Origin of the sequence: Kitasatospora mediocidica KCTC 9733 (genome assembly GCF_000744225.1) — a bacterium.
In the GTDB taxonomy this organism is placed as follows: domain Bacteria; phylum Actinomycetota; class Actinomycetes; order Streptomycetales; family Streptomycetaceae; genus Kitasatospora; species Kitasatospora mediocidica.
The window spans coordinates 803,986-861,656 of record NZ_JQLN01000005.1 but is presented as its reverse complement, the minus strand read 5'-3'; the positions used below and the strand labels follow the sequence as shown (position 1 = coordinate 861,656).

Annotated in this window: 43 protein-coding genes and 2 tRNA genes (2 of these 45 only partly in view); 24 read left to right on the top strand and 21 right to left on the bottom strand. The window is 71.9% G+C overall.

What is annotated here, in order from left to right; translation table 11 throughout:
• Positions 1-616, bottom strand: the 5' portion of a protein-coding gene (locus tag BS80_RS17840; RefSeq protein WP_063772004.1) for a helix-turn-helix domain-containing protein. It extends 242 nt beyond the left edge of the window; only the first 616 of its 858 coding nucleotides appear in the window; its start codon is at positions 614-616; the stop codon falls past the left edge of the window.
• Between the two features lie 310 nt (positions 617-926).
• Positions 927-1,682 (bottom strand): GOLPH3/VPS74 family protein, encoded by a 756-nt coding sequence (locus BS80_RS17835; RefSeq protein ID WP_035798560.1) that lies wholly within the window; start codon positions 1,680-1,682, stop codon positions 927-929.
• Between the two features lie 311 nt (positions 1,683-1,993).
• Between BS80_RS17835 and BS80_RS17830 the strand changes: the two genes are divergently transcribed.
• On the top strand, positions 1,994-3,943 hold the full coding sequence (locus BS80_RS17830; RefSeq protein WP_051966743.1) for a D-alanyl-D-alanine carboxypeptidase family protein: 1,950 nt from the start codon (positions 1,994-1,996) through the stop codon (positions 3,941-3,943).
• Here BS80_RS17830 and BS80_RS17825 read toward each other — a convergent pair.
• From BS80_RS17825 to BS80_RS40840, 3 genes are all read right to left on the bottom strand, one after another.
• Positions 3,915-4,820 (bottom strand): YhjD/YihY/BrkB family envelope integrity protein, encoded by a 906-nt coding sequence (locus tag BS80_RS17825; RefSeq protein ID WP_083974858.1) that lies wholly within the window; start codon positions 4,818-4,820, stop codon positions 3,915-3,917. The two genes, BS80_RS17830 and BS80_RS17825, sit on opposite strands and share 29 nt — an antisense overlap.
• A 162-nt stretch (positions 4,821-4,982) precedes the next feature.
• Complete coding sequence (locus BS80_RS17820) at positions 4,983-5,747, bottom strand: polyprenol monophosphomannose synthase (RefSeq protein WP_035798557.1); 765 nt, start codon at positions 5,745-5,747, stop codon at positions 4,983-4,985.
• 402 nt (positions 5,748-6,149) lie between these two features.
• Positions 6,150-6,323 carry a hypothetical protein gene (locus tag BS80_RS40840; protein WP_157536345.1) on the bottom strand — a complete coding sequence of 58 codons (174 nt, stop codon included), beginning with the start codon at positions 6,321-6,323 and terminating at the stop codon, positions 6,150-6,152.
• Positions 6,324-6,774: 451 nt separating this feature from the next.
• Between BS80_RS40840 and BS80_RS17815 the strand changes: the two genes are divergently transcribed.
• Positions 6,775-6,847, top strand: a tRNA-Arg gene (locus BS80_RS17815).
• Positions 6,848-6,923: 76 nt separating this feature from the next.
• Here the strand turns inward: BS80_RS17815 and BS80_RS17810 are convergent.
• Positions 6,924-7,772: a helix-turn-helix transcriptional regulator gene (locus tag BS80_RS17810; RefSeq protein ID WP_035798555.1), complete on the bottom strand. Its 849-nt coding sequence runs from the start codon at positions 7,770-7,772 to the stop codon at positions 6,924-6,926.
• Positions 7,773-7,871: 99 nt separating this feature from the next.
• On the opposite strand from BS80_RS17810, the gene BS80_RS17805 reads away from it, so the two are divergent.
• A complete protein-coding gene (locus BS80_RS17805; RefSeq protein WP_035798553.1) occupies positions 7,872-8,927 on the top strand; it encodes an NAD(P)-dependent alcohol dehydrogenase in 1,056 nt (351 codons plus the stop codon).
• Between the two features lie 30 nt (positions 8,928-8,957).
• Here BS80_RS17805 and BS80_RS17800 read toward each other — a convergent pair whose 3' ends face one another.
• The gene (locus BS80_RS17800) at positions 8,958-9,530 is read right to left on the bottom strand and encodes a potassium channel family protein (protein WP_083974854.1); all 573 of its coding nucleotides are present in this window, start codon (positions 9,528-9,530) and stop codon (positions 8,958-8,960) included.
• Positions 9,531-9,808: 278 nt separating this feature from the next.
• Between BS80_RS17800 and BS80_RS17795 the strand changes: the two genes are divergently transcribed.
• The gene (locus BS80_RS17795; protein ID WP_035798551.1) at positions 9,809-11,404 is read left to right on the top strand and encodes a PucR family transcriptional regulator; all 1,596 of its coding nucleotides are present in this window, start codon (positions 9,809-9,811) and stop codon (positions 11,402-11,404) included.
• 19 nt (positions 11,405-11,423) lie between these two features.
• Here the strand turns inward: BS80_RS17795 and BS80_RS17790 are convergent, their stop codons facing one another.
• The 4 genes from BS80_RS17790 to BS80_RS17775 all read right to left on the bottom strand — a co-directional run bounded on the left by BS80_RS17790 (position 11,424) and on the right by BS80_RS17775 (position 18,996).
• Entirely contained in the window at positions 11,424-12,326 is a 903-nt protein-coding gene (locus BS80_RS17790; RefSeq protein ID WP_083974852.1) for a carbon-nitrogen hydrolase family protein, read from the bottom strand.
• Between the two features lie 97 nt (positions 12,327-12,423).
• Positions 12,424-15,507, bottom strand: a complete 3,084-nt coding sequence (locus BS80_RS37810; protein ID WP_051966742.1) for an N-acetylmuramoyl-L-alanine amidase — start codon at positions 15,505-15,507, stop codon at positions 12,424-12,426.
• A gap of 276 nt (positions 15,508-15,783) precedes the next feature.
• A complete protein-coding gene (gene murJ / locus BS80_RS17780) occupies positions 15,784-17,781 on the bottom strand; it encodes a murein biosynthesis integral membrane protein MurJ (RefSeq protein ID WP_232246519.1) in 1,998 nt (665 codons plus the stop codon).
• Positions 17,782-18,189: 408 nt separating this feature from the next.
• Positions 18,190-18,996: a phosphatase PAP2 family protein gene (locus BS80_RS17775; protein ID WP_051966741.1), complete on the bottom strand. Its 807-nt coding sequence runs from the start codon at positions 18,994-18,996 to the stop codon at positions 18,190-18,192.
• A gap of 407 nt (positions 18,997-19,403) precedes the next feature.
• On the opposite strand from BS80_RS17775, the gene BS80_RS17770 reads away from it, so the two are divergent.
• From BS80_RS17770 to BS80_RS17755, 4 genes are all read left to right on the top strand, one after another.
• Entirely contained in the window at positions 19,404-20,429 is a 1,026-nt protein-coding gene (locus tag BS80_RS17770; RefSeq protein WP_035798550.1) for a sigma-70 family RNA polymerase sigma factor, read from the top strand.
• Between the two features lie 407 nt (positions 20,430-20,836).
• Positions 20,837-24,049: a helix-turn-helix transcriptional regulator gene (locus tag BS80_RS43560; protein WP_051966740.1), complete on the top strand. Its 3,213-nt coding sequence runs from the start codon at positions 20,837-20,839 to the stop codon at positions 24,047-24,049.
• A 351-nt stretch (positions 24,050-24,400) separates the two neighbouring features.
• The gene (locus BS80_RS17760; protein ID WP_035798548.1) at positions 24,401-26,044 is read left to right on the top strand and encodes a S53 family peptidase; all 1,644 of its coding nucleotides are present in this window, start codon (positions 24,401-24,403) and stop codon (positions 26,042-26,044) included.
• Between the two features lie 239 nt (positions 26,045-26,283).
• Positions 26,284-26,526 (top strand): hypothetical protein, encoded by a 243-nt coding sequence (locus BS80_RS17755; RefSeq protein ID WP_035798545.1) that lies wholly within the window; start codon positions 26,284-26,286, stop codon positions 26,524-26,526.
• Positions 26,527-26,700: 174 nt separating this feature from the next.
• Here the strand turns inward: BS80_RS17755 and mscL are convergent, their stop codons facing one another.
• From mscL to BS80_RS17735, 4 genes are all read right to left on the bottom strand, one after another.
• On the bottom strand, positions 26,701-27,117 hold the full coding sequence (gene mscL / locus BS80_RS17750) for a large conductance mechanosensitive channel protein MscL (protein WP_035798543.1): 417 nt from the start codon (positions 27,115-27,117) through the stop codon (positions 26,701-26,703).
• A 654-nt stretch (positions 27,118-27,771) separates the two neighbouring features.
• The gene (locus BS80_RS39450) at positions 27,772-28,152 is read right to left on the bottom strand and encodes an FmdB family zinc ribbon protein (protein ID WP_083974846.1); all 381 of its coding nucleotides are present in this window, start codon (positions 28,150-28,152) and stop codon (positions 27,772-27,774) included.
• Between the two features lie 221 nt (positions 28,153-28,373).
• Positions 28,374-29,672, bottom strand: coding sequence for an MFS transporter (locus tag BS80_RS17740; protein WP_051966739.1), 1,299 nt, complete (start codon positions 29,670-29,672; stop codon positions 28,374-28,376).
• A 314-nt stretch (positions 29,673-29,986) separates the two neighbouring features.
• Entirely contained in the window at positions 29,987-31,471 is a 1,485-nt protein-coding gene (locus BS80_RS17735) for a potassium/proton antiporter (RefSeq protein ID WP_035798540.1), read from the bottom strand.
• A gap of 332 nt (positions 31,472-31,803) precedes the next feature.
• Between BS80_RS17735 and BS80_RS17730 the strand changes: the two genes are divergently transcribed.
• Positions 31,804-34,530, top strand: a complete 2,727-nt coding sequence (locus BS80_RS17730) for a penicillin acylase family protein (protein WP_035798538.1) — start codon at positions 31,804-31,806, stop codon at positions 34,528-34,530.
• A gap of 34 nt (positions 34,531-34,564) precedes the next feature.
• Here BS80_RS17730 and BS80_RS17725 read toward each other — a convergent pair whose 3' ends face one another.
• On the bottom strand, positions 34,565-35,242 hold the full coding sequence (locus BS80_RS17725) for a 5-formyltetrahydrofolate cyclo-ligase (RefSeq protein ID WP_232246518.1): 678 nt from the start codon (positions 35,240-35,242) through the stop codon (positions 34,565-34,567).
• A 47-nt stretch (positions 35,243-35,289) separates the two neighbouring features.
• Between BS80_RS17725 and BS80_RS17720 the strand changes: the two genes are divergently transcribed.
• From BS80_RS17720 to BS80_RS42850, 9 genes are all read left to right on the top strand, one after another.
• Entirely contained in the window at positions 35,290-36,249 is a 960-nt protein-coding gene (locus BS80_RS17720) for a GGDEF domain-containing protein (protein WP_051966738.1), read from the top strand.
• 9 nt (positions 36,250-36,258) lie between these two features.
• Positions 36,259-37,179 (top strand): UTP--glucose-1-phosphate uridylyltransferase GalU, encoded by a 921-nt coding sequence (gene galU, locus BS80_RS17715; RefSeq protein ID WP_035798536.1) that lies wholly within the window; start codon positions 36,259-36,261, stop codon positions 37,177-37,179.
• A gap of 22 nt (positions 37,180-37,201) precedes the next feature.
• On the top strand, positions 37,202-38,542 hold the full coding sequence (gene glp, locus BS80_RS17710; RefSeq protein ID WP_035798534.1) for a molybdotransferase-like divisome protein Glp: 1,341 nt from the start codon (positions 37,202-37,204) through the stop codon (positions 38,540-38,542).
• 194 nt (positions 38,543-38,736) lie between these two features.
• Positions 38,737-39,171: a cyclic pyranopterin monophosphate synthase MoaC gene (moaC, locus tag BS80_RS17705; RefSeq protein ID WP_051967128.1), complete on the top strand. Its 435-nt coding sequence runs from the start codon at positions 38,737-38,739 to the stop codon at positions 39,169-39,171.
• Entirely contained in the window at positions 39,168-39,686 is a 519-nt protein-coding gene (locus BS80_RS17700; protein WP_035798531.1) for a MogA/MoaB family molybdenum cofactor biosynthesis protein, read from the top strand. The genes moaC and BS80_RS17700 overlap by 4 nt, the downstream gene beginning before the upstream one ends.
• Positions 39,687-39,700: 14 nt before the next feature.
• Complete coding sequence (locus tag BS80_RS17695) at positions 39,701-40,309, top strand: GNAT family N-acetyltransferase (RefSeq protein ID WP_035798530.1); 609 nt, start codon at positions 39,701-39,703, stop codon at positions 40,307-40,309.
• Between the two features lie 150 nt (positions 40,310-40,459).
• Positions 40,460-41,521: a divisome protein SepX/GlpR gene (gene sepX, locus BS80_RS17690; RefSeq protein WP_035798527.1), complete on the top strand. Its 1,062-nt coding sequence runs from the start codon at positions 40,460-40,462 to the stop codon at positions 41,519-41,521.
• A gap of 92 nt (positions 41,522-41,613) precedes the next feature.
• A tRNA-Ala gene (locus BS80_RS17685) sits at positions 41,614-41,687 on the top strand.
• 337 nt (positions 41,688-42,024) lie between these two features.
• On the top strand, positions 42,025-45,969 hold the full coding sequence (locus BS80_RS42850; protein ID WP_051966737.1) for a hypothetical protein: 3,945 nt from the start codon (positions 42,025-42,027) through the stop codon (positions 45,967-45,969).
• Here the strand turns inward: BS80_RS42850 and BS80_RS17675 are convergent.
• The 5 genes from BS80_RS17675 to BS80_RS17655 all read right to left on the bottom strand — a co-directional run bounded on the left by BS80_RS17675 (position 45,954) and on the right by BS80_RS17655 (position 50,296).
• Positions 45,954-46,595, bottom strand: coding sequence for an HAD domain-containing protein (locus BS80_RS17675; RefSeq protein ID WP_063772002.1), 642 nt, complete (start codon positions 46,593-46,595; stop codon positions 45,954-45,956). The two genes, BS80_RS42850 and BS80_RS17675, sit on opposite strands and share 16 nt — an antisense overlap.
• A 30-nt stretch (positions 46,596-46,625) precedes the next feature.
• Positions 46,626-47,162 carry a DUF6197 family protein gene (locus tag BS80_RS43555; RefSeq protein ID WP_035798525.1) on the bottom strand — a complete coding sequence of 179 codons (537 nt, stop codon included), beginning with the start codon at positions 47,160-47,162 and terminating at the stop codon, positions 46,626-46,628.
• Positions 47,163-47,296: 134 nt separating this feature from the next.
• Positions 47,297-48,523: an aminoglycoside phosphotransferase family protein gene (locus tag BS80_RS17665; RefSeq protein ID WP_063772001.1), complete on the bottom strand. Its 1,227-nt coding sequence runs from the start codon at positions 48,521-48,523 to the stop codon at positions 47,297-47,299.
• 70 nt (positions 48,524-48,593) lie between these two features.
• Complete coding sequence (locus tag BS80_RS17660; protein ID WP_035798515.1) at positions 48,594-49,793, bottom strand: globin domain-containing protein; 1,200 nt, start codon at positions 49,791-49,793, stop codon at positions 48,594-48,596.
• 71 nt (positions 49,794-49,864) lie between these two features.
• Positions 49,865-50,296: an RrF2 family transcriptional regulator gene (locus BS80_RS17655; protein WP_035798513.1), complete on the bottom strand. Its 432-nt coding sequence runs from the start codon at positions 50,294-50,296 to the stop codon at positions 49,865-49,867.
• Positions 50,297-50,462: 166 nt separating this feature from the next.
• Between BS80_RS17655 and BS80_RS17650 the strand changes: the two genes are divergently transcribed.
• The 6 genes from BS80_RS17650 to BS80_RS17625 form a co-directional block, all read left to right on the top strand.
• On the top strand, positions 50,463-52,112 hold the full coding sequence (locus BS80_RS17650; protein WP_232246517.1) for an MFS transporter: 1,650 nt from the start codon (positions 50,463-50,465) through the stop codon (positions 52,110-52,112).
• Between the two features lie 155 nt (positions 52,113-52,267).
• On the top strand, positions 52,268-52,789 hold the full coding sequence (locus tag BS80_RS17645) for a MarR family winged helix-turn-helix transcriptional regulator (RefSeq protein WP_232246516.1): 522 nt from the start codon (positions 52,268-52,270) through the stop codon (positions 52,787-52,789).
• Between the two features lie 120 nt (positions 52,790-52,909).
• Positions 52,910-53,404: a DUF1269 domain-containing protein gene (locus BS80_RS17640; RefSeq protein ID WP_035798511.1), complete on the top strand. Its 495-nt coding sequence runs from the start codon at positions 52,910-52,912 to the stop codon at positions 53,402-53,404.
• Between the two features lie 207 nt (positions 53,405-53,611).
• Positions 53,612-54,967, top strand: a complete 1,356-nt coding sequence (locus BS80_RS17635) for an FtsW/RodA/SpoVE family cell cycle protein (RefSeq protein WP_035798509.1) — start codon at positions 53,612-53,614, stop codon at positions 54,965-54,967.
• Positions 54,967-56,466 carry a penicillin-binding transpeptidase domain-containing protein gene (locus tag BS80_RS17630; protein WP_051966736.1) on the top strand — a complete coding sequence of 500 codons (1,500 nt, stop codon included), beginning with the start codon at positions 54,967-54,969 and terminating at the stop codon, positions 56,464-56,466. The genes BS80_RS17635 and BS80_RS17630 overlap by 1 nt, the downstream gene beginning before the upstream one ends.
• A gap of 100 nt (positions 56,467-56,566) precedes the next feature.
• Positions 56,567-57,671, top strand: the 5' portion of a protein-coding gene (locus BS80_RS17625) for a glycosyltransferase family 87 protein (RefSeq protein ID WP_083974842.1). 359 nt of this gene lie beyond the right edge of the window; 1,105 of the gene's 1,464 nt are visible here — the first part of the coding sequence; the start codon lies at positions 56,567-56,569; the stop codon falls past the right edge of the window.

Genomic DNA, 57,671 nt, shown 5'->3' with positions numbered 1-57,671 from the left:
CCTGCAGCGTGATGTTCGGCTGCTCGCCCAACTCCAGCAGCTGGCGCATCTGATCGGCCATCACCGCGCCGCCGCCGACCTCCCGGGCCAGTGCGGCTTCGTCTATGACGGCCCAGAAGTTCTCGATCCGGTCCTCGCCCGAGATCCGGTCCTGCCGCTTGAGCCTGACCTCCACCCGACGGCGGATCGAGCCCGCGTCGGTGTCCGGCTGAGTGCCCAGGACGACCGCCTCGGCGTACTCCCTGGTCTGCAACAGCCCCGGGATGAACGAGGACTCGTAGGAGCGGATCGAGGAGGCCTCGGCCTCCAGTCCGATGTACACGCTGTACGGGATGTCCCCGAACTCGTGCCACCAGCCGCGCTGCCGGGACTCCTTGGCCATCTCCATCAGGCTGTTGCGCATGCGTGGATCGTCGACGTTGTAGACGTCGCACAGATCGCGCACGTCCCGCGGGCTGATGCTGCGGCGCCCGTTCTCCAGTCGGCTGATCTTCGACTGGGAGACCATCAGGCGGGCCGCCACCTCCTCGGCCGTCATTCCCTTGGTCTCGCGCAGACGGCGCAGCTCTGCGCCCAGCCTTCTGCGACGGACGGTGGGATTGATGCTGGCGGACACATCGACCTCCGGCGGAACCTCTGGTGTGCTGCTTCGGACTTCTTCGGTGTTCGTACCAACCCCCTGGCTCTAGCAGCATGCCACCTTGGATCAGGTCGCCGCCGGGAAATCGCGTCACCGCTGCGCGAGCACCATCCGGCGTGCTAAGGCTTGTCCAGCCGACCTGTTCGGTACGTATGCGGAGCGCTCCGGCGTCTGTCGTCACCGGTTCCGGGGACGACGGCGGGGCGGCCGCGCCCGGCAGATGCCGGGTACGACCGCCCCGAGTGTCGGACGGCCCGTCAGTCTCGACGGGCCGTCCGGTCGGACGTCAGCGGACGCCGACCCGACCGAGCGGGCTCTGAGCTCCCGCCGGACGACCGCGGTCGACGGGTTCGGAACCGGTCCGCTGGGCCGGTGCCCGTCCGCCTGCCGCCACCGTTCCGCCACGGCCCTGCTGGGCCGGAAGGCCGTTCTGCACGTCCATGACGGCATGCGCGACCATCCCGCCGAGCGGGTCGTACCGGATCAGGTCGCGCAGCCTGGACCGCGACGACCTGCCCTCGTTGCCGGGGTACAGGTGCTTTCCGAGCCCCACCGCATGGGCCAGTGCGGCCAGTGCGGCCGTTCTGGGGTCCGGTGGGACGCCGGTGCGGATGGCTGTGTCGAGACGCTGCTTGATGGCAGCGTTCGTACAGTCGTCCGACGCCTGGTAACGCGTTGTCGGCAGGACCCCGCACACCTGTCCCGGCACGGCCGCCACCATGCCGCACCGTTCCAGGTGCGCCAGGTAGGTCTGCCGGAGCCCCAGTCGGGGCCCGCCGATCCAGTGCGCGGCACGCACCGGGCTGCCGCGACGGCGCAGCAGCTCCAGGGCGTGGTCCAGGGTGGGGTCGCCGGTCGGCCGTGGCATCACCACGGCGATCCGGTCCCCGTCCGGGACTATCCGTCCGGCCAGGGACAGCTCGACGAGCTGTGCCCCGGCTAGTCCGAGGTCGAGGGTCTGCGGCTGCGCCGTGGTACCCGTGGTCGGGTCCAGTGCGAGCAACAAAAGTTCCTCGGGAATTGTTCTGCGGCTCTTGCCCATCCAAGCCTCCCCGCGTGGATGAATGACAGAGTGACGCCTCTCACACGGCCTTGTCGAGTACGCCTCCGAATCGTGACCTTGGGGCGGGAACCGATTTGAGCGCCGCGACAGCGGCGGAACCGGCGGCCGACGGGTCGGCGTCGTTGCCGGGGACGGGCCGAGCGCCCGGAATAACCGCCGGTCGGACGGGGTGTGGACCGCCAGGATCGTCCGCCGGTGACGGAGACTGTAGAGCCAGAGGAGCGCTGCGCGGACCTCCCGGAAGCCCGGGTGGCCCGTGCGGCGCCGAGCACGCGAGGAGGTCGGGATACGTGGGCGAGGCCCCGGACAAGGTGCGGCACGGCGGGGAGCGGGAGCTGCCCGCGGACGTCGAGCGGAACGGCGACGTGGACGGCGACGCGAGCAGCGGAGCGGGTGTCGGCGAGGGCGCCGGCGGCGCGACCGTCCATTTGCGCGTCCGGGATGCGGACCATGCGACGACGTTCCTGCGGATGCCGGCCGAGCCGAAGGCCGCGGCGCCCGAGCCTGCCGCGCAGGTCGAGCGGGCCGAGCCCGCCGAGCCGGTCGCCGAGTCGGACGCCGAGCCCGCCACGGACGAGGAAGCCACGCCGGCGCAGGCCCCCGCGGCCGACCCGCGTCTCGCCATCCGGGATGCCGAGGAGGGCGACGCGGAGCCGGCCGACGAGTCCGAGCCCGCCCCGCGGGCCACGGCCGAGCCCGGGCCAACGGCGGATCCGGTGGCCGGGAGCGAGCCTGCGGCTGCCTCGGCGGACGGGCCGGAACCCGCGGCCGAGCCCGAGCCGGAGCGCGTCCTGGTGACCGTCGCCGCCGCGGCCGCCCCGGAGGCCGCCCAGGTCACCCCGCCGGCCCCGCCCGCCGCCCCGGCGGCTGCCGCCGCGCCGCCCGTCTCGCCGTGGACCGCCATCCCGCCCGCGTCCCCGCCGCCCGCCGCGCCCCCGCAGCCCGAAGCCCCCTATGCCCCGGAGACCACCTCCGAGGCGCTGGAGGTCCTCGCGGCGCTCAGCGCGCGCCCGGTCTCCCCGCTGCGCCGCGCGCTCAAGCGGATCACCATCTGGACGGTCTTCTTTGCCGTCGTGATCGGTGCCGTGGTGACCGCACAGCTGTTGCGCCCGCTGCCCGGCCCCAAGTCGAAGATGACCGCGGCCGGTTCCTTCACCTTCACCGGCGACCCGCTCGCGATGCCGTGGCCGGCCAAGGGCCAGGCCGCCGCCGAGGTGGTCGGCCTGGGCAGCCTGGGCAGCTCCGGCCCGGACACCCCGGTGCCGATCGCCAGCGTCACCAAGGTGATGAACGCCTACCTGATCCTCCAGGACCACCCGCTCAAGAAGGGCGAGACCGGCCCGTCGCTCACCGTCGACAAGGCCGCCGCGCAGGAGTCCGGCGACTCCGACCAGTCCACCGCCAAGGTGACCGAGGGCGAGCAGATCAGCCAGTACGAGGCGCTGGAGATGCTGATGCTCCCGTCGGCGAACAACATCGCCCGCCTGCTGGCCCGCTGGGACGCCGGTTCCGAGGAGGCGTTCGTCAAGAAGATGAACGACCAGGCCGCCGCGTTCGGGATGACCAACACCACGTACGCGGACGCCGCCGGCTACAACAACGACACCAAGAGCACCGCGAAGGACCAGCTCAAGCTGGCCGAGCAGGTGATGAAGAACGACATCTTCCGGCAGATCGTCGCCGAGCCCGACAGCACCATCAACGGCACCCGGATCTACAACACCAACGCGCTGCTCAACGCGAAGACCGGGGTCATCGGCACCAAGACCGGCTCCAGCACTCCGGCCGGCAGCTGCCTGATGTGGGCGGCGACCAAGGACGTGGGCGGTACCCGGCAGATGATTCTCGGGGTGACCCTCGGCCAGCCGGCGACCACCACGGACAGCCTCCTCAAGGCGGCCCAGACCGTCAGCGCGAAGATCATCACGGCCGGCCAGTCCGCGTTGACCGGTCAGGTCATCGCCAAGCAGGGCGACGTGGTCGGCTATGTCGACGACGGTCTCGGCGGCCGGGCACCCGTGGTGGCCGGCAAGGACATCACGGTGTCCGGCTGGACCGGCACGACCGCCACGCTGAGCCTGGACCAGGGCGCGATCCGGCTCGGCCACAGTGCCAAGGCCGGCACCCAGGTCGGCACGATCACCGCGGGCGAGGGCACCGCGCAGACCCAGGTCCCGGTGCTGCTGCAGCACGACCTGGCGCCGCCGTCGATCATGTCCCGGCTGCTCCGCCTGATCTGAGCCGCCGCCTGCGCTTCCTGGGGTCCGCCAGCGGCGGCCCCAGGTAGCGCGCCACGGTCTCGTCCTCGGCGATCACCCGGCCCAGCGCCAGGGCCAGCGTCGCCGTGCTGAAGACCACGATCAGCCAGGACAGACAGGTGAAGACCGCGCCGTAGGGTCCGAACTGCGCCACGCTGCGGGACATCGCCGACGGTAGGTACACCTGTGAGGCGATCTCCAGCCCCACCACCGCGACCCCGCACAGCCCGGCGCCCGGCAGCAGCGGGTACCAGCGGATCCGGGCGCTCAGCAGCAGGTGCTGGGTCCACCACCAGAGCAGCGTCGCGGTGACGAACGACAGTGGCAGTCCCAGCCACCAGCCCGCGCCGAAGCCGTTGCGGATCGGCCCCAGCATGACCAGGTAGATCAGCCAGACGAGCAGCCACGCCAGCCAGCGCCAGGCGGCCAGTCGGGTGGACGCCCGGGGCAGCTCCCAGCAGCGCTCGCAGACCCGCTGCATGGCCCGGCTCAGGGTCGTCGCCGAGAGCAGCGTGACCAGGGCGCCCAGTGCGCCGAAGGTCTGCGCCTCCTCGGAGCTGTGGCTGAGCGACACCAGCATCTGTACCTGTTGCTGAGCCACGCCGCGCAGCCCGAGCTGGTCGCGCAGCGAGTCGAGCAGCCTGTTGCGCAGGACCGTCGGAGCGAAGACCGCCACCACGAAGAGCGCGGGCAGCGCGCTCAGGAACGCCTGCGCGGCCAGCCGGGTGGCGTTGTCCAGCAGGTTGACCCGGACCAGCTGGCCGACCGCCCGGCCCACCAGCGGGACCTGGGTGGGCAGCTCGCGCGCCGTGCTGCTGAGGGAGTCGGCGCGCCGCCGGATCCTGGACCAACGCCCCACGCGTACTCCCTCCGCCGCAGCCCCTTGATCACATGGTCGCCCGAGCCCGGGCCGCCCGCACGCGCACAGCCCGCCGGGAGGGAGGCGGCGCAGGAGGGGGGAGGAACGCCGCAGGGGCCCGTACGCGGACGTACGGACCCCTGCGGTGACGTGACTACGTGACTACTTGTTCTTGCCCGTCAGCTTGTTCACCCGGTCGGCCACGCCCCAGGCGGTGACCCGCCACAGCGCCTCGACCAGGATGTTGCGGCTCATCTTCGACACGCCGTGCTCGCGCTCCACGAACGTGATCGGCACCTCGGCGACCTTGAAGCCGGCCTTGACCGTGCGCCACGCCAGGTCGACCTGGAAGCAGTAGCCCGCCGAGGCGACCTGGTCCATGCCGAGGCCCAGCAGGGTCTCCTTGCGGAAGGCGCGGTAGCCGCCGGTGACGTCCTTGATCGGGACACCCAGCATCAGGCGCGAGTAGAGCGAGCCGCCGCGGGAGATCAGCAGGCGGGACTTCGGCCAGTTCACGACCTTGCCGCCGGCCACCCAGCGCGAGCCCAGCACCAGGTCCGCGCCGCGCAGCGCGGTCAGCAGGCGGTAGAGCTCCTCGGGCTGGTGCGAGCCGTCCGCGTCCATCTCGACCAGGACGTCGTAGCCGTGCTCGATGCCCCAGGCGAACCCGGCCAGGTAGGCCGCGCCCAGGCCCTCCTTGCCCTTGCGGTGCATGACGTGGACGTTGCCGTCCCGCTCGGCGATCTTGTCGGCCATCTCGCCGGTGCCGTCGGGGCTGTTGTCATCGGCGATGAGGACGTGCACCTCGGGGACGGCGGCCCGGACCCGGGAAACGATCCGTTCGACGTTCTCGGCCTCGTTGTAGGTCGGGATGATGACCAGCACCTTGCCGAGGTCGGCGAAGGAGTGCTCCTGGGGCGCAGTCACGTACGAGCCTTTCGGGTTGTGCCGTGTCCACCCTGGACACGGCATCGCGTCTCTGTCTCTCTACCGCCGGCCCCTGCGGACCGGCGACGACACCGTCAGACCACGGACCTGCTGGACCCCGGCCGGAGTGAAGACCGCCCGCAGGGCCCGGGGGCCGATCCGCCGGGAGGCTCTGGTACGAGTCGTCACCACTGCCGATGGTAACGACCCGGAGCCGGGGCTCGGCACGCAGGCCGTTGGCCGGGCAGTGGACGGATGACCGGGTGTCGACCGCCCATTCGGACGGACGGCACGCCGGGCGGTGTCTTCGAGAGACGGAACCGGCTTGATGCCACTGGGCAGATAGTAGTGAATCCCGGGGCGCCCCCACCCCGCACTGCCCAGTCCCCACGGCGCCCCGCGTCAGCGGCCCACCCTCCCGCCGACCGCCTCACCCCGGGCCCCCGCCGGGTCCTTTCGGCCTTCGAGCTCTTCCAGGTCCTCGGCCAGTGAGTCCTTGAGTCCACGCAAGAGTGAGACGAAATTGTCGAGATCGGTGCCCTCGCACCACTCCGGCGGCGTGATCGTGTCGTCCATACGTCGACGCTAGCCAGCGCCGATCAACAACGGATAAGCACGCGCCGCGTGTTGCTCCGGATGTTCGAGTACGACCGTGTGGGATGGATCACGCCAGCAGCGGGCAGGCGGGATCTGTGCGCGTTCGGGCACTCCTTCGACCGCGTCGCCCGCCGCGCGGGAGCAGGCTGCGACTCCCCCTCAAGGAGGAGGCAAAGCACCGGCATTGACGGACGGACGCCGGGGGACCGCGTCCATCCCGGCTCGGGGTCCCACCCCGTCACTCCAGCCGTCCGGGGCGACTCGATCCGCTAGTCTGTGATCGGTCAGACGGACATCCCCCTGCGGGCCCGGTCCGGTGCACCCTCCCGGGGTTCACCGCCAACGCCCGCACCCCCGCCTGGCCTGGGTGCCAGCCCAGCTCTGCCGCAGACCCCCTCGGGGGCTCCCGGCAAGGCGGTCGGCAGGCCCCGCCCCAGTAGCTCAGGGGATAGAGCACGGCTCTCCTAAAGCCGGTGTCGCAGGTTCGAATCCTGCCTGGGGCACAGCAGTACCGCAGGTCACAGGCCCTGCGCCCACCCGGGCGCAGGGCCTGTGCGCGTTTCGGTCCGCCGACCGGGGTCAGGCTTCGGCGGGGGTGGCGGTCCAGCTGGCCAGCAGGCGCAGGGATTCGGCCGAGGGGGAGCCGGGCTCGGCGTGGTAGGCGAGGAGGACCTGGTCGGGGTCGGCGGGCAGCCGCAGGGTCTCGTACGCGAGGGTGAGGCGGCCGGCGACCGGGTGGTGCAGTTCCTTGACGCCGTGGCCCTTGTCCTGGACGTCGTGGGCGGCCCACAGGCGGCGGAACTCCTCGCTCTTGACCGAGAGTTCGCCGATCAGTGAGGCCAGCTTCGGGTCGTCCGGCCAGAGGCCGGCGTCCAGCCGCAGGCTCGCGACCACGTCGGCGGCCTTGCCCTCCCAGTTGTCGTACAGCTCGTGCGAGTCCGGGACGAGGAAGACCTGCCAGGCCAGGTTGCGCTGCTCCGGCGGCATCGCGGGGAAGTCACCGAACATGGCGCAGCCGAGCCGGTTCCAGGCGATGATGTCCAGCCGTCGGCCGAGGACCAGGGCCGGGATGCCCTCCATCGAGTCGATCAGCCACTGCAGCGACGGGCGGACCCGCTGGGGTCGGCTGGAGGCGCGTGAGCGCCGGTGGACGGGCTTGGTGAGGTGGGCCAGGTGCTCGCGCTCGGCCTGGCTCAGCCGCAGGGCCTGGGCGATGGCCTCCAGGACAGCGGAGGAGACGTTCTGCCCGTGGCCTTGTTCGAGCCGGGTGTAGTAGGCGACGCTGACCCCGGCCAGTTGCGCCAGCTCCTCGCGGCGCAGTCCCGGGACCCGTCGTCGGCCGCCGTGGTGCGAGAGCCCTACGTCCTCGGGCTGCAGGCGGGCCCGCCGGGAGCGGAGGAACTCGCTCAGATCGGTGCGCTGGTCCATACCGAAAAGTATGAGGGTGATTCCCTCAGTCGTAGGTTCCGCAGACGTACGCACAGAGGGTGGCTGGCTAGCCGGGGCGCGGAGGAGCAGGCTTGACGCATGACGACCCACACGACTGTCTCCGCCTATGCCGCACCCTCGCCGAAGGCCCCGCTGGAGAAGACCACGATCCCGCGGCGGGAACTGGGCGAGTTCGACGTCCTGATCGACATCAAGTTCGCGGGCATCTGCCACTCCGACATCCACCAGGCCCGGGCCGAGTGGGGCGAGGGCACCTTCCCGATGGTCCCCGGCCACGAGATCGCCGGCCTCGTCGCCGCCACCGGTCCCGGTGTCACCCGTTACGCGGTCGGCGACCGGGTCGGCGTCGGCTGTTTCGTCGACTCCTGCCGCGAATGCGACAACTGCCGCGCCGGCCTGGAGCAGTACTGCACGGGTGAGCTCGGCATGGTCGGCACCTACAACGGTGTCGGCCGGGACGGTGAGCCCACCTACGGCGGCTACTCGACCCACCTGGTGGTGGACGAGAACTACGCCGTCCGGATCCCGGAGAGCCTGCCGCTGGACGCCGCCGCGCCGCTGCTCTGCGCGGGCATCACGCTCTTCTCGCCGCTCAACCACTGGGGCGCGGGCCCGGGAAAGAAGGTCGCGGTGGTCGGCCTCGGCGGGCTCGGCCACGTCGGCGTGAAGATCGCCCACGCGATGGGCGCCGAGGTCACCGTGCTCAGCCAGTCGCTGCGCAAGCAGGAGGACGGCCTGCGGCTCGGCGCCGACCACTTCCACGCCACCTCCGACCCGGCGACCTTCCAGCAGCTGGCCGGGACCTTCGACCTGATCGTGAACACGGTCTCCGCCGAGCTCGACCTGAACGCCTACCTCGGCCTGCTGCGCACCGACGGCACGCTGGTCCAGATCGGCGCGCCCGAGAACCCGGCGCCGGTCGCCGCGTTCGCGCTGATCGGCGGCCGCAAGTCGCTGGCCGGCTCGATGATCGGCGGCATCGCCGAGACCCAGGCGATGCTGGACTTCTGCGCCGAGCACGGGATCACCGCCGACATCGAGCTGATCCGCGCGGACCAGATCAACGAGGCGTACACCCGGGTCGTCGCGAGTGACGTCCGCTACCGCTTCGTCATCGACACGGCGACGATCTGACGATCGCCGCCAGGGCCCCCGCCGGACGTGTCAGTCCGGCGGGGGCCCTGCCGCGTCCGGGCGCTCGGGGGCAGCGGCCGCACGCCCCCGGGTGCCGACCTGGCCGCGGAGCCGACTGCTCAAGGCACTCGCGCCGGCGGTGAGGAAGACGAAGTTGTAGAAGATCTGCACGATCACCACGACCCGGGCGGTCTGGCTGGTGGCGACGATGTCGCCGTAGCCGATCGTCGCCGTCGTGACCAGGGTGAAGTACAGGGCGTCGACGCGGGTGTGCAGACCGCTGAGCTGACCCGGCGCGCGGGACATCGCCAGGTAGGCGCTCGCGAAGATGACCAGCGAGAGCGTGATCAGCAGCATGATCACCGCGGCTGGCCGGCCGCGCTCGGAAGCCATCAGGACATCGCGGACCTGGGCCAGCAGCAGCCCGGCGAGGACGGCCAGGGCCAGCCCGAAGCAGGTCCAGCTGAGCACCGGCCGGTGCGGCCCGAAGCGGTCCAGCGGCAGCGTGAAGTATCCGACGATCAGCAGGACGAACCCGGCGACCGGCGTCAGCAGCCGGAGCAGCACCCTGGCGTCCGAGGGTTCGCGCTGCGGTGTCTCCATGGGGTCCAGCCTGGGGCGGCGCCGTCGCACTGTCCTGACGGGGCCGGAAGGGTTGCGCTGTCCGGGTGGGCCGGCCGGGGCCGTGGTTCCGGGGGGCGCGATCGGCCGATCGTGCAGCGGGGAGCGGCTGTCGCGGGCCGCTCCCTGGAGGATCGGCCAAGATGGTCTTTGGGCGATTGCCCTGGCATCTACCATGCATCTGCACCTGAATCCCTGGCTGATAAGAGGGCCAGCCGGGTGCGGCGCCGCTCGTCGGCGCTCGGCACGAGGAGCGTCAGATGATCGTCGAGGATCTCCTGCGGGTTGAGGACCTGCGGCTGGGACTGGCCTGGGGGCCGCCCGAACTGCTCGCCCGACAGGTCACCGGCGTCACGTCGACCGACCTCCAGGACCCGGCCCGCTATCTGCAGCCCGGCGAGTTGGTGCTCTCCGGACTGGTCTGGTGGCAGCCCGACCACCCGTCGGCCGCCGCGCTGGCGCTGCGCTTCGCGACCTCGCTGCGCAGCGCCGGGGTGGCCGCGCTGCTGGCCGGCGAGGGTACCCACGGCGAGGTTCCGGCCGGGTTGGTGGAGGCCTGCCGGGTGCACGGGATCCCGCTGTTCTCGGTCCCGGCCGGCACCAGTTTCCGGGCCGTCACCGACCGGATCTACCTGCGGCTCTGGGGCGATCTGCAGGCCCGCTCGGACGGTGCCGCGGCCGTCCCGGAGACGGCCCGCCGCGAGCTGGTCGAGCTGATGTACGCGGGTGCCCCGGCGGGCGTGGTGCTGGGCCGGGCGGTCTCCCGGCTCGGCTGCGGGCCCTGCTCGCTGGTCTCCGCCTCGGGCCGCACCATCGCGACCTCGCCCGGAGCCGTGGACCCGGACCCCGAGGCCGTCCGGCGCGCGCTGCCGACGGCCGGCGGCGACGCCTCCGGGGGCGGGGCGTCCGGCGGCGACCTGCCGCTGGGCAGCGCGGCGCTGGCGATCGGCGCGCCCGGCGAGAGCCCGTTCGACGGCTGGTACCTCTATCCGCACACCGACGCCGCCGCCGGTGCGGCCACCGTGCTGCACGGCCTCGCGGACCTGCTCGCCACGCTCTGGACCCGCACCCGGGCGGAGGCCGCCGACAGCCGCCGGGCGGCCGGCCGGCTGGCGGCGCTGCTGACCGCCGACGCCGCCGCGCACCCCGCCGAGCTCGCGGAGGCGGTGGCCTCCTGCGGCCTGCCGCCGAACGCCCCGCTCGTCCCGGTGGTCGCCCGGATCGACGGCGTGGACGCGCCATGGGCCGCCGACGCGCTGGCCGAGGCGCTGCGCGCGGCGACCGGAAACCAGTTCGCGGTCGGCGCGGACGAGGTTGGCCGCGCGGTCGCCGTCGTGGTCTGCGACGTGCCGGACGAGCTGACCGCCCGGCTGCGCGAGGTCTGGCCGCGCCTGCAGGCCCGGCTGCCCGACCGCCACCTGCTGCGCGCCGGGGTCGGTCCGCGCGGCGACGGGCCCAGGACGGAGCTGGCGGCCGGGCTGAAGCAGGCCCGCTACGCGCTGGAGGTCGCCGCCTCGGCCGGGCCGCGGGCGTGCTCGGTGGGTGCCAGCTCCGAACTGACCTCGCTGGCGGCCCTGGTCCGCGGCGTTCCGGCCGAGGTCGCCGCGGCCTTCCGCCGCCGGCTCCTGGAGCCGCTCGCCGAGCACGACCGCAGCACCGGCGGCGCGCTGCTGTCCACCCTGGTCACCTTCCTGGACCACGACTGCTCGTGGGCCAGGACGGCAGAATCACTGCATGTACACGTCAACACCGTGCACTACCGGATCCGCCGGATCGAGGAACTGACCGACCGTGACCTCGGCCGGCTGGACGACCGTCTCGACCTGCGTGCGGCGCTGCTCTGCGGCCCGGCCTGACGGTTCGTCGGGAGGCCGGTCAGCCCAGGTCGACCGTGGCGCGCGGCGAAGCCGACACCGCGGCGTCGCGGTGCGCGATGTCGGTCAGCATCAGCAGGTCCTTGCGGGCCTCGCGCAGCAGCTGCGGATCGAGGTCCTGGATCAGCAGTTCGCTCTTGGCCGACCCGGCCTCGGCGAGCAGGGCGCCGTCCGGGCGCCAGATCGCGCTGCCGCCGCACGCCTGCCACGCGCCCAACGGGCCGACCTGGTTGGCGAGTACCGCGAATATGGTGTTGTCGAGCGCCCGGGCCGGGAACCAGACCCGTGACTGGAGGGGCCCGCCGCCGGTGAAGAACAGCGCGCCCACCAGGTAGGCGTGGCAGCCGTCCAGCGCCGCGGCGCGGGCGTGCTCGGGGAAGCCGGAGTCGTAGCAGATTCCGAGACCCAGCCGCCAGCCGTCGAGTTCCAGCGTGCAGCCGCTCGTGCCGGGCCGGAAGATCCCGGGCTCGCCGGTGTACAGGTGCTGCTTGTCGTACTGGGCCACCACCGCACCGCTCGTCGCGAAGACCAGGGCCGACATGTGGAGCGCCTCCTCGGCGCGGGTGGCCGCGCCCAGGACGGCGACGATGTCGCCCTCCCGGCAGGCGTCGGCGATCGGGGCCAGCCGCGGGTCGTCCACGGAGACGGCATAGCGCGCCGGGTCGGAGCCGATCAGCGCCGGGTCGTAGCCGCTGAGGAACGCCTCCGCGAAGAGCACCAGCCGCGCCCCGCCGGCGGCGGCTTCGCGGATCAGCTCGGCGGCCCGCTCGATGTTGGCGGCCACCTCACCTCGGACGGCGCCGGCCTGCGCCACGGCGATCCGCAGCGGGCGCTCGGGCAGTTCGGCCGGGGTGGCGGTCGAAGGGGTCGGGGTCGGTGCGGCGATGACATGAGAGGTGGTCATGTTCGTCCACCCTAACCGGAAGACAGCGGATGGAAACGCCCCAGGGGCCCGCCGGTTCGGCGGACCCCTGGGGGACGACTGTCAGATGGTCTGACGGTCAGTTGGTGTAGTAGCCGGTGATGTCGGCGATCAGGTTGACGTTGCCGGCGAAGTTGTAGAAGTCGACCTTGCCGTTGACGACCGGGACGATCACCAGGTTGGGGATGGTCTGGCCGGCGGTGAAGTTGAGGTTCGACGCGCTGCTGCGGGCCTGGCCGTCGGGGTACACCGAGACGTAGCTGTCCGAGGTCGGGTCGGTGGCGGTGACGTTCAGGACCACCGCGGTGACGCCGCTGGCCGGCAGACCGGCGTTGCCGGCGACCTGGAGCGAGATCACGCCGCCCGGGCCGACCGGGGCGCTGGTGCCGCCCGTGCCGTTGCGGGTGTCGAGCAGGCGGGCCGGGCCGGCGGTGAGGAAGGACGAGCCGCCGGTCGGGGTGTAGTAGCCGCTGATGTCGGCGATCAGGTCGACGTTGCCGGCCAGGTTGTAGAAGTCGACCTTGCCGTTGACGACCGGGACGATCACCAGGTTGGGGATGGTCTGGCCGGCGGTGAAGTTGAGGTTCGACGCGCTGCTGCGGGCCTGGCCGTCGGGGTACACCGAGACGAAGCTGCTGGACGTCGGGTTGGTGGCGGTCACGTTGAGGACCACCGCCGTCACGTTGGCCGGCACGTTGGTGCCGTCACCGATGGGCGCACCGGCGACCTGGAGCGGCAGCACGCCGCCCGGGCCGACCGGGCCGAGGCCGTTGCGGGTGTCGAGCAGGCGGGCCGGACCGGCGGTGGTGAGCTTTGAGGCTCCCGACGGGCTGTAGTAGCCGGTGATGTCGGCGATCAGGTCGACGCTGCCGGCGAAGTTGTAGAAGCTCACCTTGCCGTTCGACACGGGGACCACCACGAGGTTCGGGATGGTCTGGCCGACGGTGAAGTTGAGGTTCGACGCGCTGGTGCGGGCCTGCCCGAACGGGTAGACCGACACGAAGCTGCTGGAGGTGGCGTTGGTGGCGGTCACGTTGAGGACCACCGCGGTTGCGTCCGCCGGCACGCTGCCGGTGCTGGTCGAGGCGCCGGCGATCTGCAGCGAGATCACGCCGCCCTGGCCGACCTTGCCGAGACCGTTACGGGTGTCCAGCAGCCGGGTCGGGCCCGCCGGGGTGTAGCCGCTGGGCGTCGCGGGGAGGCCGGTGGTGACCGCCTGCACGTCGGTCGAGGCCAGGAACGCGAGCCGGTGGTCGAACCGGATCGGGTAGTAGGTGATGGTGCCCACGATGAACGCCTGCGTGGCGCCGTCGTAGAAGTAGTCGCCCTTCACCGGGGTGGCGCTGGCGGAGACGTACGACTGGCCGGCCGCGACGGTGGCGTTGACCGGCACCGGCGCGAGGTACGGGGTGTAGGTGCCCGGGTAGTTGGCGTAGGCCGCCGGCTCCGGGTTGGACCGCCCGTAGACCGGGATGCTGGTCGCGCCGGGCTTCGGGGTCAGCACGGTCTGGCTGCCGCTGTTGCCGGGGATGCCGGTCTGGCCGCCCGGGTTGTAGAACCAGGCCTGCTTGCCGCCGTACCAGATCGAGGTCCAGTCGCCCTGCAGGGCGGCGACCACGTAGGTGGCGCCCGCCACGGCCTTGTCGGTGACGTCCGAGCCCTGCGTGGTACCGCCGTTGAGCAGCGCGGAGGAGGTGCTCGGCGAGGTGTACAGGTAGACGAAGTTCTCCGGGCGGGCGGCGGTGCCGTCCACCGGAGGCTGGTTGGCGGAGGTGAACGGCGGGGCGATGGTCACCGTGCCGCCGACCGTCAGCGAGGCGCCGGTGCCGTTCTGGATCGGCGCGCCCACCAGCTGCATGTAGTGCTGCCAGTCCCAGAACGTGCCCGGGTCCCAGTGCTGCGCCGGCATCGGGTTGCCGTTGCCGTCCAGCTCGGTCTGCTTGGGCACGTCGTCGTGGCCGATGATGTGCTGGCGGTCCAGCGGGATGTTGTACTTCCCGGCCAGGTACTGGGTGAGCGCGGCCGAGGACTGGTAGAGCTGCTCGGAGTACCAGGTCGGGGTGTTGCCCGGCCCGACGCCGGCGGCGTAGCCCTCGTGCTCGATGCCGATGCTGTGCATGTTGAACGTCTTGTTGCCGGTGTGCCAGGCGATGTCCTTGTCGCTCATCAGCTGAGCGACGTGGCCGTCACTGGACCGCACCAGGTAGTGCGCGCTGACCTGCGAGGCGGCGGACTGGAAGGTCGCCAGGCTGCCGGCGTAGCCGCCCTCGGTGTCGTGAATGACGATGTACTGGATCGCGTCGCCGTCGGCCGGGCGGTTCGCGTTGCTGTAGTTGGCCGAGGCGGCGGGCGCCGCCTCGCACTGCAGGCTGGTGGGGCACTCGGTGGGGCCGCCGGGGGTCACCGCGCGCGGGGCGACCGAGGCCGCCGGGAGCTGGAGGCCCGGGTCGGCGGGCAGGGTCACGCTCTGGCCCTCGGCGGTCACCCGGGAGGCGCCCTGGCGCAGCGTGCCGAAGACCCGGTTGGCGAAGGCGGTGCCGCCGTCGGCCGCCGGGGTCTGGCCGAACTGGACCACCGCGCCGTACCAGGCACCCGGGTCGGTGGCGGTGGTCTTGCCGCCGGACTGCTGCTGGTACTGCGCCAGCAGGGCGGCGGCGCCGCGGATGCTCTGCGCGGAGTCGCCGCGCAGGGCCGAGTCGGGCTGCTTGATCAGCTTGGCCGCGGCGGCCAGGGTGTGCAGCGCGGGGCTGTCGACGACCTTGGTGGGCGCCGGGACGGCGTCCGTCGCCGGGGTGCCGTTGCCGCTCTGGTCGACCTCCGGCGCCTCGGACGCGGCGGCGGCGTCGGTCGCCGCGACGTCGACGTCGGTCAGGCCCATGACGTTGTAGTTGCCGGTGGTGCTCGGCTGTCCCTGGTGGGAGTCCCAGCGGGTCTCCTGGTAGGACAGCGCCAGCAGCACGCTCTGCGGGATGTGGAACTCGGCGGCGGCCGAGGCGAACTGGCCCTGGAGGGTGTTCGCGGCGGCCGGGTCGGCTGCCTGCGCACTGGCGGCGCCGGCGACGGTGCTCGCCAGCAGGGCGAGACCGGTCGCGGTGGCCGCGGCGGCGCTGACCGAGCGCCGTCGGCCCGCGGTACTGGGGGTGGATCGGTGGATGGCAGTCAACGGAGTCTGCAGACCTTCCGTGTCCGAGATGGGGGCCCGTGGCGGGCCGGATTTCCCCTGTGCGGGCCGCCCGCGGCGCCCAGCGGCGGACCGGCCGGAGCACGGTCCCCGAGGGGCGCGGTGGCACCTTCAGCAGGGGGTTGGAAGCGGTGTATCAGTACGAAAGTAAGAAAAGTCTGAGGTGACGCTAACACCGGGTATGCCGTCGGCGACCGACCGGGGGTACCGGTTCGGGGGACCCGTCCGGAGCAGGCCTGGCGAAGCGTCACGCCCTGCTCAACGACGGTGCTTGCCCCCGGCCACGGCGGGTTCGGGGTAGGGGATCCGCAGCTTGCGCGCGAGGGGGGCGACGGCGGAGCCGGCACCGAAGAACCGGGCGAGCAGGAAGAGCGAGGCGAGCACGGCCACCGACCCGACGCCAAGGCCGAAGAAGTTGCCGATCAGCCCGCCACCGAGTGCGCCGCCGACCGCCGCGGCCAGCCAGTGGGCGGCGAAGGCGCCCGGCAGGCTGGCCAGCAGCAGGCCCAGGTGCAGCCCGAAGACCCGTCGGCCGTCGAGCCCGCTGCGCTGCGGCGCGGCGAACGGGGAGCGGAGCATCATCGTCTGGTCCGGCGCGGCCGCGGGGGCCTGCGGCACGGCGGTCAGCCGCCGGCTGAGCGCCCGGCCGGTGATCACCACGTTGACCACGCAGGCGACGGTCTGGGCGCCGGCCATGCCGATCACGATCCAGCGCGGCGGCAGCGCCCAGTACGCGACGCAGGAGAGACCGGCGTTGGTCCCGGAGCTGACCACGGTCAGCCAGAACGGCGTACGGGCGTCACCCATCGCGTAGAAGCCACGGGCCAGCGCGTACTGCGCGCAGAAGGCCGGCAGGCCGATCGCGAAGACGATCAGCAGCTGGGCGATCACCCAGGTGTCGCCGGGGGTCGCCGCGCCGTGCTCGAAGGCGATCGCGCAGATCTGCGGAGCCAGCGCGACGAACAGGATGGTGGCCGTCATGATCATCGAGGCCGAGGACTTGAGCACCTGGGCCAGGTCCGCGCCGATGTCCTGGAGCTTGCCCTTGGTGGCGGCCCGGGACATCCGCGGCAGCACCGCGGTGACCAGCGAGATCGTGATGACGCCCTGCGGGACGACGAAGAGCAGGTAGGCGTTGCTGTAGGCGCTGTTGCCCAGGCCCGCCTTGAGACCGGCGCTGTGGGCGAGGGTGCCGGCGCCGGTGCTCAGCTGGGTGATCACCGCATACGCCAGCTGCGTGACGACGACCAGCAACAGTGCCCAGGTGGCCGCCCGCAGCGGCTTGGTGAGGCCCGAGCCGCGCCAGTCGAAGCGCGGATGCCAGCGGAAGCCCACCGCCCGCAGCGACGGCAGCAGGCCGAGCGTCTGCACCACGATGCCCAGCGTGCTGCCCCAGCCGAGCAGCAGCACCTGGCCGTGGGTCATGTGGCCGACGTCGCGCACCGCGCCGGCGGTGGCGATGTAGAGGCCGAAGACCGCGATCGCCACCGCGTTGTTGAGGATCGGCGTCCACATCATCGCGCCGAACTTGTCACGCGAGGTGAGCACTTGCCCGAGCAGGGTGAAGAGCCCGTAGAAGAAGATCTGCGGCAGGCAGCAGCGGGCGAACGCGATGGTCAGATCGCGTTGGGCGCCGCTGTAGTGCGAGTAGAGGTCGACGATCTGTGGCGCGCTGAGCCAGGCGCCCACGGTCAGCACGACCAGCGCGATGGTGCAGATGGTCAGCAGCCGGTCGGTGTAGGCGACGCCGCCGTCCTTGTGGGTCTGCGCGGCGTGCACCAGTTCGGGGACGAAGACGGAGGCCAGCACGCCGCCGAGCAGCATCGTGTAGACGATGTTCGGCAGCGAGTTGGCGACGTTGAACGAGTCGCCCAGCGGACCGGTGGTGAGCGCGGCCACGATCATGGCGCTGCGCACGAAGCCGAGCGCGCGCGAGGCCAGCGTGCCCATCGCCATGATCAGCCCGTTGCGCCCGTCCGACGTGGGGGCGGGGGCGGCGGGCTTGCCGGCCGGCGGCTCCTGGCCGGGACCGCGCTGCGCGGGCAGTTGCTCGGTGGGCGGTGCGTACTCGGCGGGCGGTGCGTAGGAGGGGTCGGCCGGGCCGAAGGACCCTTGCGCGGGGATCGGCCGCAGCGCCATGGTGGGCTGGTCCCCGTACGGCTGCGAGCCCGCGAACGGGTCGGGCGGTCCGAACGAACCGTACGACTCCGGAGGCCCGGGCGAACCGTACGGTTCGCCCGCCGTGTGCGTGGTCATCGGACCCCCGTCGCTCGGTGCCTGGGCAAGTGCTGCTGCGAGGCTGCCACAGCTTGGGCAGGACGGGTGGTCGGTGTACGGAGCTGACGCGCTGGCGCGAGTTCCGGACGACCGGCCGGCGCCGTGCTGTCGTGCTCGGTTCCCTCGGGAAGGACATGGTGCTGCCCAACCGGAGCAGTCTGCCCTACCGGGGCACCGGCTGGGGAGTCCTGTGTCATGTGGCGGAGATCTCCAGCGCGGGATCCAGCCGGTGAACAGGCGTTGTCAGGTCGGGAACTTGGCGGAAATCTCCGCCGACTCCGCCGGTTTGATCCGTATTTGCCCCGAATCAACGTGAACTGCGGTGGCTCATGCGGCACTGTCCTCTTTTCCTCCCCGCGAGCCGAGAGATCACCTGTGTGAGCTATCTCACTGGTCGTCCAGGCTCCGCGCGTCGAACTCCCCCTGGTGCGGCAGCTCCGGGAAGGGCACCGCGGAGGCAAGGACGCGCTGGACCCGCGGCCTGGTTCGCCAGTTCACCCGGCGGACGTCGCGGGCGAGCGCGCCGGGGTGCCACAACTCGACGGCGACGGTGGTCGTGCCGAGCACCGCGGCCGCCAGGAACCACCCGCCCACGACGTCGCTGGGCCAGTGCACGCCGAGCGCGATCCGGGTGAAGCCGATCGCGAGGGTGGCGAGTGCGGCCAGTGAGCAGGCCGCGATGCGGCCGGACCTGGCCGCCTGCGGCCAGACCAGGGCGGCCAGGGCGGCCGAGGTGACGGCCACCGCCATCGCGTGGCCGGAGGGGAAGGCCGGTCCGGCCGCGACGGCCACCGGGTCCGGGAAGTGCGGGCGCGGCCGGTCCACCGCCGCTTTGGCCGCCCACTCGACGAGCCAGCCGACCAGCGCCTGGGCCGCCGTCCAGCCGGCCAGCGTGCGGGCGCCGATCATCCAGAGCCAGCCGGCCGCCAGGCCGAGCAGCGTGCGCATCACGACCGGGCTGCCGAGCGTGGTCAGGGTCTGCAGGGCGGCGGTCCAGGCGGTGTGCCGGCGGGCGAAGTCGTGCAGACCGCTGCTCCAGCCGGTGTCCAGGTGGGCCAGCGGGGCCCAGCCCCCGTCGATCAGCAGCAGCAGGAGTCCGAACAGCGCGGCGGCGGTGAGCGCGACCACCGCGTAGCGCGGGAGCCGGGCATGGGGGGAGCGGAGCTCGCGGGCGCCGGCGTCGGTCAGGTGCATGACTGACACCTTCCCAGGGCGGCATGCCGATCCGATGGGGGACGCATCGCGATTCGGCATCGTTTGTCCGCATGAAGCGGGGGCAGCCGACGGGAGTCGGGGATCGATCCGCGCCTCTTGGGCGTTCTCCTGTCACTGCGGTAGTCGGCGCTGCGGTAGCGGTCCCTGCTTAGTGCCGGGTTGGAGTGGGTCTCCCTCCACCCCGCGTGCGGGATCAGTCACGGATCGTTCATATCGCGAGTGAAAGTGTGCAGGGTACTGCATCGCGCGAAGAATCTGAGCGACTTGGGAATCTTGTCCGGTTTCTGCACGTTGGATTGTTACGTGCGAGCTCCCCGGGGGCCCGCAATAGAGGAAGGCGTGTCGTCGCCGAGAGCAGACCCGGCATCACCAGCAAGGGAGCAAGAATGGCCACCCGTGCCGTCGTTCGCGACAGGGCCGACCGGACTCGTACGGCCCGCCCGACCAACTTTGAAGCCGACCGCGACCTGGTCGGTATGTACCTCGACGAAATCGCCAGGACGCCCCTGCTCGACGCCGCCGAGGAGGTCGAGCTGTCGCTGCGCATCGAGGCCGGCGTCTACGCCCAGCACCTGCTGAACGCGGCCGACGGCATCAGCTCCACGGGCGCGCCCGACGAGGGCGTCGCGCCGGAGCCGGTACCGCTGCCGCAGGGGGTGACCCGCGAGGAGCTGGAGGCGATAGCCGCCGACGCCGAGCGGGCGAAGGACGTCTTCATCCGCTCGAACCTCCGCCTGGTGGTGGCGGTCGCCCGGCGCTACCCGCGCAGCGGGCTGCCGCTGCTCGACCTGATCCAGGAGGGGAACGCCGGCCTGGTCCGCGCGGTCGAGAAGTTCGACTACGCGAAGGGGTTCAAGTTCTCCACCTACGCCACGTGGTGGATCCGCCAGGCGATCACCCGCTCGATCGCCGACCAGTCCCGCACCATCCGGCTGCCCGTCCACCTGGTGGAGGAACTCGGCCGGATCCGTCGGGTCCAGCGCGAGAAGTCCAAGGAGCTCGGCCGTGAGGCCGACCCCTCCGAGGTCGCCGCCGAGCTGGACACCACCGAGGCCCGGGTGAAGGACGTGCTGGACTGGGCCCGTGACCCGGTCAGCCTCAACATGGCCGTCGACGACGAGGGCGAGACCCAGTTCGGCGACCTGGTCGAGGACACCGGTGCCGTCTCGCCGGAGGACGCCGTGATGGTCATGCTCCGCCGCGAGGAACTGGACGACCTGATCGGCCGCCTCGACGACCGGACGGCCTCCATCATCCGCTCCCGCTACGGGATGGAGGACGGCCGTGAGCGCACCCTCACCGAGGTGGGCAAGCAGCACGGGCTCACCCGGGAGCGGATCCGCCAGATCGAGAAGCACGCGCTGGCGGAGCTGAAGAAGATCGCCGACCACGCGGGCTTCGAAGCGGCCTGATTCCGCAGCCGGTCTCTGGCGGACCCCGGTAGGACCCCCTCGCGGGAGTCGTGCCGGGGTCCGCCGTTGTGTTCTCCCGGCGCGAACCGGTCTCCGTTGTGACTGCGCGTCAATCATCGTCAAGCGGGCGTGAACGCTCTGTTTCCCATGGGCCCGTAGTCCGTCACGCTTATTGACGGGCCGCTGGCGGCGGGGCTGAGATGGGCATTCCGTTGCCGAGCGAGATGTCAGGGGCATGGCGCTTGCCTGGTGGTGCGAGATCCGGCGGAGGGGTGGGCCCGAGAGATGCGCACGCACACGGACGCGGACACCGGCACGGGCGGGGTCGGGGGCGGGGTCGGGGCGGGGACGGGGAGGCCGAAGCCCGGACGGGGTGGGGTGCCGGACGGCCGGGCGGGACGGGACAGTTGGTCGGGCGGGACCCGGAACTGCGGGCCGCGCGGGAGGCGCTGCTGACAGCGGGGGCGGTGCTGCTCTCCGGTCCCTCCGGAATCGGACTGAGTGCGCTGGCGGCCGACCTGGCTGCCCGGGCCACCAGGTCGGGGGTGCTGGTGCTGCGCTGCGCGCCCTCGGGGGAGGAGCGCGCCCTCCCGTACGTCGGACTCGTCGACCTCTTCGCGGACCTTCCCGAACAGCGGCTGGACGCGCTGCTCGACGGCCTGCCGGACGGGCAGCGCGCGGCGCTGCGCGGCGCGCTGCTCCGCGGTCGGAGCCCCGGCTCGGACCTCGACCGGCTGGCGCTGCGGGTCGGGCTGCTCCAGATCCTGCGGACCCTGGCCCAGGGGCCGGCCGGCCTGTTGCTCGTCCTGGACGGACTCCAGTGGCTCGACGGGCCCAGCGCCGAGGTGCTCCGCTTCGTGCTGCGCCGGACCGGGCGGCTCGGCATCCGGGTGCTGGCCACCGAGCGGACCGCGCCGCCGGGGCTGTCGCGGCGGGCCGAGCCGCTCGGTCCGGGCGGTTCGGTCGGTGCGGCGTCGGGCGACCGGGCGGGGTGGTTCGAGGGCGGGCGGGCGCCGGCGCGGTGGCGGGAGGTGTGCCCGGTGGACACCGTCGAAATCGTCCTGCCACCGCTGGGACCGGCGGCGACGGCCGAACTGCTCGTCCGGGACCGGCGCGGACCTGTGCCGGCGGCGGTCCTGCGTGACGTTCAGCAGGTCGCGGCAGGCAACCCGCGCTACGCCCTGGACCTCGCGCGGATGGGCTTCCGGCTCGGCGCGGACGGCGTGGGGCCCGTGCCGCGACGCCTGCGCCGACTCGTCCTCGGCCGGATGCGGGACCTGTCGGCGGAGCAGCGCCGGATCCTGCTGTTCGTCGCGGCCGCCTCCCGCCCGACTGTCGCCGGATTGCGGACGGCCGTCGGCGGCGGGGACCCGCTGCTACTGCTCGCGCCCGCTCTGCGGTCCGGCCTGCTCGTACTCGACGCGGGCGGCGGGACGGGACAGGTGGGATTCGGGGATCCGCTGGCCCGGGTCGTCCTGCTCGCGGAGGCCGCGCCGGCCGAACTGGCCGCCGTCCGCCGAACGCTCGCCGCCGCAGCCGCCGACCCGGCCGAACGGGCACGCCAACTCGCGCTGTCCCGGCCCGGCGAACCCGACGAGGCGACAGCGGCGGCGCTCGCGGCCGCCGCGACCCGGGCACGCGACCGGGGTGCGACCTCGGAGGCCTACGAACTGGCGCGACTGGCGATCCGCCACACCCCGGTCCCCCCGCCGCACGACCCCGCGGCTTCCGCCCGCGCGACCGCCTTCGCCCCTGCGGCCATTGCCGCCGCTCCCGGTGTGCGCGCGGAACGGCTGTTGACGGCGGCGCAGTATGCCTATGACGCCGGGCGCAGGCAGGAGGCCCGCGCACTCGCCTGCGAGCTGCTGGACGTGGACGCGCAGCCGCCGCACGCCGTCGCCGCTCGCACCCGGGCCAGGGTGCTGGTGCTCCGCACGTCCGGTCAGCCCCCCCAAGGGGCACGGGAGTTGATCGCCGCGGGGATCGCCGAGCTGCGCGGCCTCGGGTTGGACCGCGGTGCGATGGGCTGCGGTCCGGCGGTCGGCGCCGGGCCGACCGCCGGTGACCGGGAGGCCGAGACCGATACCAAGACCGATAGCGCGAGCCTGGTCGAGGCCGAGGTCGACCTGCGCCGCTGGTCGGCGGAACGTTCGCTGGTCACGGGGTGGTTCGCACACGCTGCCGAGGAGGCCGCGGTCGCCGTCGAACTCTCCGACACCGTGCGGGATTCCGCAGGGCGGGCGGCGGCCCTGGGGGTGCTCTCGACGGTCCAGGCGCTGCGGGGGCAGCTTGTCGAGTCCCGTCGCACACTCGCGACCGCGACCGCGACCGCGGTTGCGGCTTCTGCAGGGCCGGCTGTGCACGGGCGGGCCGGCCAGGCGGTCAGCTGGGAGCTCCAGCGCAGGCAGGCGGCCGCCGACCTCGATGCCGACCGGGTGGGCGCCGCCGTGGTGCGGCTGGCCGCGCTCACCCGTAGCGCCGGTGGCGGCGCCGGACTGACGGACGTCGTCGAGGCGCTGACCCTGTTGATCAGGGCCCAGGCGGCAGCCGGTGACGCGGTGTCGGCGATGCTTTCCGCCGCCCGGCTCAGCGACCTGCTCGCGGGGATCGGCGCGCAACCCGAGGCGTCCGCCGTCGCGCTCGCGCGGACCCTGGGTGGACAGGGGCTGCGCAGGACGCCGGCCGGGAGAGCTCTCGCCGAGCCCGCCGGAACCGGGACTGACGGCGGTGTGGGGGGTGCGGCCGGGGCCGGCCCGGTGCTGCACGCATGGGCCGTGGCCGAGCTGGCGGGCGGTGGCCTGCTGCGGGCCGGGCAGTTGGCCTCGTACGCGGCGACCGTGTCGGCGGCGGACGGAGACCGCTTGCACCAGGTGCGTGCGCTCGGCGCGGTGGGCGCGGTGCACCTGCTCTCGGGGGACGCGGTCGCGGTGGCGGCGGGCGTGGAGGCCCTCCAGGAGGCCCGACGGCTGGGGGGTCGGCTGGGGATGGCGGACCCGGACTCCGTACGGCGCCTCGCGTCCCTGGCCGAGAGCCTGGTGGTGCTCGGGGAGTACGGGGAGGCGACCAAGGTGCTGGCCGAGGCACGGGCGGTGGAGCGGGGGTGGGGCGAGGGCTTCAGCGGGAGCGCCAGGGCCGCGGTGGACCGTGCGGAGGGGCTGGCGCAGGCGGGGCTCGGGAACACCCTGCAGGCGGTCTTCCTGTTACGGGGAGCCGTCGACCGGCTCCACGCAGCGGGGTTGCCGTTGGAGGTCGCCTGGACGCTGATGGCCGTGGGATCGGTCGAGCGACGCTCGCGGCACCGCGCGGCCGCCCGCGCGGCGCTGGCGCAGGCCCGCGAGATCTGTGCCGAGAGGCTGGCCCTCCCGCTGCTGGCCCGAGTGGAACGGGAGTTGGAGCGGCTGGAGCACAGCGGCGGCGGTCCGGGCGCGGACGGTGGCCGGCTGACGGCGAGCGAGCACCGAGTGGCGGGCCTCGCCGCCGACGGCGCGACCAACCGCGAGGTGGCGGCGGCGCTCTTCGTCAGCGTCAAAACGGTGGAGGGAACGCTCTCCCGGGTCTACCGCAAGCTCGGAGTGCGCTCCCGCGCGGCCCTCGCGCGGGCCCTTGCGGCGCAGACCTGACCCGGCGCTGACGCGTGGCTGACGCGTGGCTGACGCGACACAGAGTTCCAGCGCTGACCCAGCGCTGACCCAGAGCCGACTCAGAGCCGACTCAGAGCCGATTCAGAGGTGACCTGGTAGGGCTGACGTCGCAGAGCCCGCGGTGAGGCGGGAATGTGCGTTCACATGGCCGAGGCATTCCGACATCCGGGGACACCGCTGTGACACATGGACAGCAGGGGATACCCCTCTTTTGACGGTGGATCGACAAACCTAGCGTGGAGTCATCCACTCCGGGTTCAGAGCGCCGAGTCCGGCGAACCGTGCCGGCCGGTGCCCCACCGCCGATCGTTCCGTCCCAGGAGGACATCAGTGAAGTCCCGCATCAGGCCCCTCATCGGCCTCCTTGCCGCACCCCTGCCGATCCTCGCACTCGCTGTCTCGCCGGCCTTCGCCGCGCAGCCCGCCGCCCAGCAGCTCCCTGCGCTGCGCGGTGACGTCGTGGCGGCGGTGAACCACTCGGTCCGGACCAGTGCGGTCGATGCCGGGCAGCAGATATCCGTCGCGGTCAGCCTCGCCCAGCGCGACACGGCCGGCCTCGACACCTTCCTCGCCCAGGCGAGCGACCCGCAGTCGGCGCAGTACAAGCACTACCTGACGGTGGACCAGTTCGCCGCCCGGTTCGGTGCCACGCCGGAGACCGTCGCCAAGGTGTCCGGGTACCTCGCGTCGCAGGGGCTGACGGTCGGCCAGGTCAGCGCGAACCGGCTCACCATCCAGGCCAGCGGCACGGCCGCGCAGGTGCAGAAGGCCTTCGGCACCAGCCTCGCCAACTACCGCGACAGCCAGGACGGCCGCAGCTACTTCGCCAACGTCACGGCGCCCGTGCTGCCGACCGACATCGCCTCCGTGGTGACGGACGTCGCGGGGCTCAACAACTACGCCAAGTACACCCACTTCAGCACCCCGGCGGCGACTCCGGCGACCTCCTCCAAGGTCTCCGCGGGCCTCAACCCCACCACGGCCCGCTCGGCCTACAACCTCACCTCCACGATCAACGCCGGTTACACCGGCGCCGGTTCGACCGTCGCCGTGCTGGAGTTCTCGGGATTCCAGCAGTCCAACATCAGCGCCTACGACAAGCAGTACTCGCTGCACCCGTCGACCCCGTCGGTGGTCGCGGTGTCCGGCGGCACCACGGACCTGTCCGGCCAGGACGAGGTCGAGCTGGACATCGAGGTCGTGCAGGCCCTGGCGCCCGGCTCGGCGATCAAGGTCTACGAGGCCCCGAACAGTGACGCCGGGGAGACCGCGGTCTACTCGCAGCTGGTCAGCGACAACGTCCCCGTGATCTCGATCAGCTGGGGCACCGACGAGGCGAGCGAGACGCCGTCCAACCGGGTCGCGGTGGACGCCGACCTCAAGGAGGCCGCGGCCCAGGGCCAGTCGGTCTTCGCGGCTTCCGGCGACAGCGGGTCCGACGACGCCGGCAACGGTGGCACGTCGGTCGACTTCCCGGCCTCCGACCCGTACACCACGGGTGTCGGTGGCACCACGCTGAGCACCTCCGGCGGTGCGTGGAGCAAGGAGACCGCCTGGTCCGGCAGCGGTGGCGGGGTCTCCTCCTTCTTCAACACCCCCAGCTTCCAGAGCAAGGTGAACACCGGCACGTACCGCGCGGTGCCGGATGTCGCGGCCGACGCCAACCCCTCCAGCGGTTGGGCGATCTACACCGCCGGTTCCTGGCAGGAGTTTGGCGGAACCAGCGCGGCGGCGCCGAACTGGGCGGCCTTCGCGGCGGTCTACAACAGTGAGGCGAAGGCCAAGGGCAAGCCCTCCTTCGGATTCGCGAACAGCACGATCTACACGCTGGCCTCCTCCAGCAGCTACGCGTCGGCCTTCCACGACGTGAAGTCCGGCAACAACGGGGCGTACAGCGCGGGCACCGGCTACGACAAGGTCACCGGTTGGGGCTCCTACAACGGAGCGAACTTCCTCAAGGCCGAGCTGGGCTGATCCAGCCGGCGCTGACCACTGGCCGGTGCCGCAGCAGGGCAGCAACGGCAGCAGGGACAGCACAGACAGCACAGACAGAACGACGGTAGAACAGCACGACCGGACGACCGGATGTCGTCGCAGAGGGGCCAGGGCGTTTCCCTGGCCCCTCTGGCGTCGTTGGCGACGCGTCGGGGGCGAAGGCGGGTCGGCGGGCAGGACCTAGGCTGGAGGGGAGTGACCGAACCGGAGGCAGGGCGATGGCTGAGCAGGACAAGAAGCAGGGCGCGGATGCGGCGGCCGGGACGACGGAGGCCGAGCAGGCGCCCGTGAAGCGGGATGCCGCCGAGGCCGCCGCTGCGGCGAAGGCGGCCAAGCTCGTCTTCAGCGACCCCTTCAGCCGGCAGACCAGCGATGACACCGACGCCGGCTGGGGCGAGGACGGTGCGGGACGTGGACTGGACTGGTACGTGAGCCAGCGCCCCCCGCACCACGGAGGCTGAGCGAGCGCCGCAACCTGGACGACGTGACGGGGACGGGGACGCGGACGTGGGCCTGGATACGGGCGTGTACGGATGCGCGGAGCCTGGGCCGGTACGGGCCCAGGCTCTTTCGGTGCCTGGGGACGGCGAAGGGGACAGGTTGAGTAGGGGGGACGGGGGAGGGAGGAGCGCGGGTCAGGACTGGCGTACGAGCGCGTCCCGGATCTCGGTGAGCAGGACGATCTCCTTGGCGTCGGCCTCGGCCGACACCTCGTCCGGGGTCCTGCGCTTGGCCATGAACTTGGCGGCGGGCAGAACCAGGCAGAAGTAGACGACCGCTGCGGTGATCACGAACTGCAGGATCGCGCTCAGCACGGATCCCCACAAGATCGGGATCCCCGACGTGGCCTCACCGCTCGCGCTGATCACGCAGGGGCCCTTCAGGCAGGAGCTGTAGGAGTCCAGGTCCTTGGCGCCGAAGGCGCCAACCAGGGGGTTGATGATGCCCTTGACGAAGGCGTTGACGATGTTGGTGAACGCGGCGCCGATGACGACGGCGACCGCGAGATCGATGACATTGCCGCGAAGAATGAATTCCTTGAAGCCTTTCACGCCCCGTGAACGATGAACCCTGTGATCGGTTACGGGTGAATTGTCAGGTTTCGTGTGGACGATGCGGGGATGTGGTTCAGTGCCCGGAGGCACATCGGGGTGAGCCGACCGGTCCGGCCACCGTCTGCGTGTTCGTCGAGAGTGCGGGCGGGGGCGGTCCGGTCCGCAGCGGTCCGGCGCCGATCACGGCGGCGGCCGCCAGCAGCCCCGTGACCAGCACCCCGGGTCGGTGCCGGACCGCCTGTTGGAGGCGATACCGCCCACCACCCCGACACCGGATCGGGCGGAACTCCGGAACGAGGCGCCTGGCGGGGACGGCCGAGGCCGACTCCGGCGCCGGCTGGTGCGCGCGATGACTCGCCGCTGCCACGGGAACAGGGCGGGAAGCGGGCTCTGGGGTCGGCGTGATGGTGGTCATGATGTCCGGCACCGCCTCGGTGGGGAGGAGAGAACTGCTGGCCGGATCAGCTTGCCGCCGCCGTCCACCCCCGCCCAGACCCCGCCGATTTCCTGTGGATAACCAGGCGATTGTGGACAACCGACCCCACCCGTACGGCCTAACGATGGTCGGCGGGCCCAGGCATGGCAAAGGCCTCCTGCCACCCTCTGTTCGAGAGTCGCAGGAGGCCTGAGTCAGCCCTGAGTCAGCCCGGGTCAGCTCGCCGAGGCGCTGCTTCCCGACTTGGCCGAGCCGGACGACGAAGACGTCGACGAGGAACCGGACGAGCCGGACGAGCCGGACGAGCCGGACGACGAGCTCGACGAGGCAGCCGAAGTCGAGGCGCCGGAGCCGGACGACGACTCACCGCCGGACTTCCCGCCACTGGTCGACGCCGAGCCCACCGAGCTGCTGGAGGACGACCGGCTGTCGGTCCGGTAGAACCCGGAGCCCTTGAAGACCACGCCCACGGCGGAGAAGACCTTGCGCAGCCGGCCCTCGCATTGCGGGCATACGGTCAGGGCCTCGTCGGTGAACTTCTGCACCGCCTCAAGGCCGTTGCCGCACTCGGTGCACTGGTACTGGTACGTGGGCACTTGTCTTCCTCCTGGCACTCTCGCCTGATGAGTGCTAACGACGGTCCATGATGCGGCATTCCGCGGGATCAGTCCAGCGCCGCCGTTGTCGGGCACGGCGGCGCCGCCACCGGCTGGTCGCCGGCTGGTCGCCGGGCCGGTCGTCCGCCGCCCGCCCTGGTCACCACGGTCGGCGGCATCGAGGGGGTACGACGCGGGACGAGCGCAGCGAGCCGGACGGATCAGTTCTCGGTCACCCCGGCGAGCCGCTGGTTGGCCGGCGCGCTCATGGCAACGGTACGGGTGCGCGCCCCCGGTGCGACCAGCAGCCGCCGCAAAGTGACCAGCGCCACCAGCCCGAGCCCGGCGCCGACGACCGGCACGAGGAAGCCGGTCCACGGCCCGTGGGCGTCGATGAGCTGCCCGGCGACGGTCGAGCCGATCGCCAGGCCCAGCCCGATGGCGCCGGTGAGCCAGGTGAAGGCCTCCGTCTTGGCGCCGTCCGCGACCAGCGTCTCGACCAGCGTGTAGCCGGTGATCAGCGTCGGTGCGATGGCCAGTCCGCAGACCAGGCCGGCCACGGCCAGCGAGGTCAGGTCGGGCATCGCCCAGAGCGTCGAGCACCCCAGCACCAGCAGGGTGTAGCTGCCGAGCATCCGCTGCCGGGCCGAGCGCCGCCAGGCGACCATCCCGTAGAGCACGCCGGCGAGCATCGAGCCGCCGGCGAAGATCCCGTAGACGGTGCCGCTGACGCCGGCCTGGCCCTCGGCCTCGGCGAAGGCCGTCACGGACACCTGCATGGCGCCGAAGACGGTGCCGACGCCCAGGAACGAGCCGGCCAGCAGCCGCACGCCGGGGGAGGCCAGTGCGGACACCCGGACAGCGCCCGGCTCGTGCGGGTGCCGTACGGGAGCCGTCCGGCGCTGGGCGGCGAAGGCCAGCCCGCCGACCAGGGTGAGCGCGGCCTCGGCGACCAGGCCGGCCGCCGGTGCGATGCCGGTGGCGATGGCGGTGGCCAGCACCGGGCCCACCACGAAGGTGAACTCGTCGGTGACCGACTCAAAGGCGAACGCGGTGTTGAGATGCGCCGGAGGCTGGTCGGAAAGCTTGGAGACCCAGCGGGCCCGGACCATCGCGCCGATCTGCGGCACGGTGGCGCCGGCCGGTGCGGCGGCCAGGAAGAGCGTCCAGACCGGCGCGTGGCCGAGCGCCAGCGCGATCAGCGTGCCGACCGAGACGGCGTGCACCAGCACGCTCGGCACCAGGACGGCGGCCTGCCCGAAGCGGTCGGCCAGCCGACCGGACTGCGGTCCGACCAGGGCCTGTGCCACGGCGGAGACCGCCGCGACCGCGCCGGCGGTGCCGTACGAACCCTGGGTGTCGAACACCAGGAGCACGATGCCCAGGCTCAGCATGGCGAAGGGGAGCCGCGCCGCGAAGGCGGGGAGCAGAAACGTCCACGCGCCCGGGGTGCGGAGCAGCGTGAGGTACCCGACACGGGTGGGTACAGCGGGGTTTTCGACCGTTCGGCGGGCCGCCACGGTCGGTCCTTCCTGCTGCCTGGTAGCGCGCGCCGGGTATGGGAAAGCCCCGACGGCGCCGAGAGTAGTCCTCTCGCGCGTCGACCGGGGTTGATACCGGGTCCGGCTGGCTGGTTCGTGGAAGCGGGAGGCCAGATGGTGCTGCGGACCGCGGCCGCCGAGCGGTCGCGCCAACTCTGCTTCAGGCAGATATTGCGGATGTATAGAGATACGTAGTTACCGCCATTGTAGAGCCTCCACCGCGCTCGGCCCTGCCAACCCAAGGTGAACAGCCCGCCAAGAGCTGCGATCGACTGGCCGCCCGATCGGTGACGTCACCGCCCGCTGAGCCACCCCGCGAGCTTCCCGCCCTCGTCCACCGCGCGCAGCCGCCGCTCGGCCGCCTCGCTGGCCGCCTCCGTGGTGACCACCAGCAGCTCGTCGTTGGCCCGCAGCACGGTGGTGCGGTCGGGCACGAAGCTGCTGCCCGCGCGCACCACCAGCGTGACGGCGGCGCCGGCCGGCAGCCGCAGTTCGCTGACCTCGACCCCGGAGATCCGCGAGGTCGCCGACAGCGAGACCGACAGCAGCTGGCCCTGCAGATGCTCCAGCGGCGCCGACTCGATGCCGATGTCCTGGCCCATCGCGCCCTCGGAGATGTTCAACAGCTTGGCCAGCCAGGGCAGCGTGGGCCCCTGGAGCAGGGTGAAGACCACGACCAGGATGAAGACGATGTTGAAGACGTCCTGCGCCCGCGGCACGTCGGCCACCAGCGGGATGGTGGCCAGCACGATCGGCACCGCCCCGCGCAGCCCGGCCCAGCTCAGCAGCGCCTGCTCCTGCCAGGGCAGTCGGAAGGGCGTGAGGGTGAGCACCACCGACAGCGGTCGGGCCACGAAGACCAGTACGAAGCCGATCACCAGCGCCGGGACCACCGCGGAGCCCATCGTGTCGGGGTTGCAGAGCAGGCCGAGCAGCACGAACATGCCGATCTGCCCGATCCAGGCGAGCCCGTCGGCGAAGCCCCGGACGGCCGGTCCGTGCGGCAGCTTGGCGTTGCCCAGCAGCACCGCGCAGACGTAGACGGCCAGGAAGCCGGAGCCGTGCAGCAGCGCGCCGCCCGCGTAGGCGAGGGCGGTCAGTGCCATCACCGCGATCGGGTACAGGCCGGAGGAGGGCAGCGCGACGTGCCGCAGTCCGTACGACCCCACCTTGCCGACGGCCAGGCCCACGGCGGTGCCGATCGCCAGCTCGGCGATGATCGTGCCGACCAGGACGTACCAGGAGTCGAACGGGCCGGTGGTGGCGAAGGCGACGACCAGGATCACCACCGGGGCGTCGTTGAACCCGGACTCGGCCTCCAGCAGGCCGGTCAGCCGCGGCGGCAGCGGCACCATCCGCAGCACCGAGAAGACCGCCGCCGCATCGGTCGACGAGACGATGGCGCCGAGCAGCAGGGACATCCGCCAGTCCAGGCCGACCAGCCAGTGGGCGCCCGCGGCGGTGACGAAGACGCTGATCGCGACCCCGAAGGTGGCCAGCACGGTGGCGGCCGGCATCACCGGCTTGATCGCCGGCCAGCTCGTCTTCAACCCGCCCTCGGCGAGGATGACCACCAGCGCGGCATAGCCGATGACCTGCGTCAGCTCGGCGTCGTTGAAGGTGACACCCAGTCCGTTCTGGCCGATCACCACCCCGATGCCGAGGTAGAGCAGCAGGCTGGGCAGCCCCGAACGGGTCGAGATGCGGACCGCGACCACCGCGACCAGGAGGATCACGGAGAACTCGAGGAGGAACTTGTTCAGATGGTCGACGGTCAACGCAGGGGCACCTCGGGGTCGCGGGCACGGAAGGCTGGCAGGCGGCTCAGGAGGATCACGGGACACCTCGCAGCATCAGTCGGCGCGGCGCTGCGACCGACGACGGGTTAGCTGAGGTGTCGTTACCCAGTCTAACATTTTACCTACTCTTTTGAATCCCCCGTTTTCCGGGAGCCCGCGAGGAGTCCTCAGAACCGGCCGATAGGGTCCCTAGGGATCCACCGTGAGCGTCCCCGGTGCACCTGCGCCACCTGAGTCGGCCTAATGTGGTGACCGGTCACGGCCGCCCAGCTGAATGTGACGTCGCCCTGCTCCCTGTTGCTAGGACCCAGATGCCCCGCTCGAAGAAGTTCCGGCGCGCTCGTCTGATCGTGCTCGTGCTCGCCGTGCTCCTGGTGGCCGGCACCGCCGCCGGCGGCTGGTTTGCGGTGGACACCGTGCGTGCCTCGTTCCCGCAGCTCAGCGGCAGTATCAAGGTCTCCGGGCTGAGCGCCTCGGTGGACGTGGAACGGGACGCCAACGGCATCCCGCAGATCTACGCCAACACCTCCGAGGACCTGTTCAAGGCCCAGGGCTACGTCCAGGCCCAGGACCGGTTCTGGGAGATGGACGTCCGACGGCACATCACCTCGGGACGGCTCTCCGAGATGTTCGGGGCCGGCCAGGTGCAGACCGACTCGTTCCTGCGCACCATGGACTGGCACGGCGTCGCCCAGCAGGAGTACGACACCGTGCTGTCGCCGGAGACCAAGAAGTACCTCCAGGCCTACTCGGACGGCGTCAACGCCTGGCTCGCCCAGCACCCCGGCGGCAAGAGCGCCTCGCTGGAGTACGCGCTGCTCGGCACGGTGAACGGCAGCTACAAGCCCGCGCCGTGGACCCCGGTGGACTCGGTGGCCTGGCTCAAGGCGATGGCCTGGGACCTCTCCGGCAACGTCCAGGACGAGATCGACCGCTCGCTGCTGTCCCAGGACTTCAGCAAGGACCAGATCTCCCAGCTCTACCCGTCCTACCCGTACGACCGCAACGGGACCATCGTCGGCCAGACCGGCACGGTCGGCCCGGGCGGTTACAAGCAGCCGGTCAACGCGGTCAACCAGTCGTCGTCCAGCACCGGCACCACCCAGGCCGCGGCCGTGACGAGTTCCCTGCTGCAGGGCCTGTCCGGTCCGGTGGACGCGCTGCCGCAGCTGCTCGGCCCGCAGGGGCAGGGCATCGGCTCCAACTCCTGGGTGGTCTCCGGCAGCCACACCACCACCGGTGAGCCGCTGATGGCCAACGACCCGCACCTGGGCCCCGGGATGCCGTCCGTCTGGTACCAGATGGGCCTGCACTGCCGGGTCGTCAACAGCAACTGCCAGTACGACACCACCGGCTTCACCTTCTCCGGGATGCCCGGCGTGGTGATCGGCCACAACCAGAACATCTCCTGGGGCTTCACCAACCTCGGCGCCGACGTGACGGACCTCTATCTGGAGAAGGTCACCGGCCCGGACACGTACCTGTACAACGGCCAGGACGTGAAGTTCACCACACGCCAGGAGACCATCAAGGTCGCCGGCGGCGCCGACCGCACGATCACCGTCCGCACCACCAACAACGGACCGCTCATCTCGGACCAGAGCACCGAGGAGCAGAACGTCGGCACCTACGCGCCGGTCGGCAACTCCGCACCGGACCGCGGGACCAGCGGTTACGGCGTCGCGCTCAAGTGGACGGCGCTCACCCCGGGCAAGACGATGGACGCGGTCTTCGCGCTGGACCGGGCCGCCAACTGGAACGACTTCCGGGCCGCCGCGAAGAACTTCGAGGTCCCCGCACAGAACCTGATCTACGCCGACACCAAGAACCACATCGGCTACCAGGCCCCGGGTGTGATCCCGATCCGCGGTTTCGGCGACGGCAGTTACCCGGCTCTGGGCTGGGACCCGGCGTACAACTGGAAGGGCACCATCCCCTTCGACTCGCTGCCGAACGTCTTCGACCCCTCGTCCGGCTACATCGTCACCGCCAACCAGGCGGTCACCGACAAGAGCTACCCCTACCTGCTGACCTCGGACTGGGAGTACGGCACCCGGGCCAAGGAGATCGGCGACCAGATCCAGGCCCGGCTGCAGAACGGCGGCCGGATCTCCCCCGACGACATGCAGTCCATCCAGATGGACAACACCAGCGTGATGGCCAAGACCCTGGTGCCGATGCTGTTGAAGGAGCAGGTCAGCGATCCGTACGTCCGCCAGGCGCAGGACCTGCTGAAGGACTGGAACTACAACCAGGACGCCGACTCGGCCGCCGCGGCCTACTACAACGGTGTCTGGCGGCAGTTGCTGATCCTCGCCTTCGGCCAGAAGTTCCCGGCGAGTGTGCGGGCCCAGGGAGACTGCCTGCTGGTCCAGCAGAAGGTCGACGCCAACCAGCCGCTCGGCTCGGTCGGCGGTGAGACCAAGGTGGTCACCCAGTGCGGCACCCGGCCCGCGAACCAGGCCCAGCCGGACGGTGGGGACCGCTGGACCGAGGTGGTGCGCCAGCAGCTCGCCAACCCGAACAGCCAGTGGTGGGACTACATCGACTCCAACCACGTCCAGCAGCACGGTCTGGACAACCTGCTGAAGGAGGCGATGAAGGACGCCCGCCAGGACCTCACCGCCCAGCTCGGCAAGGACATCTCCACCTGGAACTGGGGCCGGCTGCACACGCTGAACCTCAAGGAGCAGACCCTGGGCATCGACAACTCGTCGTTCGCCTCGGGCATCATCCACCGGCTGCTCAACCGCGGTCCGTACCAGCTCTCCGGTGGCTCGGCGGCGGTCAACGCCTCCGGCTGGACGGCGGCGTCCGGCTACCAGGTCGACTGGATCCCGTCGATGCGGATGGTGGTCGACCTGAGCGACTTCGACGCCTCGCGCTGGATCAACGTGGGCGGCGAGTCCGGGCACGCGTTCCAGGCCAACTACAACGACCAGACCGCCCTCTGGGCCCAGGGCAAGCTGCTTCCCTGGGCCTACAGCAAGGCCGCGGTGGACGCCGCGACCAAGAACCGGCTCACCCTGACGCCGTGAGCCGTCTCGCCGTGAATGTTCAGGCGGGCAACGCTCAGGCCGGGAACCGGTGCACCCCCGACGGCGTGACGGCGGCGTGCACCGGCCGGTCGTGCGGCTCGGCCGGGACCCGCTCCAGCAGCTCGGTGTCGTAGAGCAGGGTGGCCAGCAACGGCCGCGCCCCGGCCCGGTCCAGCCGCGCCAGGACGCGGTCGTAGCTACCACCGCCCCGGCCCAGCCGCAGGCCGCGGCGGTCCACGGCGAGTCCGGGCAGCAGCACCACAGCGGCCGCGCAGACCGCCGCCGGCCCCAGCCGCGGCCCGTCCGGTTCCAGCAGCCCGCGCCCGGCCGGGAGCAGGTGCTCGGCGCCCTGGTAGGCGGCCCAGTCCAGGTCGTTGTCGGGCAGCAGGACGGGCAGCAGCACCGGGATCCCGCGCCGGTGCAGCAGGTCGAGCAGTGGCCGGGTGCCGGGCTCCGCGCCCACCGACACGTACGCGGCCACCGGCCCGACGGCTACCGGCCCGATGCCCTCCGGCGGGCCCGGAACGCTCGTGGGCCCGGCCGCGGGCAGCAGCCCCAGGGCCTGCCCGGCCAGGGCCGTGGCGGTGCTTTCCCGCCATTCGGGCGACAGTGCGCGGCGGTCGGCCAGAAGCCGTGACCTCAGCCCTGCCTTGTCGTTGTAGAAGGGATCGTCGTACAAGTCCTGCTCCTCCGGATCCGCGGCCGTCGCCACGATCCTCCCCTGTCCCCCCGCCCGTGCGAGAACCGGAAGGCGATCCGATGCCCACCCCGCTCCTGGTGCAGTCGCTCGCCCTGCTCAGCGCCCCGCTCGCCGGGCTGGCCGGCCTGTTGGGCGTCCGGCTGCGACGCTCGGCCGGGGCGGAGGAGGGGCGCGAGTCCGGGCTGCGGCACCAGCTGGCCGAGTTGCGGGGCCGCTGCGAGGAGCTGGAGCGGATGGCGGCGCGCGATCCGCTGACCGGCGTGTGGAACTACCGTCACCTCCAGCGCACCCTGGAGCGCGAGATCGCGCGCTGCGAATCCCGTCCCGCCGTTGGCGCCCCGGACGATCCGCAGCGCGCTGAGCCGGCCCCGGACTGCCGTCGGCCCAGCGTCCGTCAGTCGGACGACCGGCAGCCGCAGGACCACCAGTCCGGCGCCCCGGGGGCCCCGCGCGCGCTGGCCCTCGTCCTGCTGGAGATCGAGGGTTTCGAGGCGCTCAACGCCGAGCACGGGCGCAGCCGCGGCGACGTGATGCTGCGCGAGCTGGCGCAGCGGCTCAGCGTGGAGATCCGCCGCACGGACACCCTGGGCCGGTACGGCGGTACGGAGTTCCTGGTGGTGCTGCCGGACACCGGTGCCGCGGGCGCCGCCCGGGTCGCCGAACGGCTGTGCTGGTCGGTCCGCCGGCACCGGCTGCTGGACCGGGTGCCCGACGTCTGGGAGACCGGCCGGGCCTCCCGCCAGGGCAACGGCCTGACCGCGGCCGCCGGCATCGCGGTGCTGCCGGCGGACGGCACCCACGCGGCTCCGCTGCTGCGCGCGGCGGACCGGGCGCTGGCGGCGGCCAAGCGGCAGGGGCTGAACGGTCTGCACGGTAATCTGTCGCCTTGTGCCGGTTCTGAGCCAGCTGCCCTGACCGGTCGCGCTGCCCGTAATGTCACTGTCGTGGCTGTCGCCGACGAGGTTCGTTCACAAGCGATTAACCTCGCCCACAGCCAGGGCGGTCATCTGCCTCAGTAAGGTCAACGCATGACGACGACGAACACCCGCATGCCGGTCACCAAGGCTGTTGTGCCTGCGGCCGGCCTCGGCACCCGCTTCCTCCCGGCAACGAAGGCAACGCCGAAGGAGATGCTCCCGGTCGTCGACAAGCCTGCCATTCAGTACGTCGTGGAGGAGGCCTCCGCGGCCGGCCTCTCGGACATACTGATGGTCACCGGCCGCAACAAGCGCGCGCTCGAGGACCACTTCGACCGTGCCTACGAGTTGGAGGAGCTGCTCGCCCGCAAGGGCGACGAGGACAAGCTCCGCCGGGTCCGCGAGTCGGTCTCGCTGGCCAACATGCACTACGTCCGCCAGGGCGACCCGAAGGGCCTGGGCCACGCGGTCCTGGTGGCCGAGCAGCACGTGGCCGGCCAGCCGTTCGCCGTCCTGCTCGGCGACGACCTGATCGACCCCCGCGACCCGCTGCTCTCCCGGATGATCGAGGTCCAGCAGGAGTTGGGCGGTTCGGTGGTGGCCCTCATGGAGGTCGAGCCGTCGCAGATCCACCTCTACGGCTGCGCTGCCGTCGAGGCCAACGGCTTCGGCGCGGACGTCTTCCACGTCACCGACCTGGTCGAGAAGCCCGAGGTCGCCGACGCCCCGTCGAACTACGCGGTGATCGGCCGCTACGTCCTCGACCCGGCCGTCTTCGACGTGCTGAAGAAGACCGAGCCCGGTCGCGGCGGCGAGATCCAGCTCACCGACGCCCTGCGCACGCTCTCCACGCTCGGCGCCGAGGAGGGCGGCCAGGTGCACGGCGTGCTCTTCAAGGGCCGCCGTTATGACACAGGCGACCGCGCCGACTACTTGCGCGCTATTGTCCGCCTGGCGTGCGAGCGTGAAGACCTGGGCCCGGAGTTCCGCAGCTGGCTCAAGAACTTCGTGGGCACGGAGATGCAGGGCTGACGATCGGAAGGCGACGGTGGCGATGACCAGGTCTACGGAGAACACAGCCGCGGACGGTACCGACAAGGGACCGGACGCCTGTGGTGCCGAATCGCCCGGCCACCGGCTGTGGACGGTCGACGAGCACCTCGCCGACGTCCTGACCGGCATCGCCCCGCTCCCCGCCATCGAGCTCCAGCTGCTGGACGCCCACGGCTGCCGGCTCGACGAGGACGTGGTCGCCGCCGGCGACCTGCCGCCCTTCGACAACAGCTCGATGGACGGCTACGCGGTGCGCACAGCCGACACCGTCGGCGCGGACTCCACCTACCCGTCGGTGTTGAGCGTCGTCGGCGAGATCGCGGCGGGCGCCGGTGAGCTGCCGAAGGTGGGGCCCGGCCAGGCCGCCCGGATCATGACCGGCGCGCCGGTGCCGCCCGGCGCCGAGGCGATCGCGCCGGTCGAGTGGACCGACGGCGGCACCGGCTCCGGCCGGGCCGCCGACAGCATGAGCGCCCCGGTCCCGGACGAGGAGGTCCGGGTGCTGCGCGAGGTCGAGGCGGGCGCGTACATCCGCCGCCGGGGCAGCGACATCAAGGCCGGTGACCGGGTGCTCGACTCCGGCACCCGGCTCGGCCCCACCCAGCTCGGCCTGCTGGCCGCGATCGGCCGGGGCACGGTGCGGGTTCGGCCGCGTCCGCGCGTGGTGGTGCTCTCCACGGGCAGCGAGCTGGTGGCGCCCGGCGAACCGGTCGGCCCCGGGCAGATCTCCGACTCGAACAGCTTCACCCTCACCGCCGCCGCCCAGGAGGCCGGCGCGATCGCCTACCGGGTGGGCGGCGTGCCGGACGACCCGGCGGTGCTGCGGGCCGTCCTGGAGGACCAGCTCGGCCGCGCCGACCTCATCGTCACCAGCGGCGGGGTCAGCGTCGGCGCGTACGACGTGGTCAAGGAGGCCTTCGCGAGCCAGGGCCGGGTCGACTTCCGGCGCCTGCGGATGCAGCCCGGCAAGCCGCAGGGCTTCGGCCGGATCGGCCCGGGCGCGGGCGTCCCGCTGCTGGCGCTGCCCGGCAACCCGGTCAGCTCCTACATCTCGTTCGAGCTCTTCGTCCGCCCGGTGATCCGCACCATGCTGGGCGCCCCCGACGTCCACCGTCCGGTGGTCCGGGCGGTCTGCGGTGACGCGCTGCGCTCGCCGGCCGGCCGCAGGCAGTTCCTGCGCGGCTGGTACTCCGCCGCGGACGCCACCGTCCAGCCCGTCGGCGGCGAGGGATCGCACCTGGTCGGAGCGCTGGCGAGGGCCAACTGCCTGATCGTCGTCCCCGAGGACACGGTCGCGGTGGGAACCGGCGAGACGGTGGACGTCGTCCTGCTGACGGACTGACAGTCACCGTAGCGACGCACGGCCGCCAGGCTCCCGCTGCCCGGACGCGCATGCCCGCCCGGCGGACGGAGAACAGCTGCGCGGGCCCGGGGCGGTACGGTAGCGCGGTATTCACCCCGTTCTGCTGGAGTACTGACGTGACCACACCCCCCGGCGACCGCCTCACGCATGTCGACGAAACCGGCGCCGCCCGCATGGTCGACGTCTCCGAGAAGGCCACCACGGTCCGGACCGCCGTGGCGGCCGGCCGGGTCAGGGTCGCCCCGCGGGTGGTCGAGCTGCTGCGCGGCGAGGGCATGCCCAAGGGCGACGCCCTCGCGGTGGCCCGGATCGCCGGCATCATGGGCGCCAAGAAGACGCCCGAGCTCATCCCGCTCTGCCACCCGATCGCCATCTCCGGCGTGAGCGTCGACCTGTCGGTCACCGACGAGGCCGTCGAGATCACCGCGACGGTCCGCACCGCCGACCGGACCGGCGTCGAGATGGAGGCGCTGACCGCCGTCGCGGTGGCCGGGCTGACCGTCATCGACATGGTCAAGGCCGTCGACAAGGGCGCCGCCATCGAGGACGTCCGGGTGTTGACCAAGACCGGTGGCAAGAGCGGCGACTGGGCGCGGGGCGAGGCATGAGGGCGCTCGCGGTGACCGTCTCCAACCGTGCCTCGGCCGGCGTGTACGAGGACAAGGGCGGCCCGCTGCTGGTGGCCGGCCTCGAACGGATGGGTTTCGCCGTCGACGGACCCCAGGTGGTGCCGGACGGCGATCCCGTGGAGGTGGCGCTGCGCGCGGCGGTGGCCGCCGGGTACGACGTCGTCCTGACCACCGGCGGCACCGGCATCTCGCCGATGGACCTCACGCCCGAGATGACCGCCCGGGTGATCGACCGTCAGATCCCGGGCATCGCCGAGGCGATCCGGGCCTACGGCCGCGAGAAGGTGCCGACTTCGGCGCTCTCGCGCGGCCTGGCGGGACTGGCAGGCCGCACGCTGATCGTCAATCTGCCGGGCTCCACGGGCGGCGTGAAGGACGGGCTCGCGGTGCTGGAGCCGCTGCTCCCGCACGCCGTCGACCAGCTCGGCGGGGGCGACCACCCCCGCCCGGCCGCAGACCCCTCCGCTTCCTCCTCCCACCGGAGAACCCACTGAGCGCCGGCTGGCCCGTGGAGCTCCGGGACGGCGACGTCGTGCTGCGCCCGATCCGCTACCGGGACCAGAAGCCCTGGCAGGACGCCAGCCGCCGCAACCGCGACTGGCTGCGCCGCTGGGAGGCCACCGTGCCCCCCGTCCCGCACGGCCGCGAGGTGGGACCGCGCCCGACCTACCGTCAGATGGTCCGCTACCTGCGCGGCGAGGCCTCGGCCGGCCGGATGCTCCCGTTCGTGGTGCAGCACGAGGGCGTGCTGGTCGGCCAGCTGACGGTCGGCGGGATCACCTGGGGCTCGATGTGCTCCGCCAACATCGGCTACTGGGTCGACGAGGGAGTGGCCGGTCGCGGCATCATGCCGACCGCCGTCGCGCTCGCTGCCGACCACTGTTTCCAGGTCCTGGGCCTGCACCGGATCGAGGTCTGCATCCGTCCGGAGAACCGGCCCAGCCGCCGGGTGGTGGAAAAGCTCGGTTTCCGCTCGGAGGGGGTGCGCCCGCGCTACCTCCACATCGACGGGGACTGGCGCGACCACCTGGTGTACGCACTCACGGTGGAGGAGATCCCGGAGGGGCTGCTGAGCCGCTGGCACGCCGTCAACCCGGGTCGCCGACCAGTAAATTGAATAAGTGTTCGAAATTCATATCGATATGGCATCGCCGCTCAGGCAAGCGGTCACAAATACCGGCAAAATAGTCAGAGAATCAGCTTGATCATGCGACACGCCGTGCGAAATTGCTGCCCGGCCTTCCCCTGCGCCCGTACGGTGTGAAACGTGAGCAGTAGCGGCCTCATCTACGCGGTCATCGTAGGGGCCTGGGCTGCCTATCTGGTGCCCATGTGGCTCCGCAGGCAGGACGAGCTCAACGAAGCGCGCCCGACAGAACGTTTCAGCACCGCCATCCGCCTTCTCGCAGGGCGGTCGGCGATGGAACGGCGGGCGTCCCGGGCCCTGAACGACAACGACCCTTCCCTCGACGACCCGTCGGCACCGCCGACCTCGTCCTCCTCGCCGTCCGCGCCTTCGCCGTCGGGTCCTCCCGCGGCGGACGCGGAGACCGACGGCGGGGCCTCCGGCGACGTCCCGTCCCCCGGCTCCCCCGACGCGCTGGACTCGCTGGAGTCGCTGGACGGCGCCCCTGCGGCGCCGTCCGCACATCCGGCGCCCGGCGCGCACTCCCCGCGCGGGGACCGGCGCGCCCAGCTGCTGGCGCGGCGGCGCCGGATGGTCACGGTGCTCTTCCTGGCCTTCGCCGTGGGCGCGGTCGTCGCGGCCGTCGCGGGCTTCGACTTCCTCTGGGTGCCGGGCCTGCCCGCCCTCCTGCTGACCCTCTACATCGGTCACCTGCGCCGACTGGAGCGCCAGCGCTACGAGGTCAAGCTCGACCGCTCCCGCGCGGCCCAGGCGGCCCAGCGGCTGCGCGAGCGCGAGCAGGCCAGGGCCGCGTCCCTGGCCGCCCCCGCAGAGCCCGCACCGGCCCGCGAGAGCCGCCCGCACCTGCGGGTGGCGGCGGCGCCGGAGGCCGTCTCGTCCTCCCGCCAGGCCCTCGTCGAGGCCACCGACCACGAGGAGTGGGTCGACGGCCTGCGCGAGCGCGGAGCGGCCGGCCCGGACTCCTGGGAGCCCGTCCCCGTCCCGCTCCCCACCTACGTCACCGCCCCGGTCGCCCCCCGGGTCACCCGCGGCCTCGACCTCGGCGCCCCCGGCACCTGGAGCTCCGGCCGCCCCGCCGAGGCCCGCCGCACCCCCCTCTTCGACCAGTACGAGGACCCGGCCCCCACTGCCATCCACCCCGACGGCGACTACACCCCCCACCCCCGCGCCGCCAACGAGTAACCGCCCCACCCATCGCCCCCGGTCAGCCCCCGTCCCCATCCACCGGGGTGGTCACAGACCCCCTCCGGAAGGTGCTAGAGTTTCATCTCGTTGGGGCTGTGGCGCAGTCCGGTAGCGCACCTCGTTCGCATCGAGGGGGTCAGGGGTTCGAATCCCCTCAGCTCCACCCAACGACTGTTCGCGAGTCTGACTCGTGAATGGTCACGAGATCCCGTCCGATCCTTGTGATCGGGCGGGATCTTTGCGTTGCGGGGGTTGGCTCGAGGTGCGGTGGGCATGCCGGGGGCGCCGCTGGGGTGGGTGACCTCGAGGACAGCGCTGGGTGGGTCCGGTACGTGTGCGACTCGCTAGACTCCGGCTGCTTTCCGACTCCTGTGATGGTCATAGGAGTTGGACCTATTGGCATCTGGGGGGACTTCATGAAGCTGCTGCCGTTGGGCAGAAGAGTGCGACACAGACGGGGCAGAGGTGGCGCAATCGCCTCCGGTGCTCTGCTGCTCACCGTGCTGGCCTCGCTGGTCGGCCAGACCGGCCCCGCCTACGCGGCGGCGCCGTCACCGGCGGCCACCAGCACGCCGCAGCCGGCCGGTGCGGCCGCGGACCCGTCGACCGGAGCGGCGAGCGCCGCTCCCGCGGACTCGTCGCCGAAGACGAACGCCGTGCCGAAGCTCGACCCCAAGGCCGAGCACGAGGCCGTGGCACGGGCACTCCAGCAGGCCGATCCAACCGGTCCGTGCCCGGCGGGCCTTGATCCGCAGACCGTGGTCAGCTGCTCGATCGACCCGAACCAGACCGTCTCGTTCTCGGTGACGCTCAAGCAGAAGGACCTGGTCCTCGTCCAGGTCAGCTCGACGGCCAACTTCATCTACCCCTCACTGGTGGCTCCGGACGGAACCGCCGTGACCTGCGACAGGCCCGGCAACAGCTCGAGCGGCTGGCTGCGCTGCCCCACCAGCCAGGCCGGCATCCACACCCTGAAGGTGAGGAGCAACGAGAGCCTGCAGACTGCCATCGCGGTCTCGTACGTTCCGCTGCTCTCCACGACCGGCTGCAAGAGCGTCAACGCCGCCGACCGGACCCTCGCGGCCCCGACCGTCTTCCACGGTTCGCTGCCGCTCGGCATGGCGACCGACTGCTACGACCTGAACATGGCGGCCGGCGAGGTGCTGCGCAGCCACAGTTCCTCGTTCCGGGTGATCCAGACCGTCTACGACGCGACCGGTGCGAACCTCTGCAACACGCAGTACGACCAGCGCACCAGCTTCGACTGCACGCTCACCGGCACGGCGCCGTTCCGGCTGACCGTTCAGGCGGTCTTCGGCGGGGCCGAGACCTATGACTACAGCGCGGCCCGGCTCTCCACGCCGGAGGGATGCGTGACGGTGGCACCGCAGGCGTACGGCGACTCGCCGGACCTCACGGCCACCGCGCGCTGCCGCACCCTGCGGGTGCCGGCGGCCTCCCACTATTCCTTCAACTCGGTGTCGGCCGCCACGGCCCCCTCTGGTGGGCTGTTCAAGACCGACGGCACTGCGCTGACCGCCGGGGGATGCGCGATCGGATCCTGCGACCTCGCCGCCGGTGACTACATCTGGGCGGTCAATCCGGAGGTTGCCGACGCCGGTGCGTTCGGCATGGCCTTCCACGCGGCCACGGAGACCCGCGGCTGCACCGCGACCGCTGACGACGGTCTGGTGTCCGGCGCGGCCAAGGGCACGTTCGGCGGGCCCGGGCAGCAGCTCTGCCTGACCCTGCCAACCGCCGCCGGGAAGGGCCTGTACCTGCTCAACCGGCCGCCGGCCGACGGCACCAGCGTCGCCGTCGAGGTCGACGACGCGAACGGTGCCAAGCAGTGCGACAACGGGGGCTCCTCGTATGCCGTCTGCAAGCTGACCGGTACCGCTCCGTTCCGCGCGGTGCTGAGCGGGACACCGGCCAAGTCCTACCAGCTGGTGATCAACCGGACCGGCGACCCGGCCGGGTGCGCCGCGTGGCCGCAGTCGACGTTCGGTGGCGCCTGGGGCGCGGAGATCGCGCTGACGGCGGACGTCCAGCAGGCCTGCCTGAGCCTGCCGGCCGACCAGCACTCCACCAGCGAGATGTACGACTACACCAACACCAAGAACCAGGCGTACGCCTCGATTCAGTTCGCCGACGCGTCGGGCAACGCGCCGGACTGCACGGGCATCGGCGGTAGCTCCACCGGCAGCTGTAAGTTCACCGCCGGTGTCCCGTACACCGCGATGCTGGTGGGAGCCGGCTGGCAGGCCACGGACACTTACAAGCTGGTGCGCCGTGACCTCTCGCCGACGGCGACCTGCCCGACTCCGGCCTCGACGACGGTCGGCGGACCGTCCATGCCGTTCGACCTGACCTCGGCGCTGGACTCCCGCTGCATCCGGGTCACCGGCGCTGCCACGGACAGGTTCTGGTTCAGCACGCGGACCCTCGGCTCGCGCTACGACCCCTCCACGCTCCTGATGGTCGTCGACGCCAACGGCGCGTTCGTCTGCACCCAGTGGGGCATCGCCTGTCGGGTCACCGGATCGACCTCCTACGTGGTGATCGTGCTGGCCTCCGGGTACAACGGCAGCACCATTCACACCAACGTGGACACCTGGAAGGTCGGTACGGCGTCAGGCTGGGCGCCGGAGTGCGCGGGGAACAAGATCTCGGTCGACGGCTTCCCGCTGCGCAACGGGGTGCTGACCGAGTCCTCGACCGCCTACTGCGCCGTGGTCGACATGGTGCCCAACCAGGCCTTCGACGTCGTCGGCACTGCGAGCGCCACCGGAGTCGCGAACCCGTACCTGACCGTGGTCGGAAACTCGGACTGGGTGGACTCCAACCTCACGTACCAGTGCGACAGTTCGTACGGCACGTTCGGCGCCCGCTGCCAGGCCACCAGCAATGCCGTGGCAGGCCAGGCAGTCCTGGTCCTGAGCGCCGCCCAGGTGGCGACGCCGGTCGAGTACAGCATGCAGGGTCTCTGCGACTCCGGCTGCACTCGTCAGGCGGGCCCGCAGCTGAGCGGTGTCACCCCCGCGACCGGCGCCGCCGGGACGCTGACCCAGGCTGTCGTCCACGGCAGCGGCCTCACCCTGGGAACCAAGGTGAAGCTGGTCCGCAGCGACAGCGGGGACAGCAACCAGCCGGTCATGAAGCCGGTCTCGGTCAGTGCCGACGGCACCGCGCTCAACGTGCTGGTCGACACCAACGCACTGACGGCGGGCCTGTACGACGTGGTGCTGGACGGCATCGGCTACACCCAGGGGACGCCCTCGCCGGGCTACCTCCCGAAGGCGTACACCGTGACCGCTGCGGCCGGCCCGGCCAAGAGCCGGTTCGTCCCGATCACGCCGTCGCGGTTCCTGGATACGCGTGAAGGTGTCGGTGCCCCGAAGGCACCGGTTGGTCCGGGTGGTGTGTTGTCGCTGCAGGTGGCGGGTGTGAAGGGTATTCCGGCGACGGGGGTGACGGCGGTGGTGATGAACGTGACTGCGGTGAATCCGACGAGTGCCGGTTTCGTCACCGTGTATCCGGACGGTCAGGCGGTGCCGGGGGTCTCGAATCTCAACTTCACGGCCGGCCAGGTCGTCCCCAACCTGGTGACCGTGCCGGTCGTGAACGGGAAGGTCGACCTGCGCAACTTTCAGGGTTCGGTCGACCTGGTCGCCGACGTCACCGGCTACTACACCGACGGCAGCACCGGGTCCGCGCTGACCTCGATCACGCCGTCGCGGTTCCTGGATACGCGTGAGGGCGTCGGTGCCCCGAAGGCGCCGGTTGGTCCGGGTGGTGTGTTGTCGCTGCAGGTGGCGGGTGTGAAGGGTATTCCGGCGACGGGGGTGACGGCGGTGGTGATGAACGTGACCGCGGTGAACCCGACGAGTGCCGGGTTCGTCACCGTGTATCCGGACGGTCAGGCGGTGCCGGGGGTCTCGAATCTCAACTTCACGGCCGGCCAGGTCGTCCCCAACCTCGTGGTGGTCCCCGTCGTGAACGGGAAGGTCGACCTGCGCAACTTTCAGGGTTCCGTCGACCTGGTCGCCGACGTCACCGGCTACTACTCGGCCACCGGGTCGACGTACTCCGCCGCCGGTCCGGTCCGGCTGCTGGACACCCGTGAGGGCATCGGTGCCCGGGCCGGCGCGGTCGGCCAGGGCGGCCTGGTCAGCATCCAGCTGTCCGGGGTGGCGGGCGTTCCGGCGACCGGCGTGACCGCCGTCGTGCTGAACGTCACGGTCACCGAACCGACCGACAGCAGCTACCTGACCGTCTACCCGCACGGAATCGACCGGCCGGGGGTCTCCAACCTCAATTACACGGCCGGCCAGACCGTCGCCAACCTGGTGGTGGTCCCGGTCGTGGACGGCCGGGTGACCTTCGCCAACTTCTGGGGTGACGCCCACGTGATCGCCGACCTGAACGGCTACTTCGCGTCCTGATCCCGATCAGCACCGACTGCCGCGCCGCCCGATCCGGGCGGCGCGGCAGCGTGCTTTTTCGGCAGGCAGGCGGCCCAACTCTTCAGCGTCGCGAGGTCCGTTGGCCGGAGGCCGATCTGGGGGTCGATCCGGTGGAGCAGGGCGGGGCCGGGGTGGTGGTCGGTCAGCCAGGTGCGGTCGGCGTCACCGAGCTCGTCGTCCAGCCAGGCGAACGGGCGGCCTTGTGCCCAGGACGCGATCTCCGGGGTTTTCCAGAACAGCCCTTTGCTCGGCGTGGTTCGGGAGGAGGTCCAGGTGATGAAGGGGAGTTCGGGGAGCCCGAGGATCGGTGCGATGAAGGTGTTCGCCTCCGCCTCCCACGTGGTCGCCCACACCAGGTCGAAGGGCAGCGCCGACAGGGCGGGGCCGTGGTCGGGGTTCAGCCAGACCGGCAGCGGTACGGGTCGCATGGTGGGCCTGCCCCATGTGGAGAGCCGCTTCCGTTCGGCGGCCTCCCAGCTCGGGGGCATGAGCCGGTACTCCTGGTAGCCCTCGGGACGTCCGTCCGGCATTGCGGCGTACGGATTGAGCGGGCCGTCCACGTCCAGGAGCAGCAGGGGCCGTGCTGAGGCGGGGTTCACGGTCATGCGTCGTACCGTACGACTCGCCGGGCGGCGTCACAGGTGCAGGGAGAGGGCGCGGGCGGCGGCGCGGTCCAGGAGGTGGTGGATGTCGGCCTGGCGGGTGGTGGGGCGGTCGTTGTACTCGTCGGGGGAGGTGGCGGGGCGGCCGGTGGCGTGGAGGACTTCCATGACCTGGGTGCGGGCGGTCTGGACGGTGGTGGCGGTGCCGTAGCCGTGGGCGAGGACGGCGGCCTGGGCGCCGAGGAGGCAGACCCGGCCGGCGTCGTCCCACATCGCGCCCTGGAGCCAGCCGGCGTCGGCGAGGTAGCGGGAGGTGAGGCGCAGGTGGTCGGCGGTGGTGACGGGGACCGGGCGGGCGGGGCGGCGGATCAGGCGGTCGAGGAGGGTGGGCCGGGGGAGGGGGTGGCCGGCGTTCCAGGGCTGGACGGTGCTGCCGAGGGGGCAGACGTAGGGGGGCAGGGTGCGGGCCGGGGCGGGGAGTGAGGCGAGGTAGGCCTCGATCTCCTCGATCAGGACCGACCCGTCCAGGGCGCGGGCGAGTCGCTGGGCGGTGGGGGTGAGGAGGGGCACGGGGAGGCTCCACTTCCGCTTTGTCCTACTTGGTGCTGATTCGTTGATAACCGAAGAGCACCGCAGGACGCGTCATCGACGAGCGGAACGGAGTACGTGTCGGGTGGGGGAGGACGGGGGAGGAGGCGTGTTCGTCAGTCGCAGGCGAGGGCGGCGCGGATCTCGGCGGCGGGGTCGCCGGCGTGGTAGCGCTGCTCGCTCGGCTCGATGCCGTCCAGGAACTCCTGGTAGCGGACGGCGTAGCCGAAGTGCACGAGGGGCTGGGCCAGGGTCAGCGCGCGGGCCGGGTCGCAGCCGGGGACCAGCTCGCTCCAGGCCGTGGTCCAGGCGTCGGCGGCCTGCGTCCAGCGCTCGGCGCCGGTGAAGGGGCGGGGGCGCAGGCCGTCCACGGCGGGGTGGCCGAAGGCGCTGTCGGCGAAGTCGACCAGGGTGGTCTGCCGGCTGTCCGAGCGCCAGTTGCCGGGGTGGAAATCGCCGTGCAGCACGGTGTTCGGCAGGCCGCAGGCCTCCAGGTCGGCGACCAGGGCGGGCAGTCGGGCGGCCGCGCGGTGGGCGCGGGAGAGTTCGTCGGCGGTCAGTTCGGCGGCTGACGGGCCGTCCAGCAGGCGGTGCACCTGGTCGATCAGCAGCCGGGGCGAACGGTCGGGCAGCCCGTCCGGTGCGGTGGGGTGACGCAGTGACAGTGCTGCCTGCGCGCGGGCGAGTCGGGGCACCGTGGTGGCGACGACGCCGGCGGACGGTCCCCAGCAGTCCTCGCCGGGGACGTGGTCGAGCAGGACGCGGCGCCGGTCCGGGTCGGCCGCGAGGACGGTCGGCGCGAACGGGGCGTCCACCGAGGCGAAGAGCCCGATGGCGACGGACTCGCAGAGCGCGAAGCGCGGGCCGGTCTTCAGCCAGGCCGGGCCGCCTGCGGTGGGGATCCGGACGAGGCCGGCCAGGTTCCAGGTCTTCACCTGCCGGACCGGCCCGACGGGCGGCCGGCCGAGGGCGCGCAGCCGGGTGTCCGCCCAGTCGAGGGCCTCGCGCAGGCCGCTCGGCGTGGCCCAGTCGGCTCGCTTGGCGTGCGGGGCGAGCGCCGCCCACGGCGCGTCAGGGGCGCCGCGCAGTGCGTCGGTGCGGACCGGGCGGGCCAGCGTCTCGGCGTGGTAGGTGGCGTGGCCGTGCCGGCCGTCGGCGCCGCCGTCGACATCGAGCAGGCGCAGCACCACGGTCGGGGAGCCGAGCAGGCTCTCCAGGTGTGCGGTGACCGGTGCGACGTCGTTCCAGTAGGGCGCCTCGACGGTGAACGGGCCGACAGTGCCGAGCGGTTCGCCGTCGTGGGTGAGCAGCACGGTCACGGCGCGGCCGGAGTTCTGGGTCATCGGGGCAGTCTGCTGGCCGGATTAGCCCGGCGCGAGCGGTTTTCGCCGCCGGGCGAGTCCGGGGGACGGCTCAGCCGTGTGCCTGCCACAGGTCGGGGCCGAAGACCTCGTAGTGGATCGCGCCGGCCGGCACGCCGCGCGCCAGCAGCGCGCCGCGCAGGTGGCGCATGAAGGGCAGCGGACCGCAGAGGTAGGCCCGGACGCCCGTCGGCAGGTCGATGTCGGCGAGGTCGACGTGGCCGGTCCGGCCGTCCACGCCGTCCTCGTACCAGAGGTGCAGTGCGGCGTCGGGGAGTTGGGCGACCAGCGCACGGGTCTCGGCGCGGTGGGCGTGGTCGCCGGCGCTGCGGTCGGCGTGCAGCACGGTGACCGCGCGGTCGGTGCCGCGGTCGGCCAGGTGGGTCAGCATGCCGAGCATCGGGGTGCAGCCGATGCCGGCGGAGGCGAGCAGCAGCGGCGCGTCGGAGTCGTCCAGTGCCAGGTCGCCGAAGGGCAGCGAGACGCAGAGTTCGTCCCCCTCGCGGACCCGGCCGTGCAGGTGGTTCGAGACCTCGCCGTCGGGTCCCGCCGCGCCGCGCACCCGCTTCACGGTGATCCGCCACAGGTCGCGCCCGGGGCCCTCGGGCAGGCTGTAGCGGGAGAGGCTGTACTGGCGTATCTGCCGGGCGCCGTCCGGCAGGGTGACCGCGACGCTCAGGTACTGGCCGGGGCGGAAGCCGGGCAGCGGGCTGCCGTCGGCGAAGCGCAGGCCGAAGGAGACCGCCTCCGCGCTCTCCTGGATCCTGCAGACCACGGTGGCCCGGTGCCACACCTCGCCCAGGCCGACGCCGGCCTCCTGGTAGAGCCGGGCCTCCAGGGCGATCAGGGCGTTGGCCATCAGCCAGTAGACCTCGTCCCAGGCGGCGGCCACGTCGGGGGTGACGGCCTCGCCGAGCACCTCCGCGATCGCCCCGAACAGGTACTTGTGGACGACGTTGTACTGCTCCGGGGTGATGCCCAGCGAGGCGTGCTTGTGCGCGATCCGCGCCAGCATCGCGTCGGGGCGGACGTCGGGGTGCTCGACCAGCATGCCGGCGAAGGCGGCGATCGCCCCGGCGAGGACCTGCTGCTGCTCGCCGCTCGCCTGGTTGCCCCGGTTGAAGAGGTCGCGGCGCAGTTCGGGGTGGTCCTCGAACATCCGGGTGTAGAACAGCGCGGCGATCTCCCCGATCGCTCCACCCACCACGGGCAGCGTGGCGCGGACGGTCGCAGCGGATTCCTGGGTCAGCACGGCAATCTCCAAACTTGCATCTTGTATACCAATTTAAGCGCGACGAAAAGACCGCCGGGTGGACGGGGTTGTCAGGGCCGTCGGCCCAGGGCGAGCAGGATCGGCCCGGTCGGGCTGGCGACCAGGTCGGCCACGGTGAGCGGGTCGAGCGCGGCGAAGAACGCCTCGCGGGCGTCCCGCAGTGCGCCGCGCAGCCGGCAGGCGGCGCGCAGCGGGCAGGGCGTCTCGCCCTCGCACTCGATGACCTCGCCGTCGCCCTCCAGCTCGCGGGTCAGCCAGCCGATCGAGGCCGTGCGGCCGAGCGGGGTGAGGTTCAGGCCGCCACCCCGTCCGCGCCGCGCCTCCAGGACGTCGAGGTGCTGGAGCCGGCTGACCACCTTGGCCGTGTGGGTGTAGGGGACGGCCATGGTCTCGGCCACCTCCCGGGTGGTCAGTTCCTCGTCCGCCACCGCGAGTCGCATCAGGACCCGTAGGGCGAGATCGGTCGATCTCGTCAGCCGCATGCCTGCACGCTATCAAATGCGCATTCAAAACTCCTATTACCTGTAGGGCCTGGCCGCGGGACGCCTCTTGACAGCCCAAAACCTGATCACTAGCGTTCTAGATAATCGAGAATCCGACGATTTAACTAGCGATCGTCAATCACCCGATCGTCTGAGGGGCTCTGCCATGTCAACCGCCAAGGTCGCCGCCGACCCGCCCGCCCAGTCCATACCGGCCTCCCAGGCCTCCCTGGCCTCCCCTGCTTCCCCGGCCACCCCGCCCCCGGCGGCGACCGCCGCCTCCCGCGGCCGCTGGTGGACGCTCGGCATCGTGTCGATCGCCACCTTCATGCTGATGCTCGACCTCACGGTGGTGAACGTCGCGCTGCCCGACCTGCGGACCACGCTGGGCGCCGACTTCTCGGCCCTGCAGTGGGTGCTGGACGCCTACGCCCTGACCCTCGCCGCGTTCCTGCTCACCGGCGGCTCGCTCGCCGACCGGCTCGGCCGCAAGCGCGTCTACACCGCCGGCTTCGCGATCTTCACCGCCGCCTCGCTGGCCTGCGGAGCGGCGCAGGGCATCGTCGCCCTCAACGTGGCGCGCGGTGTGCAGGGAGTCGGCGCGGCGATCCTCTTCGCGGTCGGCCCGGCGCTGATCGGGCAGGAGTTCCGGGGCAAGGACCGGGCGATGGCGTTCGGCGTCTTCGGCGGGGTCTCCGGCCTGGCCATCGCCTTCGGGCCGCTGATCGGCGGGGCGCTGACCGACGGGATCGGCTGGCGCTGGATCTTCCTGGTGAACGTCCCGATCGGCATCGTGGCCATGGTGCTCGGCGCCCTGCGGATCACCGAGTCCCGCGACCCGTCCGCCCACCGGGTTGACTGGGCGGGCCTGTTGGTCTTCTCGGCGGCGCTGACCCTGCTGGTGCTGGGCTTCCTGCGCGGCGAGAACCAGGGCTGGGCGAGTGCGCTGATCATCGGGACCTTCGCCGCCGCCGCAGCCCTGCTGGTGGTCTTCACACTGATCGAACGGCGGCTGGGCGACGCCGCGATGCTCGACCTCGGACTCTTCCGCAACGTCACCTTCATCGGGATCTCGGTGACCACGCTGCTGGCCAACGCGGCCGGGATGTCCGCGATCTTCCTTCAGGTCTCCTACATGCAGAACGTCCTCGGCTACTCGCCGCTCGCCACCGGCGTGCGGTTCCTGCCGCTGACGCTGACGCTCTTCGTGGCGGCCGCGGTCACCGGCGGCCTCACCGTCCGGGTCCCGCAGCGGCTGCTGGTCGGGATCGGGACCGGGCTGATCTCGACCGGGCTCTTCCTGGTCACCCTGGTCCACCCGAGCAGCGCGTGGACGGCGCTGCTGCCCAGCATGCTGGTCACCGGGCTCGGGATGGGGATGTTCAACCCGCCGCGCAGCTCGCTGGCGATCGGCGTTGCCGAGCCCGCGAAGGCGGGGATGGCGGCCGGGATCGGCGAGACCTTCCAGCAGGTCGGCATCGCGATCGGGATCGCCGGCTTCGGCGCGCTCTTCCAGCACCGGGTGGCGGCGGCCTTCGCGGCCTCGCCGGCCGGCTCGCAACTCGGCGCGCAGGCCCAGCAGGCCGGCAAGTCCGTCGCGGCCGGCGCCGGGAACGAACTCGCCACCAAGGTGCCCGCCGCGCTGGCCGCGCCGGTCCGGGCGGCGGCGCGGGAGGCCTTCGTGCACGGGCTCAGCGACGTCCTGGTGGGCGGCGGCGCGGTGGCGGCGGTGGGCGCGCTGGTGGGCTTCCTCTTCATCCGCACCCGTGACCTGCACGAGAGCGCGCTCGCGGGAGCCGAGAGCGCGGGGCACTGAGCCACGGTGGGCGAACCGGGCCGACCGGGCGTTCGTACCCGGTCGGTCGCTCCGTTGAGCATCGAAAACGCCGATGATAGATTTTTGAAGAGTTCATGGGACTGCGGCAGTACCGGCCAGGAGCCCCGGACTCCCGATGGATGGGAGATCCCCCGATGGCCCGCAAGAGCACCGCAACCGTCGAGACCGTCGAAGCCGCCGCTGTGAGCGCCCCGATGCCGGGGACCCCGCGCCCGGACTTCCCGCTGGCCGATCACACCGGTGTGCTGCTCACCAAGGCCGGTGCGGTGATCCAGGAGGACGTCGACCTGGCGCTCTCCGCGAAGGGGTTCCGGCTGCGCACCTTCCTGGTGCTGGCCGCGCTGGCCGGCGGGGCGGAACTCTCGCAGCAGGACCTCAGCCGGGCGGTCAATCTGGACCCGACCACGATGGTCTCGCTGATCGACGAGCTGGAGCAGGCGGGCCAGGTCGAGCGCCGGCGCAATCCGGCCGACCGCCGCCGCTACATCCTGGGCCTCACCGAGAAGGGCCGGCAGGCGATGACCGAGGCCGAGGTGGTGGCCAGCGAGGCCGAGCAGGCCTTCTTCGCCCGCCTGCCGGAGGCCCACCGCGAGCTGCTGCACACGATGCTCGGCACGCTGCTGGAGAACCGCTGGCCGAGCGCCGTCTGCTACTGAACCGGCCGCACCCGGGAGCCGCCAGGGAAAAGCGGACACACCGGGCATAGAGCCAATAAGTATGGCAAATCGTCACTACGGTGGTCCCTGCACGCTCGTCGAGCCGAAAGGATCCCGCACGTGAGCAACCTCTTCGCGATCGCCTATCCGGACCTCACCACCGCCCAGCAGGTGCGCAACGAGGTGATCGGCCTCCAGAAACAGCAGTTGATCGAGTTGGAGGACGTCGTCGTCGTGGAGCGCCGCGACGACGGGAAGATCAAGCTGCACCAGGCCACCAACACCACCGGCATCGGCGCCGCCTCCGGTGCGCTGTGGGGCGGGGTGATCGGACTGCTCTTCTTCATGCCGTTCCTCGGTGCGGCGGTCGGCGGCGCGGCCGGCGCCGCGGTGGGCGCCTCCACCGACGTCGGCGTCGACGACTCCTTCATGCGCCAGGTCGGCGAGCACCTGTTGCCGGGGACGGCAGCGGTGTTCCTGCTGGTGCGCAAGGCCACCGCGGACAAGGTCGTTCCGGCGCTGGCCCGTTATGGCGGAAAGATCATCCAGACCTCGCTCTCCGACGAGGAGGAGGAGCATCTGCGTGAGGCCGTCCGGGCCGCGCAGGGCACCTGAGGGGCAGTAAGGCCGACGGCCCGGGGGCTCCGCGGACGGCGGAGCCCCCGGGCCGTCGGTTGTCAGGGCCCGCTGACCTCGCGTGATGCGGTCCGGAACCCCCTGGTGGCGGCGGGTGCTGACATAAAGTCATTGTAAATAGGACATTCAGGTACAATAATCCGCAGCCCGGAGACGTAGGAACCGACAGAACGGCCCACCCCGCCCATGGCCACTCCCTCCGCCGTCGCCGCCGCGCCGCGCCGTCCGCCGGTCGGTCAGGTCAGGTCCGGCCGCAATGTCGAACTGGTCCTGGTGCTGGCCGCGGTCGCGATCGCCGTCTTCGGCTACGTCGAGGTGGGCGTCAACATCGACGGCCGGGCGCCGTCCGACGCGGCCTCCTACGGCGCGGCGCTGGCCGGGCTCGCCCTGGTGGCGCACGGCGTGATCCGGTGGAAGGCCAGGTACGCGGATCCACTGCTGCTGCCGCTGGCGATCCTGTTGAACGGGATCGGACTGGTCGTCATCTACCGGCTGGACCGCGCTACTCCGAGCAACCACGCGGCGCCCACCCAACTGCTCTGGTCCACGCTCGGGGTGGCGCTCTTCCTGGCTGTGATCGTGGTGCTGCGCGACCACCGGCTCCTGCAGCGCTACGCCTACATCGGCGCCCTGGCGGCGCTGGTGCTGCTGATCCTGCCGATCTTCTTCCCCCCGGTGTACGGCTCGCGGATCTGGGTCACGATCGGCCCGTTCTCCTTCCAGCCGGGCGAGTTCGCCAAGATCCTGCTGGCGGTCTTCTTCGCCGCCTACCTCGCCGTGCACCGCGACTCGCTCGCGCTGACGGGCCGGCAGATCTGGCGCTGGCAGCTGCCGCGCGGCCGGGTCATCGGTCCGGTGCTGCTGGTCTGGGCCGCCTTCGTCGGGGTGCTGGTGCTGGAGACCGACCTCGGCACCTCGCTGCTGCTCTTCGGCCTCTTCGTGGTGATGCTGTACGTGGCCACCGCCCGCAGTGGCTGGATCACCATCGGCCTGCTGCTCGCCTCGGTGGGCGCCGTGACGGTGGGCTGGCTCTCGCCGCACGTGCACAGCCGGGTGGTCGACTGGTTGCACCCGTTGGCCAGCATCGCGGCCGGTCAGGGGGCCAACCAGATCGCCCAGTCGCTCTTCGCCTTCGCGGCCGGCGGCATCCTCGGCACCGGCCTGGGGCTCGGCCACTCGATCCTGATCGGGTTCGCCGCGAAGTCCGACTTCATCCTGGCCACGATCGGCGAGGAGCTCGGCCTGGTCGGCCTGGTCGCCCTCTTCCTGCTGTACGCCCTGCTGGTCTCCCGCGGCGTCAGGACCGGGATCGCGCTGCGGGACCCGTTCGGCAGGCTGCTGGCGATCGGGCTCGCGGCGCTGATCGCCATCCAGGTCTTCGTGGTGGCCGGCGGCGTGCTGGACCTGATTCCGCTGACCGGGCTGACGCTGCCGTTCATCGCTCAGGGCGGCTCCTCGGTGGTGACCAACTGGATCATCGTCGCCCTGCTGGTCCGGATGAGCGACAGCGCCCGCCGCCCGTCGGCCCCGGAGGAAACCTGATGGCCAAGCCCCGCAACCCCCAGCGACGCCACGGCATCTCGACCACCGGCCGCCGGGCCGGGATGTTCTGCCTGGTCCTGATCCTGGCGCTGGCCGGCCAGGCCACCTGGGTCCAGGTGTTCCAGGCCAAGGCGTACGACGACAACGCGGCCAACCAGCGCACCGCGATCGAGCGCTACGCCCAGCCGCGCGGCAACATCCTGGTCGGCGCCGCGCCGGTCACCGGATCGGCGCCCACCGGCGGGCGGTTCGACTACAAGCGGACCTACACCGACGGTTCGCAGTTCGCCGCCGTGACCGGCTTCTCCTCGCAGATCTACGGCAACACCCAGTTGGAGGGCACCGAGGACAGCCTGCTCTCCGGGACCGACAACCGGCTGGCCGGCTGGGCGCTGTGGGACGAGATCTCGCGCAAGCAGAACCCCGGCGGCGACGTCTACACCACCATCAGCAAGGCGGCCCAGCAGGCCGCGATGCAGGGACTGGGCAACCAGAAGGGCGCGGTGGCCGCGATCGAGCCGAGCACCGGCCGGATCCTCGCGCTGGCCAGCACCCCCAGTTACGACCCCGGGTCCTTCGCCGGCTCCACCGCCGCCGACCAGAACGCCTGGAACGCCTTGCAGGCCGACACCAACCAGCCGATGCTCAACCGGGCGCTGCGCCAGACCTATCCGCCCGGTTCGACGTTCAAGGTGGTCACCGCGGCGGCCGCGCTGGCGAACGGGACGGTGACCGACATCAACGCGCCCACCGGCGCCCCGTCGCCGTACGTACTGCCGGGCACCACCACCACGCTGGTCAACGACACCACCGCCTGCGACCGGTCGGGCCTGTCGCTCGACACCGCGATGGTGCTGTCCTGCAACAGCGTGCTGGGCTACCTGGGCGTGCAGACCGGGCTGGACAAGATGACCGCGATGGCCGAGAACTTCGGTTTCAACGACGCCAAGCTCGACATCCCGGTCCGGGCCGCCCGGAGCAACTTCGACACCCGGATGAACCAGTCGCAGGTCGCGCTCTCCTCGATCGGTCAGTTCGACACCGCGGCGACCCCGCTGGTGATGGCGATGGTCGCGGCGGGCGTCGCCAACAACGGCACGGTGATGTATCCACAGCTTGTGGACAAGCTGACGAAGTCCGACGGCACCACGGTCCAGGTGATGAAGCCGAGCACCTACAAGCAGGCGATGAGCCCGGCGGTGGCCGGGCAGGTCCAGCAGCTGATGACCGACGTGGTGGACAACGGCACCGGACGCAACGCCCGGATCAGCGGTGCCACGGTCGGCGGCAAGACCGGTACCGCGCAGCACGGGGTGGACAACTCGGGTACGCCGTACGCGTGGTTCATCTCGTGGGCCAAGCCCGCCGGATCCTCCGCCGTCCCGCCGGTCGCGGTGGCCGTGGTGATCGCTGACAGTAACGCCACCGACGTCACCGGCGGCGGGCTCGCCGCGCCGATCGCCAAATCGGTGATGCAGGCCGTGCTCCAAGATCACTGACAGTTGCGGAGCGGCCGGAGGCCCTAGCTGCTTCCGGCCGCGTTTGGCTAGCCCCCGCAGTGTGAGGACAGCGGGCACTCGGCGGCCATAACCTTCCCCCATGGTGACCACCCGTACCTCCGGAGCGCCCCGCCGTCGCGGCCGCTTCGGCCGGCGGCGCAGCGCGCAGCCGCACTCCGGACGGTCCGTTCGGCATCCCGGGGCGCACCCGGCAGGCCACCGGCCGCAGGCCGGGACCGAGCGGCACCCGTTGGCGGGGATTCCCCGGCAACGGCCCAACGACAGCGCCGACCAGAGGCAGCGTCCGCAGGGGCGGGTGCCGCTGATCGAGCGGCTCGCGGCCCGGGCCGCCGGCCTCGCGGACCGGCGCCTCGTTCACCTGATCGGCGCTCTGATCGCCGCGGGTTGGGCGGCGGCCTTCCCGTTGGTCTCCAACCTGCCCAACCAGAAGCTCTGGGGGATGGTCGCGGCCCCCGCCTACCTGTTGGCCGGCCTGGCCGCCTGCGTGCTGCCGCGACGCTTCGCCGGACGGGTGGCGGCCGGGATCGCGCTGTTCGGCGCCGTCCTGCTGCCGCTCGGCGTGCTGGCGGCGCAGGGCCGTCACCAGTCCGAGGTGATGGTGGTCGAGCGCTCGGCCCGGCTGCTGCTGCACACCGGAAGTCCGTACCTGGCGCACCCGGTGCGGGTCACCGACTTCAACCCGTACCTGCCCAGCATGACGCTCTTCGGCATGCCCCGAGCCCTGCTCGGCTCGGGCAACCCGGTCGCCCTGGTGCTGGGGGACGCGCGGATCTGGTTCGCCCTCACCTTCCTCGGTTGCCTGGTCGTCAGCTGGCGGCTGCTCAGACCGGGCCGCGACTCCTCGCCGCTGATGCCGCTGGGAGTGCTCACCGGGTCGCCGCTGATCGCGCTCACGCTGGCGGTCGGCGGGGTGGACCTGCCGCTGATCGGCGTCTGCTGCCTGGCCATGGCGCTGGCCGCCCGGGACCGGACGATCGCCGCCGGGCTCGTGCTGGCGCTCGCCTGCACCCTGAAGTGGACCGCCTGGCCCGCCCTGCCGGTGGCCGTCCTGCTGGTCTGGCGGCTGTACGGTCGGCGGCCGGCCGCGCGCACCGCGCTGACCGGCCTGCTGGCGGGCGGGGCCGTGGTCCTGCCGTTCCTGTTCACCCAGGCCCAGGAGCTCAAGGACCAGGTGATCCGCTTTC

Bases quoted from the DNA above. Each gene is read 5' to 3' on its own strand.
- BS80_RS17835 (WP_035798560.1), bottom strand. From the start codon at position 1,682: ATGGGCAAGAGCCGCAGAACAATTCCCGAGGAACTTTTGTTGCTCGCA.
- BS80_RS40840 (WP_157536345.1), bottom strand. From the start codon at position 6,323: ATGGACGACACGATCACGCCGCCGGAGTGGTGCGAGGGCACCGATCTC.
- BS80_RS17810 (WP_035798555.1), bottom strand. From the start codon at position 7,772: ATGGACCAGCGCACCGATCTGAGCGAGTTCCTCCGCTCCCGGCGGGCC.
- BS80_RS17805 (WP_035798553.1), top strand. From the start codon at position 7,872: ATGACGACCCACACGACTGTCTCCGCCTATGCCGCACCCTCGCCGAAG.
- BS80_RS17800 (WP_083974854.1), bottom strand. From the start codon at position 9,530: ATGGAGACACCGCAGCGCGAACCCTCGGACGCCAGGGTGCTGCTCCGG.
- BS80_RS17795 (WP_035798551.1), top strand. From the start codon at position 9,809: ATGATCGTCGAGGATCTCCTGCGGGTTGAGGACCTGCGGCTGGGACTG.
- BS80_RS17790 (WP_083974852.1), bottom strand. From the start codon at position 12,326: ATGACCACCTCTCATGTCATCGCCGCACCGACCCCGACCCCTTCGACC.
- murJ (WP_232246519.1), bottom strand. From the start codon at position 17,781: ATGACCACGCACACGGCGGGCGAACCGTACGGTTCGCCCGGGCCTCCG.
- BS80_RS17775 (WP_051966741.1), bottom strand. From the start codon at position 18,996: ATGCACCTGACCGACGCCGGCGCCCGCGAGCTCCGCTCCCCCCATGCC.
- BS80_RS17770 (WP_035798550.1), top strand. From the start codon at position 19,404: ATGGCCACCCGTGCCGTCGTTCGCGACAGGGCCGACCGGACTCGTACG.
- BS80_RS17755 (WP_035798545.1), top strand. From the start codon at position 26,284: ATGGCTGAGCAGGACAAGAAGCAGGGCGCGGATGCGGCGGCCGGGACG.
- BS80_RS17730 (WP_035798538.1), top strand. From the start codon at position 31,804: ATGCCCCGCTCGAAGAAGTTCCGGCGCGCTCGTCTGATCGTGCTCGTG.
- BS80_RS17720 (WP_051966738.1), top strand. From the start codon at position 35,290: ATGCCCACCCCGCTCCTGGTGCAGTCGCTCGCCCTGCTCAGCGCCCCG.
- galU (WP_035798536.1), top strand. From the start codon at position 36,259: ATGACGACGACGAACACCCGCATGCCGGTCACCAAGGCTGTTGTGCCT.
- glp (WP_035798534.1), top strand. From the start codon at position 37,202: ATGACCAGGTCTACGGAGAACACAGCCGCGGACGGTACCGACAAGGGA.
- moaC (WP_051967128.1), top strand. From the start codon at position 38,737: ATGGTCGACGTCTCCGAGAAGGCCACCACGGTCCGGACCGCCGTGGCG.
- BS80_RS17700 (WP_035798531.1), top strand. From the start codon at position 39,168: ATGAGGGCGCTCGCGGTGACCGTCTCCAACCGTGCCTCGGCCGGCGTG.
- BS80_RS17675 (WP_063772002.1), bottom strand. From the start codon at position 46,595: ATGACCGTGAACCCCGCCTCAGCACGGCCCCTGCTGCTCCTGGACGTG.
- BS80_RS17665 (WP_063772001.1), bottom strand. From the start codon at position 48,523: ATGACCCAGAACTCCGGCCGCGCCGTGACCGTGCTGCTCACCCACGAC.
- BS80_RS17655 (WP_035798513.1), bottom strand. From the start codon at position 50,296: ATGCGGCTGACGAGATCGACCGATCTCGCCCTACGGGTCCTGATGCGA.
- BS80_RS17650 (WP_232246517.1), top strand. From the start codon at position 50,463: ATGTCAACCGCCAAGGTCGCCGCCGACCCGCCCGCCCAGTCCATACCG.
- BS80_RS17645 (WP_232246516.1), top strand. From the start codon at position 52,268: ATGGCCCGCAAGAGCACCGCAACCGTCGAGACCGTCGAAGCCGCCGCT.
- BS80_RS17635 (WP_035798509.1), top strand. From the start codon at position 53,612: ATGGCCACTCCCTCCGCCGTCGCCGCCGCGCCGCGCCGTCCGCCGGTC.
- BS80_RS17630 (WP_051966736.1), top strand. From the start codon at position 54,967: ATGGCCAAGCCCCGCAACCCCCAGCGACGCCACGGCATCTCGACCACC.